The organism is Prevotella vespertina (assembly GCF_009728485.1).
In the GTDB taxonomy this organism is placed as follows: Bacteria; Bacteroidota; Bacteroidia; order Bacteroidales; family Bacteroidaceae; genus Prevotella; species Prevotella vespertina.
Genome location: NZ_VVIQ01000011.1, coordinates 1 through 57,671, shown reverse-complemented (window position 1 = coordinate 57,671; position 57,671 = coordinate 1). Strand labels below are relative to the sequence as shown.

The window sequence follows — 57,671 nt, the reverse complement described above, 5'->3', positions numbered from 1 at the left end:
ATGATGACTACCACTATTTCCGTGGTTCGGATTGGGATCGTAAACGTGCATCGATACTTGAACGCTATAAAAGAATCAACAACCCGCAAGGTAACTCACCAGACAATGAGAACAATAACGAGCGTTATGACACGTCTTACAAGACCACTCCTGATGTAGAGGATATCAACCAAGACTATACACTGAACGAATACGAGAAGTATTACCAATACCATGTTAGCATTCGACCACAGGATCTCAACGTCGGACAAAACTTCATTGTGGATAAGCGAGTGGCGTCAGCATCCTTGCGAAAAGGAGGTTCGGAACCTGTTACATGGTATCTTTTCCGCATTCCACTAGAAGAGTTTCAGAAACGAGTGGGCGGTATCAACGACTTTACAAGTATCCGCTTCATGCGCATGTTCCTCACTGGTTTCAGCAAACCAATCGTTCTCCGCTTTGCCACTTTCGACCTTGTCAGTGGCAAATGGCGTCAGTATCAGCAGAACTTAACCACTGGTGCGCCCAATACGGGTACGATGAATGTTAGTACGGTGAGCCTTGAAGAGAATGGAGATAAGACTCCCGTCAACTATGTCTTACCACCTGGTATCATTCGAGGACAGGATCCGAGTCAGCCTCAACTAGTACAGGAGAACGAGCAAGCACTATCTTTGGTCGTTAATAATCTAAGCTCGGGTGAATCGAAAGCTGTGTATAAGAACACAACACTTGACCTGCGCCAATACAAGCGTCTACAGATGTTTGTACACGCAAATGCCTTCGAACAGAACACAACCAACCTCGGTGATGATCAGTTGGCAGTGTTTATTCGATTAGGATCAGACTATAAGAACAACTATTACGAATATGAAATTCCATTGAAGCTAACCGCTCCAAAAAGCGATTACGACATGTATCTCCCACAGGATCAACGGCTGGTTTGGCCTATAGAGAACATGTTGGATATTCCTTTGCACCTACTCACTTCTGTCAAGAAGCAGCGTAACAAGGCACGTGGAACTGGTGGAGCTAGTTTCAACCGCGTCTTCTCTGTCTATGACACTGACCACCCTGCCAACAAAGTAAGTATCATGGGTAACCCAACACTGGGTGAGGTTAAGACTATGATTATCGGTGTGCGCAACCTTTCCAGCAGCCAGAAGAGTGGTGAAGTGTGGGTCAATGAGTTGCGTCTAAAGGAGTTTAACAACGAAGGCGGATGGGCTGCAAGAGGGCAGTTGAATGTCCAGTTGTCCGATTTCGGTAGTGTTGATATCAACGCAAGTCATAGTACTGACGGCTTTGGAGGCTTAGAACAGGGTGTAAATGAACGGCAGCAAGAAACGAAGACTGACGTGTCTGTCACTACGAGTTTGGAACTAGGTAAACTGTTCCCAGACAAGGCGAAGGTCTCTGCACCATTATATTATAGTATCACAAAGAGCGAAAGTAGACCTAAATATAACCCACTCGACACCGATATGGAACTGGGGGATGCACTCGAAGGAGCTAGTAACAAGCAGGAGAAAGACTCGATTAAGTCGATTGCAATTACCAAACGATTGACAACAAACTTATCGCTATCGAATGTGCGTGTTGACATACAGACAAAGAATCACCCCATGCCATACGACCCCGCAAACTTCTCTTTCTCGTATAGCCATTCACACTCTCACACATCGGGAGAAACGACTGTCTATGAGAATGAAGACAACTGGCGTGGGGCATTGAACTATAACTGGACACCTGTTTACAAGACTTGGGAGCCATTCAAACGACTGATCAAGAGTCGCTCAAAATGGTTTGAGATACTACGTCGCTTTGGCTTGAATTGGTTACCACAGAACCTTACCTTCAATACAGAGATGGTTCGCAACTATTACGAACTACAAGAGCGTGACATGGAGTCAATAGGTCATGACCGCCTCCCACTGACGTTTAATGAGCAGTTCCTATGGAACAGAGACTTTGCATTGAGATGGGACTTAACGCGCAACCTACACATGAACTTCCAAAGTGCAACGCATGCGGAAATAGAAGAACCATACACTCCTATCAACAAAGACCTCTATGCGGATCGTTATCAAGCATGGAAGGATTCGGTGTGGACAAGCATTAAGCACTTTGGTACTCCACTTGATTACCAACAGAACTTCTCGCTCTCTTATCAGTTACCTCTTAACCTTTTACCTGTCTTCGATTGGGTGAATACGGATGCTAGTTATAATGCAACTTACACATGGGTAAGGGGTGCTAACCTTGATAATGGTACTTCTCTCGGTAACACAATCACGAGTAACAGGACCTTAAACATTAATGGGTCTTTCAACATGGAACGCCTTTACAACCATGTTCCCTTCCTAAAGAAAACGAATGAGCGGTTCAATCGGACACAACCGAAGAAGCCCTCTCGTCCGACAATGACAGCCGAACAGAAGAAGAAGGCGAAGGAGCAGAAAGCGAAAGAGAAAGACGACGAAAAGAAGAAAGCACTACCTAAGAACAAGAAGAGTTTTGAGCAGGAAATAACCCTCAAAGCCGATACTTCTATCGTTGTATCGCATGGTAAGAATACGAAACGATTGATCTTCTCGGCTAAAGATGAGCATGGAAAAGCCTTAAAGATGAAGTGGAAGAAGGTGGGAGATAACCAAGTAAAAATCTTTAATCGGACGGATTCTGCTATACGAGCAAAGCTCACTATCACACCAAAAGAGCCACTCGATAACAAGAAATGGTATAAGACTGCACAATGTGTTGCACGTGCTTTAATGATGGTGCGCAACGTCGGAATATCATATCGCAACCAGTATTCTATGACCTTACCAGGCTTCATGCCAACCATTGGAGATGCCTTTGGACAACGTCGTGGTACCGGTGCATTAACTCCTGGTTTAGACTTTGCTTTTGGTCTCATTGACGATGATTACATTGGTAAAGCACGTGACAATAACTGGTTACTCATCAATGATAGTGTTGCCACACCAGCGATAACGAACCAGGTAGAAGACGTACAATTACGTGCCACACTGGAGCCTTTCAGAGACTTCAGAATCGATCTCACGGCTAGTAGAATGATAACCACTTCAAGGAGTATTCAGTACATGTATGCTGGCGTTCCAACCACTCAAACAGGTTCATTCACCATGACTACGCTCTCTTTGGGCACTGCTTTTGAGAGCATGGGAAACGCTAACAATGGTTATCATAGTGCCACTTTCGATCGCTTTGTCAATTCACTCAACAGCTATCGTAATCGTGTGGAGGCACAATACAATGGGGCTACTTATCCAGCATCAATGGGTGGAGGGCACTTCAGTCCAACGGTCGGAGCGGTCAATAAATACAGTGCAGATGTGATGATCCCAGCCTTCCTCAATGCCTACACAAGTATGGGGGGCAATGGATTAAAGTTATTCCCTACCCTACGAAGTCTGCTCCCGAACTGGAGTATTAGGTACAGTGGACTGTCGAGATTACCACTCTTCCAAGATCTATTCAAGAGTGTGAACATCAATCACGCATATAGAAGTATCTTCGCAATCGGCTCTTATCAGAGTTACAGTACATGGCAGGAATACATGAATGGATTAGGTTTCATCACCGATGCAACCACTGGAAACCCTATCCCAAGTTCGATGTATAACATCTCACAAGTTAGTATCAACGAGGCATTCTCGCCTTTACTGGGTGTGGATGTGACGCTTCAGAACAATCTAACTGCACGCATGGAATATCGTCAAACACGTGTGCTAGCACTCTCAATGACGAGTGTTCAGCTCAATGAGGCTACATCGAAAGATTGGGTAATTGGTATTGGCTATCGCATTAACGACTTCAATCTCTTTGGCAATGGAACACATCGTGTGGCAAAGAAGAAGAAGAAATCGACCGCAAACACGCAACAAAACGATAATAATTCATCGAACAGGAACAACGGATTTAACCAAGATCTTAACCTCAGATTAGATATGAGCTATCGTCGTCAAGCTGCACTTACACGTGACATCGCATCGCTCACCTCTACCGCTTCCAGTGGTAATACAGCCTTTAAATTCTCCTTCCTTGGTGATTACACACTAAGCCGCTTTGTCACAGCCAGCATCTATTACGATATGCAAATAAATTCTCCTTTGTTGTCATCGGGTAGTTATCCGACCACAACTCACGACTTTGGAGTTAGTTTAAGACTAAGTTTAACGAGGTAGAAAGAGGTTTACAGCACCTCTCCAAGGCTTCTGTAATACTTCTCCAAGGCACTTGTAATGGTTCTCCAAAGCACTTGTAATAATCCTGTAAATTATCAGTTGCACTTTAAAATGGCTTTAACAGATACGAAAAAGTCCGAATCCTTGCACTGGATTCGGACTTTTCTTTATAATTGGAATCTGTTAACGATCTGTATGAACAGGTTGAAATTCCATTGTAATAGTAACTTCTTCACGACCTTTAGATTGGCTATCTACCATGATCAACTGCCCATTATAAAACTTGAGGGCAGCTTGATCATGTACAGAGGTCTGATCCTCATTTTCTGAAAAGCCTATGATCAACTCGTTAGCGTTAATCCATTTCCAGTAATTCATTAGGTCTTCACGACCGTCCGTAGTGGTTACATAATATGAACCTGCATGCGTAAACGTAACCGTTCTCAATAGCCTTAAGCCATCAATATCATCCTCCTTGTCTTGAGAAAGCTTTAACTTGTCCTTATACTCAGGTGTGTTTATTGCTGATCTAAATCCATCGTAAAGCTCATTGGCAGAGGTAGATGAAGCATTATAGACCTTCTTTCCATCATACTTCACAACGATATAACACTTAGAGAACACCCATGTACGACACAACTCATCGTTGACCTTATTAGAAGGTAACGTTCCAGACTTCTGGGCAGAGAACTTGAGAGACTTCCCTTTATTGGTCAACAGCAATTCGTATGAGTTGTTGTTAGCAGTGATAGTCAGCTCGCCAACAGTATTCAATACATATCGATTACCTTTCTTCTCATAACTTCCAGAGACGATAACATCATCATTATCTTGTGAAGAAGATCCAGAAACACTACCATCATACACGATAAAGTAGCGTCCATCTTCAGTTAGTTCAAGACTCTTCCAAGTAGATCCCTGCGTTGTAATCTTGTATCTTGTAGCATCAGACAAATACTTCGGTCGTTCTATCTTACCCTTTCCTCCATCATCATCAGAACTACTGCATGCCGTGAAACTCAACGTCATCAACGCCAATAAACTCACTACTAAAAACTTTGAATGTCTCATTTTTTATTATATTTATAATTACTAGTTTCTAATAGATTTACCCCTTCGAATCATACATTCAATGATTCTTTTATATTAACATAACCTTTCAAAAGAAAATAAATTCTCTCTTTAAGAGACGATTAAATAGCTTTTCAAAGATTAGTACATGACTTTTTAAAAGACCGCTGAGTACCTTTTAAAAGACCATTGAGAACCTTTCAAAAGAAAATTGCAGACCTTCCAAAAGACAATTACATTAGCGGTAACAAAAGTAAATATATTTTTTTTATTTATCATTCATCACTCGTTAAAAATTAATAATCCCCCTCTTTCCAATCTCACTACCACCTTTTATCACGTTCCTCGTGCCTCTTAAACATTTCCAAAAGAGAGTCCTATCTTCTCAAAGTCAATCTCTTATCCCTCGCTATATAACAGAGTCTGAACGAGTACATTTCACTTTCCAGTCACTCCTATCACGACCTTTTTAGACACCAGATATGTAGAACGTGAATTACAAGTCAATATGTATAACGTATGTCTTTCCGTCATCACCATAAATAGTACATTCTCCATCAGAATTTAGAGCTTCTGGTGTAATATGATCACTGTCAATATAACCTCCATTAGGGAAATCAATCTGTACGACCTGACCATCCTCTACTTCAACATCAAGCGTATATGTAGCACTATAGCCGGTTTGAGGATTATTGTAATAAACCGTTGCAGAATGAGTTCCATCTTCAACCTCACTACCTTCAGACGACTCATCTGTCAACTCATCATCAGTTCCGTCAGAATACTCCGAATCTGTGGAGAAAGAAGGAGACTCGCCTGAGACCTCATTAGTATCTAAATCCGTTTGTTCAGTACTTACAGGCTGCTTCGTTTCATCTGAGCTCCTTCTTATAGAACACCCGACAAAACAAATTGTTAATAACAAGCTCAATATAAATTCTTTCATATCTTCATTAAATTTAGAAGAAACAATGTACAAAGATAATAAAAAGGTTTGATAGGATACTTGAGACAGAGAGGTTTGTTATTAATTAGGTGAGAAATAAGGGCGGGTTTATGAAGTTTCTATTATGCTAAGATAAAAGTTTCATACAGGAAAGGTAATGACTACGAGAATATTTCGATTTGTTTTGTAATAGACCCAGTTCTTCAAAAATACAAAAGGAAAAAATCCTTACGAAGGTCTTGATATCGAGAGACTAACATAATGGTTAGAACCATTGGGAAACAAAGTCCAACCAATCCCAACAATGGGACTATCCATGTACTTTCCGAATAAACTACATGATGACTTACATAACTGGTAGTAAACCAGAATATCCATGGGATAAGGGTTGCCAAGAGATAGAAGAGTACCATATGGAGATACTTGATGACGATATGTCCATTACGTCTAAATTGGCAAAGACGTTCTATCCTTCAGAGTTTGATGCGGATGCTTGGGTAAAAGCTATCAAAGCTGCTGGTGCAAAGTATATCACCATTACGACACGCCACCATGATGGATTCTCACTCTTTAAGACAGCTACCAGCACGTATAATTCCGTTGATGGTACTCCATTCAAACGTGACATCATTAAAGAAATGGCTGATGCTTGCCAACGAAATGGTATCAAGTTGCATCTTTACTATTCTCACCTTGACTGGGGACGTGAGGACTATCCTGTGGGTAGAACAGGAACTGGCACTGGTAGACCAAAAGAGAAGGTTAACTGGGCAAGCTACTATAAGTTTATGAACACACAGCTGACAGAATTGCTCACAAACTATGGAAAGGTAGGGGCAATCTGGTTTGATGGTTGGTGGGATCATGACAGTGACGCGAAGCCTTTCGATTGGCAGTTGGAGGAGCAGTATGCATTGATTCACAAACTGCAGCCACAGTGCCTCATTGCTAACAATCATCACCATACTCCTTTCCCTGGTGAGGATATTCAGATCTTTGAACGTGACCTACCGGGTGAGAACAAGGCTGGTCTCTCTGGTCAGAGCATCGGTCGCCTACCCTTAGAATCATGCCAGACTATCAACGAGCATTGGGGTTACAATATCACCGACACCCTCTATAAGTCACCCAAAGAGTTGATTCAGATGCTCGTTCGTGCTGCAGGAAAGAATGCCAACCTCCTACTCAACATCGGTCCAGAACCAGGTGGTGCCCTCCCCGCTCTTGCCCTCAACCGCCTTCAGGCTATCGGTGAATGGATGAACAAATATGGTGAAACCATCTACGGCACACGTGGCGGCATCGTTGGTCCTCACGACTGGGGAGTAAGTACACAACGTGGTAACAAACTCTATATCCACATCCTAAACTATATGGACACCAGCCTCTTCATCCCTACTGGCAACCACAAAATCAAGTCTGCCACCGTCTTTGGTACCAACAAGCGTGTCAACTTCACAAAGACTGGTAACGGCATCACCCTTAACTTCGACACCGTCCCTACTGAGATTGATTATATCGTTGAGTTGACGTTGTGATGTAGGCTTTCTCACCTTATCATATTTCAAATACAACCCGCAGCAACCATCCAGTTGCTGCGGGTTTGGTTATATGTAAGTATCGTTTTCTTCCTCTGACATGTCTACCGTTGATTATCTGTTGCTTATATTTATATGGTACAAAAATGAAACATCTAAAATATCCTAAATAATAAGAATCAATAATTATCGAGAGATTTCTGTATCCTCATACTATAGACAACATCTATCGTTTGTTTTGTATTTCTACTTGTATTGCAAAGATACTTATTCTAAAGTACATATATTTTTATACACAACTAAACGCCTTAGTCTGCTATTATCATTTCTAATTTAGATTGGGTATCTCGAACAATTCTAGCATTTGTGCAATCATCACTATTTAGATATAACTGACATTTCTCTAGCATATCCAAACATGATTGTTTGAAATCTGTGCATTCCTTTTTAGATAGCTTGTCCTTGAATGTCTCGTAAAATTTTTTATATAAGCCTGCAACCTTAAATGGATAATGTTTTTTCTCGTCCCCTGGATGAGTATTTGAAAGTATTTCATGTGCATGCCTAAATGCCTCCATACAAGTACCAACCGATCCGAATTCTATCTCATTCTCCAAAAGGAAGCGACAATAATGATTATCGATTTTATATGTTCTATAATTGCAATTTGCATTGGCAAGTGAATAGCATTTATCAAATAAGGTCTTGGATATGACATAATCCCTATTATATAATCTAGCTATAGCGTACTGTAGCCAAAAATCTATATTTGTTTTACAAAAAGTGCAGTCCTTAACAACTTCATAAAAACGATATATTTCCGTTTTCCACGCATTATCCTTTATATTCAAACATGATTGAATTGTCGTAAAGTTTACAAAAGTAATTAATCTAATTCTATTTGGGGACGAATTTTTGGATAGTATATCTAAACGTTTTACCAACTGTATCAGAATATCTATTACATCTTTCGGAGAATAAAGTGTTGTAAGTATATATTTTGCTACAATTGATGACTTAAATTTAATATCGGTAGCTTCTATATCGATAAATTCTTTTATTGTTTGATTTTGGCGAAAACTTGGTTTATTAAATAATTCTGCTCCAACCCATGTTGCTATATCCATTATCGTAAAACGAATATGAAAGCATTCTGCAACCATCAAAAACTTGAAAGCCTCTTCAAATGATTTATTTCGTGAGATTGATGCTATTGTTTCCTTGATTCTAGACGTAAGATTTGGGCTAGAAATTCTACTGAGAATAACACGGCATAATTCGCTTCCACACGTGTTTTTGATATACGATTGTCTGTTTGTAGAAGCGCTCAAATCAGTCCACAGAGAGTATTTATCCAATAAAGCATCCAATGCTTGGATTTCGTTATCTGATAATTTGTCAATATTTACAACCTTATAACTTTCCCCCAAAACATCTTCAATCTCATCAAATATCACCTCATGAAGAGATTTACGTTCAGACGTGATAATACAAATTTGTTTTGAATAATTACGTAAACTCTTTACTTGGTCTCGAGAAGAGTGGTAGTCATCAAAAATAACTATAGCATTTGAAAATCTTTCACATATTTGGGTAATTTCCCACGTAACTCTTGAAGTATATTTGTCATAGACAAAAACCTCTTTCCCTTCTTTGACAAGCAATAATTCGAGTTCATTCAAAAAGATAGATTTTCCATTTCCTAGAGCAGATTCAATTAATATACTATTTGAACCATTCTTAATAGCATCTATACATTCTTGAAGTTTATTTCGGTATATTAAGTATGGATATGAGCTATTATTAACTAATGAATGGAAAGCCAAATGCTTATCTATATATCCGTTTAAAATTAACTGATAAAAGTCTATATCACGTATAGATGGAACATCTCTGTTTATATCCGATCTAAGAAAACTAATTGGGGTGAAAAGTTTAGTTGCACTTGGAACGTAATTACTTTGGGATTCCTTAACCATCTTGACGAATCCATCAAGTCCTGAATTTAATACATTCCCAAAATCAGATAGACTACTGACGTTTAATTCATCTTCATCTGGTCGTACAACAAACAAAGTCTTGTCTTTTGTTATTCCAGAAGCTAGTATTCTTGCTAAATCTATATCATAATCCATAGAGAAACCAATAAATATCAATGCTTCGCAAGCCATAACATCAGACTTAAAAATATCAAACCATTCTGACTTGGTAAAATCTTCTGTCAAATAACTAGCAGATGTGAGTTTGAATTCATTATCTAATTTATCATAAGAAAGCGAATCAATAAACCCATTAAGATGAATACAACAATATCTATAATCCTCAGTTCCCAAATGGGTAGAAGATAACGTTTTGGGCATCAGCCGTTTTTGTGCTTTATTATAAGCTAACTCAATAATGTTATCATAATTAGTAGTGTAGATTCGAAACCAGTTCAAACTTCCAATATAATCATGGGACGGTGATATTGAAGTAGCGCAAAATTCCTGCTTAAGCAGAGCTATTAAGTCCTCAGGCGTCTTTTTCCTAAGATATGCAGAAGAAGCTTTTCGTAAATCATCTGTTTTACTTGAATACCCAGCATCTTCCAACAACATGTGTGCAAGAGTACTAGCTCCCTTGAACGTGGAGTCTTTAGGATTGTTGTTTGTCGCTCCAAAAGAAAATCCAGAGCCTAAAAACAACATACAATTTCCCTCAAAAATTTTGTTTATTATTTCAGAATTTGTCATATGTCTTTATTGTTTTATAATTAAACCCAATATTACTTATAATATTATAAACTTAATAATATTTTTATCCATATTCTATACTCTTACACAATTGAAGTAAATCCGCTTCCATTCTATCCTTTAACACAAGTAGAATCCTTCGAAAGGACATTGTAGTTCTATGAACTCTTAAAGAGATTATGGATCACTCATTCTGTTCGTAATAATATGAATAATCAACACCTTTCATAAACATTTCTCGGTCTCCCATCTTGGTGGTGAGTGCAGGTTTTACCAAAGTCTTGATGTGTGCTATCAGAAATACTCTCACGCATTGCGGTCAGATATTCGTCCTTATCTATCTGACTCCAATCCACACACCGTTTGAGAGAACGCTTTAGCATGGGGTCAAGCCAAATGCGCGTACTCAGGTAATAACCTTCCACAAAAAAGTAAGCAACTTTTCTTTACGTGGGTCACCATTTTGTGCAATTAGGTAACAGCCATAGCGAGTTAAGAGAATATCATCAATCTCTCTTTCTGACCCTGAGCCAAGATTAACCATTTTCCTGACGTCAGGAAAATGGTCAGAAACCAAACTCCTTGCATTTTCACAGGCAATTTTGGCTTTATCTATTACTTTCGAGAAATTCTCCCATTTGGAATAACCCAAAAGCAGCTGAAGTTTGCGTGCACTCCAACATTCAATCCCCTCGACCTCTACAGCCACAGCTTCAAAGCCATTGTATAGTTCTTGAATTACTTCTTTTTTCATCTTATCAGTTTTGTAGCTTTTATCTTATTCATAGCAGCAAGACTTAGAACACTATGTAACTTAGATATTAAATCTCATCTCACTTTATCGTCATTTACGAACAAGAAAATATATAGTGTCTTTCCCTGCACTCTTTCATAGATGAGTTTTTAGTTACACTTCCCCATTAACATGGGTAACACCTTGCAAATATAATATAAAATATTTATATAAAGAATAAATAGAAAAGGTTTTTTACAAAAAACTTTTCATACTGAATGTCAATAAAGCTAACATAGTTTTGATTTAAGTTGCTGTCACTTTTAACACTTCACGCAACAAACAGATTATAAACGACTTATAATGCATCAAGGTGTGACAGCAGTGACAGCAACTTTGAAAGTTTATTCGGATAACAACTAACGATTTAAGATGGGAGAGGTAGACTGGCTAAAGCTACTACGTACTGCTACCAAATACTCTGTGCCATGCGAAGAATGTTTACTATGGAGGTTCGGGATATTGGCAAGGACACGACCGAAATGGGAAAGACTTGTCAGGTTCAGTTGACTGCCATATCGCTGACGAAGTAGGCTGAAGATAGAGGCGGCAGTCATGTAGGCACCCTTGGTCAAGTCCTTTGGAATAGAGAAACAATCCAAAAAGAGGGCTTCGGCAGGAGTGCGTTGCTGATAATGCTGGTTATTCTCCATAATCTCTTGGGTGTCAGCCTCATCAAACCAATAACGTCTACCACTATCTAATTCAGCAACAGCCTGCGCATAGAGTTGCTCATAGTCTATGCGGTCGGGCAGACGGATTGGACCAGTCAGCGTAACCGCTATAAAACGACGGCAACCACTGGGATCGCTAAAGACATCCGAAATATTCGCTGTGGCAATGAAAGAGGCAACACGTGGCAACGTAAGCTGCTGCTGACGATAAGGCTGACGGAGTTTGATACTTGCAAGCTGCATGACATTCTTCAAAAAACCGTCTTGTGTCTTTGCCGACAGGGCATTGAACTCATCAATATTTATCAGCAGCGACTGAGTCATTGCCCGCAACGTATTCTGCTTCTCACTCATGATAAGATTATCGTTATAGCCCCACTGCAACGCTTCGGGCAGCAAGCGTTTGCAGAAGGTAGACTTCCTATAACCCTGTCGTGAGATGAGTAGCGGTGCCACACTGTTACCATGTGCATTATCCAAGCCCATCCATTGTGCCACCATCGCCAGAAACCACGTGTGAAACCAGTCTGCCCATCGTGCGTTATCATTAGGAACACAGTCTGCCAAAGCCTTGATATGGTCCTTTCCGTCCCATCGTCCTCGCAGGCTATTGAGGAAGTCGTCCACAGGATTAAAAGTCTTGACAAACCCCGACTCCGTGTATCGTCGGATGTCTTTATCCCACACATCAATCCCATCAAGACGCGCCTTTATAGCGATTGTGTTGCGCATCCGTTCATCCGCAGCCACAAAAGGTTTATCACTCCCTGCCTTTCGGATTTCCGTACACCCCAAAGCGGTGTTATACCGCATTTCATACTTCCGCTCAAGATAGTTGAGCAGACGACGAGTAATATCATTTTTAAGTCTTTCCGACTGTCGGTTACGCTGATTTTCAGCTTTAATATTCTTAAGATTCTTGTATTGCATATACGATAGTTTTAAGTTGACAAGTTTACGAGTGAACAAGTTGCTTGTGAGAAAGGAGAAAGAGTGAAAAGGTTAATCTGTTATTATGTCTTTCTAAAATCTGTCCTTATGTCATTCTGGCTAACAAGCCATAGAAAAGTTAAACTCTTACTTTGTCTTTTCCCTCTGACCTTATGTCATTATGTCTACTGGAACACAGAATAAGTTAACATGTTACTATGTCTTTTATTATCCTGTCCACCAGCACCACACGTGCGGAGCATCAACACATGATGTGCGGAGCGTTAGCACCACAGAAACAAGACCTCTATAACAGATTACTATATCAACTTCGTAACGCAAAGGTTACCTTTTCTTTCTCTTACAAAACGTGCTAATGTCTTAACTCCTATTACTCCCTTTCACTCCTTAACTCCTTCCCGAAAGCACAACTATTATTTCCAGCACGTCTGGTAGTTATCATAAACACGTGGGGTAGCATAGCCATAATGCTGGAAGAGTTTGTCAACCCATTTCTGTTCACCCTCACTCAGTTTATTAATTCCTCGATGGTAACGATAATAAACAAAGCGACTTCCGAAATGACTCTCCATAGTACTACGCAGAGAGTGGTAGTCACTATGCTTCACATCATCGAAAAGGTGCGAGAATCCCCACGCCAATCGTTCTTTCTTCATTGTGTGAAACTCCTTACAGCTATTGCCAGAACGAGTAGAGGGAAGAACGGTCAATGCTGAATGTTGGCTAATAGAGAGTGTCTTAGCCGCATAATAACGTAGGCACTGCTCTTTGAGAATACAATCGTGCATAAAGCACACTGCCCAGTCTTTGGGCATGTTAGAAAAATCTGTACACATAAATAGAATGATTTAAGAAAAATAAATTCAAAAAGGAAGATGCGGTTAGTTTGTAGGAAATCACACTTAGCGTGTCGTTATTCTTCCTTATTTCTGCTTGCAAAGATACAACACAGAGATACCCCTTGTCAAGTTTTTCACGAATTATTTTTATTTTGCTGTCACTACTGTCAGCCTTTTACCTATTCTAACATTCTGACAAACAAGCATCTGCAGCAAATGTTAAAAATGACAGCAAACCGTTTTCAAACTTAGTGTAGTAGATAAGAGATTTACAGAAAAGAGTAAATAACATTTTCGCGTTCACATCAAGCATTATATAGGCTGTATAATACAAACACTGGCTGACTCTCTGTGAGTGCCAGCCAGTGTACAGTTAATACCTAAATAATTGTATTCTTCTTGGAACTAAGATTTAAATATCTTGAGGTGAGTACCACTCTACTCCAACGCTCGGCTAAAGAACAGTCGACGTTCTTTAACTACAATGATAACAGACACGATAAGCAGTAATACCGTCTGTATACACTTGCTATCGGGGTGAGTTGCAAATATTTCATTGAAATAACCTGCCGTAATGTGAAAGATAATAGCTACGAGGATATTTCGGTTGGTTTTATAATAAAGCCAATTCATCAAGATAACAAAAGGGAAAATACTCACGATGAAGTTCAGACTATAAAGCCAGCCCTCACTCACCACATTAGCGTGATAATAACCCTTAATACCTGCAAGGGGAAAATGCCAAACTGCCCAATAAGCTGCAAACAGCATAGATGTTTTGAAGAGACTCATTCGAGAACGGAGACAGTCTGTTCCATAACCATGCCACGCAAGTTCCTCAAGTGTAGGTGCAAGAATAAGGAGAAACCATACAGGAAAGACACCCGAAGTAAAGGTGTAATGACCTGTAATAATGAATTGCGATGGACTGTAACCGAACAACAGAGAAACTGCCATAGCACACAAGATACTTGCTGGCATCAGTAGGCAGGCTGTGAAATAATATTGCCACTTATCGGAAGACAAGTTTAGGAATCTCCCAAGAAAGTCTTTCCGTAGTTCCTTACGTTGAAAAACCAAAATAATGGTCAGAAACATTGGGAAGAAAAGTCCTGCCAGCCCCAACAATGGAGCTACCCATGTGCTTTCCGAATAAACTACATGATGACTTACATAACTTGCAGCAAACCAGAATATCCATGGGATAAAGGTTGCTAAGAGATAGAAAAGTACCGTATGTCGATACTTGATGACGATGTTTTCTTTCATATTGCTTTGATGCTATCAATAATCAGTGATTACGTCAATAACAAGACGTACATGAACAGTAATAACCAATGTATTACAAAATCGTCACAAATGTACTTCCTACATCGCAAAGAGCCAAAATAATATACTTAAAATACTGTATGTCTGATATATTTTTGATTTAGATTATCCCATGTTGAGTAAAGATATGATAACAGACAATAGACTCTTCATCAAAACATTTCATTATAGGAATAGTTATCATGAATTGTCAAACTGTGCACTCATTACCACATACAGATTCTGGACCTATTCACTGATTCTTATTCTATCCGAGCAAGTCTATAGGTTGTGTTATAATAACACTGGCTGACTCACAGCGAGAGCCAGCACTGTGTGCGTAGTCGCAGGTTAATTTGTTGTCTTATTCAAGGGAAATAGGTTTGGGGTTTTATGATTACTTAAGTTAATCCAAAGAACGAGATACTTTACACGTCTTTTCCCTTGGGAGACAAGTAACTGTAATAAAATGTCTTCCCCCTTTGGGAGAATGCGACAAAAAGGATATTACTTTTATGACCTTCATATATTTCATATACTTGCTCAAAATACGTAGATAAACTCTTCCTTCCCTCTTCTGTAACTTTAAAGACCATTAAACATAATCCCATGTTTGCAACTAACAATTTCTGGAAATCATATTTAATAGCTCCATATTTATCTCCTCCTCTATTATTTCTCCACTCTGATTCTACCGCAAGATCTAAACTTTTTAGACCATACAGAAAGGTTTCATCTTCCCTATACCAACACAAATCATACATCCATTCTCTATTGACGAACTTATCATTACCAGGGATACTTCTAAATTCGTCAGATAAACTATGCGAATAGACTTTATATCCTTGCTTATCTCCTAATTCTGTCAATAAATCAAATAACTTTTTCGTCCTTAACCCCTCTTTTATTATTTTACCTCCATCAAGAAAAGTTCCTTTCCAGTTATCTTTTATCTTTTCAATAATATCCTTAGCCTTTTTAGAAGACTCAGGAAGCTTTACTTCTACTTTAGACTCAAATGCTTCTACCCATTCCATATTAATAAAATACAAAAAATCCCAGTAATATTTTAAACTACTGGGATTATTATTCTATTCTAATTTTACTTCACTTCCTCAAAGTCTGCATCTTGGATGGTGTCATCCTGCTTTGGCTGCTCCTGCTGACCAGCATCTGCGCCTGGCTGAGGACCTGCCTGTGCACCTGCCTGGCTGTACATCTGCTGTGATGCTGCCTGCATAACGGTGTTGAGGTTGTTGATAGCTGTGTCGATAGCTGCAACGTCACCAGACTTGTGAGCATCCTTGAGCTGCTGGAGAGCAGACTCGATACCTGACTTCTGGTCGGCAGGAATCTTATCACCGTTGTCCTTCAAGAAGTTCTCGGTGGTGAAGATCATTGAGTCAGCCTGGTTCAGCTTGTCAATCTTCTCACGTTCCTTCTTGTCGTTCTCAGCGTTCTGCTCAGCCTCAGCCTTCATACGGTTGATTTCATCCTCGCTCAAACCGCTTGAAGCCTCGATGCGGATGCTCTGCTCCTTACCTGTTGCCTTATCCTTAGCAGATACGTTGAGGATACCGTTAGCATCAATATCGAATGTTACCTCAATCTGTGGAACACCACGGCGAGCTGGAGCAATACCTGTCAAGTTGAACTGACCGATAGACTTGTTCTGTGCTGCCATTGGACGCTCACCTTGAAGAACGTGGATAGTAACCTCTGTCTGGTTATCAGCTGCGGTAGAGAACACTTCACTCTTCTTGCAAGGGATAGTAGAGTTAGCATCGATAAGCTTTGTCATCACACCACCCATTGTCTCGATACCGAGGGTCAATGGAGTAACGTCGAGCAATACGATATCGCCTACACCGCTCTCCTTATTAAGGATAGCACCCTGAATAGCTGCACCAACAGCAACCACCTCATCAGGGTTAACACCCTTTGAAGGCTCCTTACCGAAATAGTTCTTAACCAAAGTCTGCACTGCAGGAATACGGCTTGAACCACCTACGAGGATAACCTCATCGATATCTGATGTCTGCAACTTAGCGTCGCGGATAGCATTCTGGCATGGAACGAGACAAGCTTGGATAAGGCTATGTGCCAACTGCTCGAACTGTGAGCGAGTCAAAGTCTTTACCAAGTGCTTTGGAACGCCACCTTCTGCAGTGATGTAAGGCAAGTTAATCTCAGTAGAAGAAGAGCTTGACAACTCTATCTTAGCCTTCTCAGCAGCCTCCTTCAGACGTTGCATTGCCATTGGATCCTTTGTGAGGTCAACACCTTCTTCAGCCTTAAAGCCATTAACCAACCAATCGATGATTACTTGGTCGAAGTCATCACCACCAAGGTGAGTATCACCATTTGTAGAGAGTACCTCGAATACACCGCCACCGAACTCAAGGATAGAGATATCGAACGTACCACCACCAAGGTCGAATACGGCAATCTTCATATCCTTATTAGCCTTATCAACACCGTAAGCAAGTGCTGCGGCAGTAGGCTCATTCACGATACGCTGTACATTAAGACCTGCAATCTGACCAGCTTCTTTGGTAGCCTGACGCTGTGAGTCAGAGAAGTAAGCAGGTACAGTGATAACTGCATCAGTTACTTCTTGGCCGAGGTAGTCCTCAGCAGTCTTCTTCATCTTCTGCAGAATCATAGCAGAAATCTCCTGTGGAGTATATTTGCGGTCGTCAATCTGTACACGTGGATAACCACCTTCATTAACAACCTTGAATGGAACACGCTCAGCCTCTTTCTTACACTGGTCGTAGGTCTCACCCATGAAACGCTTAATAGAGTAGATGGTCTTCTCTGGGTTTGTGATAGCCTGACGCTTAGCAGGGTCACCTACCTTACGTTCGCCACCTTCAACGAAGCCTACAACAGAAGGTGTTGTACGCTTACCTTCGCTGTTAGCAATTACTACTGGCTCGTTACCTTCAAATACAGCAACACAAGAGTTTGTTGTTCCTAAGTCAATTCCAATAATCTTTCCCATAATTGTATATTCTTTTATTATTATTTACTATTTAAATGCTATAACACGCTGTTCTTCAAGACAGCCGAAGCTATCTCGCTGGGCTAGATTAGCTAGCTTTCACAGCGTCATACGCCTACTATTAGACAAAGGATGTGCCAATGGCATACAACTGACATATTGGCAGAAAAAGAGAAAAGCATTGGATGTAATTTTAAAATTAGATTCGTTTAAGTCACGAGTAGACTAGTTGACAAGTTAACAAAACATGACATCTAATTGAAGTAAATAATAGGTGGATTCTACGGAAGGCTTTCTTCAATACAAAAAAAGGCCTTCCTCTATGTAAAGAGAGGCTCTCTTCAAATACAGAGAAGCCTCTTCTTTATCCTAACCAACCCAAACCTATTATTAATAAAGAGCACGGACGCCTATAAAAACAAGAATCCCATCATGCTGAGCATATCTCAATTCATGATGGGAATAATCATTAGCTTTATTGATCAAGTAGACTTTCTAATTTATTCGCAACCTTTGTTGAGTAAGCATTAAAGATATTATAAGCAAAAAGAATATCTGTCACCTTGTTCTCACGAACATATTGTTTCATATTCTTTGCGAAGTAACGACTATCCACAACAAATATCTGTTCGAAGCTATAAAACAGATAACCAGGGAGTGCATTACCGAAACTATCCTTCAGAATTAACAATCTCCTTCCATTATGCGTGGATGTTGTAATGGTCGTAATCTTCGCATCTCCACCCATAAACGTGCAATAAGCCCCACTGCTACCATCCCTATAATGGACGAAGAATTGCCCTTCGAAACTCCGACCTTCACCCTGAATATTATAGTCCTTATCGAGTTTATACTCTTGATAAAGGGTGGTATACTTCACATCCTTAGGTACATAAAAGACGAAATCTTCCGGTGCATTCTTTAACGAAATATCATGTGCCTAACCATACATACTCCCCACATAACCATGCACAACACGCTTTTCATAGCTGCTAAGTGTGCGGAACGGCACCTTTGCCACACGTGCAAACTCCTGTGCAGCATAGTATGCTCCAAGTGGTGCCCAATGGTGATCTGTACGCAAATAGATTGGCTCTTTCGCATGTTTCCCGATAGGAGTATATACGTTAACAGCCTGCACATCCTTTGCTAAATGGTGATAAATGTTCGTGATAGTGGCACTCTGACTATGTGTACAACTCTTTGCCTGTTCTGGACAATAGAACTCTATAGCAGTTGGAATGACCATACTATACACATTCACTTTCGATCCAAAGGCTTTCTTATAAGTATTAGCAGCCTCAGCATAAGCCACTCCTCCTTCTGCACCACCACCATACGCCATTAGTGCACGCACCTCTTTACCACTGCCAACGATGACGATTCCGAGGTTAGCAATCTTAGCATTTTCATTGGCAGTAGACGTATTCTTGTACCCTTCTATCTCTCTTCCATTATCTCCACTCTCATCCATTGGATTATTCGTAGCCTTCCCTGTGGCAACAGAAGCATGAAACTTCACCTTCTCTTCACCCATCTTTGTAATTCCAAGAAGATCCTTCTGTTTCATACTCACCTGCATGAAGAAGTCACGAAAAGGCTCACTATCGCTAAACCAGGAATTAATATTCTTTGTAAAGTCACCCGATTTCACATCCTCCAAGGAGTAAGCAGGAAACTGTTTAAGGTCACGCTTTTCCAGAGCAGAGTATGTGCTACGTGGTAGAAAATTGAAGATACAGGTCAGAACAAAGAATGCGATAGATATTACAACGATATAGATATTGTCTTGTTTCATAATCAGTCTTTATGTGTTGTTGGGCGTTCTAACATCTCAACTAACGAACGCGCAGTGGTTCGTGTATAAGCATGTTGAATATTATTCACGATGAGTAAGTCCGTTATCTGGTGTTCACGAATATACTCTAAAATGTTTTCTTGGAAATAACGAAAGTCTACAACGTATAGATCTTCAAATGAATAGAAGAGGTAACCAGGGATTGCATTACCAAAGCTATCCTTTATAACAAGTAGTCGTCGACCATTCTTTACTCCCGTGGCAACATGTGTTGTACGAATATCTCCCCCCATGAAAGTACAATAAGCATTGCCGTTTCCATCGCCATAAGCAAAGAAGAACTTTCCTTCATAAGCTGGTTTTACACCAACAACCTGCTTGTTTTGTAATATATGTTCGACGTATGTGGTTGTATAAGAACTATCGGTTGGAGTATAGAATACAAAGTCTTCAGGCGATTGACGCAACTGAGCAATCCCAGAGAAGCGTGCCATACTCCCAACAAAACGATGAATAACATGCTTGTCATAAGCAGATAGTGGGCGGAAAGGAACTTTGGCTACCTGCGCAAAGAGTTCAGCTGCATAATAAGCCCCCAATGGCAACCAATGATGATCCGTTCTTGCATAGATGTTCTCAGCCTTATGACATTCTAACAAGTCCCATAAATCAATCTTTTTAATCCTATTATTCATCTTGTCATACATATTTTGAATGACTGGACGTTGTGGCAAATTGGCTACTCCTTGATAGTTTTCTGGCCAATAATAAGCCGTAGAAGTGGGTACTATCATGCTATAAACTTGTACATTATCTCCCAATGCTTCTTGATAAGCGTTGACTGCCTCCGAATACCAACTACCCCCAGTTGCTGGACTAGTAAAGGCTGTCATGGCACGAAGTAGGGAGTCTTTCTTTACAACAATATTACCATTGCGCCCTTTAAGAACCTGTTGTGCATGCAGAAAAGAGCATGAGAGCGTAACCAAACTAACGACTAAAAGAATATATCTCTTCATATTATCAATCAATTAAAAGCGTGTATAAATAAATGCATTATTGGTTGCACCAACCAAGAGAGCCACACTTAGGAAGAGTAGACATAATGATATCACCAATCGGGTGGCTGTTGCTAAATTATGTTGGGTAGTGGTTGAACCTATAGAAGCAAATCGTTTGGAAAGAAAATCATATACTGGTAGACAGAAAACAAGACCTGCTATCCACAACCAGAAGTTATTGAATAAGGCTGTTTGGGCTGAGAAATCAGAAGTAACCGCCCTTTGTCCAAAGAGAGAAAGGAAGAATCTCTGCATGTGAGTGAAGTCTGTAAAATAGAAGATGCCCCATCCTATTATAATTAACAACAAACTATATAAATGCAAAACGACACGAGGAATATATCGAATCACCTTTAATAAGGTGTATTTCTCTAGCGTAACTATAATACCAAAATACACACCCCAGATGATAAAGTTCCAACTAGCTCCATGCCACATACCCGTCAGAAACCATACAACAAAGATATTTAAGGCTTGATGACGGCGATTACCTCCAAGTGGAATATAGACATAATCACGGAAAAAACTACCTAGTGACATGTGCCACTTACGCCAGAATTCGGTAATAGAACGGCTACAATAGGGATGATCAAAGTTCTCTGCAAAGTGGAAACCAAGACAACGTCCTAAGCCAATAGCCATATCGCTATATCCACTAAAGTCAAAGAAGATTTGCAAAGTGAAGGCTATTATACCCACCCAAGCGCCTTGCATGGTTAAACCAGATAGTTCGCCTTGAAGGAACTGATTGGCTATTTCAGAGAACTGATTGGCTAGAATGACCTTTTTACCTAATCCGATAAAGAAACGATAACTACCTTCTACAAAGTCATGACGGGTTATATGACGGTCATTTATTTCCTTTGCCACAAGGTCATAACGCACAATTGGACCAGCGATAAGCTGTGGGAACATGGAAACATAGAGTAGAAGATCAACAAAACGGCGTTGACTAGAAGCTTGCCGGCGGTAGACGTCGATTAGATAAGATATGCTTTGAAAGGTGTAAAAGCTAATTCCAATAGGCAAAGAGATTCTTGGAATAGGAACAGTTAGACCAACAGAACATAAGACCTCAGCAAAGAATCCAGCATACTTGAAGGTTCCAAGGATTATAAGATTACATATTAATCCTATAATAAGCGCAAACTTGCGATGTTTTTCCTGACGTTCAATGCCTATTCCTACGAGGTAGTTTATAAAGACACTGATTATCATCAAGAATACATACATGGGCTCTCCCCAAGCATAGAATATCAATGAGAAAACGACAAGAGTTGCATTTCTTACAGCTGTTTTGTTGGTAGAATTTGGCCGTAATTGCTTGTCACATACATTGGAAAGCATATAACAAAGCATGAAAAGAGGTAAGAATACAAATAAAAAGAATAAATCCGAAAAGACCATAAATATGATTTAAATAAATATTACGAGATGATTTTTACTTCTTTATGAGTATGAACTTAAATTGAGAAACTATATACCTTCCTATTTTCTCAGCACCACGCACATTGGTATGAGTACCATCGATGGTATTTTGCTTTTGTTTTCTTTCTTGTAGAGGATTGATGAGTGAGGGGGTATCAAGGCGAATAACTGGAGCATTCAATCGTTTTCCGCAATCTGCAATGACATTAGAAATGTTACTCACCCTATCCTTTGAGGCACGAATTGTTAACATGGGAGTGACAAGAATGACCTTACTCTGGGGTAATCGAGTATGTAGGAGTTCGCAATTATAACGCACAGCTGCAGCCAGCGATAGCATTGGTTTCGTTTCAACAAGTGGTTTTGAAAAAACATCATGCACACTTTCTTTTAAGAGAGAAGGACGTTGCTGATGAAACCAGGCATCATTTGTTCCAGCCATAATAAAGATGTATTGAGGTGGTGCAAACTTCTTGCTTTCAATGTCATTGATAAGTCGCAAAACTTGATTCCATATCACATTCTCATCTGAGAGTACCTCACTATAATTATTAACATCTGCCTTTGTACGTTCAGTATTCGACCATGTAGCACCGCTTCGGGCATAACTACGACAAGTCTCAGGCTGCAGAATGTTCTTAAACCAATAGCTCCAACTACGAGAATTAGTACAATCGTCACCCCCACTCCATAAATTAGAATCACCCAAAAAGACAACACTCTTCACATGCTCTTGTGTATTACTCGTTTTAGAGAATGGGCTTAGAGCATGAACCAAACATAAGTTGGCAAATGCTAACAAAAGGGTTATTAAAACTTTTTTCATTCAATAAATAGCTTTATATAATATGGCTTGATTACCTTAAAAAGTAAATATCCTATCTGATAATAAACTTATAGATTCCATTCTGACGAGACCCAACAACAGCTGTATTGCCTATTGCTATAGGCGAAGACTCAAAGTTGCTTGCTACATGATGCTTAAAGAGTAGTTCGCCATTCTTTGCCCTTATAAGATAGACTGTACCACCAGAATCTCCAGTAAAGATGAACTGCTCGTTCTTTTCATTCATATATCCAATAGGTGAGGACCATGCAAATTGATTCAGACGGGTTGTATAAGCAATCTTGCCATCGGTGGTATTAAAGGCTACTAACTGCCCTGATGACTTACCCTTCCCATCGGCTCCATTACGACAGATATTGGCAAAGATTAACCCTTTCGCATCTCCTCTGCCTAACAAAGGAGTACAATACATTCCACCATCAAGCACTTTCTCCCCTATTTTTATTCGATTACAAGGAATCTTCTGCTCCCATATCTTTTCACCAGTTAAGCCATTGAGCTTAACAAAGTAACAAGTTCCACTCATTCCTTGCTTGTCTACTTCACAACCACAATATATATAAGGTGTACCATTCTCAACCTCACAGACGATTGTTCCGTCAATATCATCGTGGTTGTCGTAATACCAAACAGGCTTCATGGTGTTAAGGTTTACGCAGATAATACTACCATGATTATCACCAAACCAACCATAGTTACGATAGGCACATAGGCTATTTTCAATACCAGGAGCAGCCCCGTTAATAGTGTAACGCAATGCGCTGACAAGTTTCAAGTGCCCTTGCTTACGGCTATACTTGTATAAACTACCATCTTCACCAGGCCAGAAAAGATAGCCACCAACCTCGACTGGTGAAGCATCAGACGCATACCAATGACGTAAGGCACGTGAGTCACGATCAATGAATTGCGATTCTTTGGTTTTGTTCAGATCGATTACTAATCGTCCAATAGGTAGATGATTAGGAATGCCCTGACCTATGTATAAATTCTTGAAGAAAGGGTCAATAGAAGATGTTCCTTTAATCGTGTTATGTACATCTACAGATGGTCTTGATGCCTTACCAGTAGTAAAGTCAATGAAATAAGTGCGACTGCAAAGAGAGGAAAGGATGATTTCATTACTCTTATTAAGATACAATGGCTGTCCTGTCCAGCCACTTCCACCACCCCAAACACCAAAATGTGTGTGTTCTCGGTTATAGTAGGTATCAAATTTCCAAGCTATTTCTATAGTATCAGGAGTTCCCTTCACCATGCCACCAAAGTCCGCATTGCGCATTGGATTCTTACGGAATGTGAGGATATCAACACTTTCGTAATCAGAAATCTTTCCTTTCAACAGGCTCTCCGAATTGCCCTCTGCATCTATAGACCACTTCAATTTATTGGCAGAAGCATACATCGTGTCGGGCAAATAATGGTCTTCTATATTTGATTCAACAGCAACGGAATCTGTAAGTGGACTTTGAGTTTCAACCTTCTTAGCATCGTGACAAGATAAGGCTGTCACCAGTAAGGATACAGCCAACACCGTTTGATAGTAATTGCGAAGCTTCACGTTATATTATTTTAGGGTTTTAATCATAGGTTTCAATTAATCATTATCATACATCTGGGGCAAGTTCTTTAGGTTTTGATAGGTTGCTTTTATATCGTCCCAGGTAATATTGAAATCTTTATCTATAGTTTTTGGTTTGTCATTCAGAGAGTGGGTTATTAGCCAATCATAGGTTTTTTGAAGATAAAAAATGCGTGCTAAAACTCCGTGACTACCACCTTGTAACCAATCATAACGCAATAACTGGTCAAGATGATTAGCTTGTAAATAATTGACCACACGCTTTGATTCGTTTATAGAGATGGCTCTATCTGCCGTTCCATGCATAATCCAAAGAGGCACTTCACCAAGTCCACTCATATTCTTTAACGTCGTTCCGCCACACAAAGCCATACCAGCTGCAATCTTATCGGGATAAGTTCCGACGAAATCCATTGTTCCATAACCACCAAGACTCATACCGAGAACATACACACGACTTGCATCTATGGAATAGTGAGACTTCATCCACTCCAATATATTATTTAGTTTTTTCGGACTCCATGGACCACCTGGATTCTGAGGAGCTACCACGAACATGGGAATAATCTTACCCTTGTCAATCGCATCCAAGACTCCATAACGTCTTACCTTATTTAAGTCATTTCCACAAAGACTAGCCCCATGTAGAAAGATGATAAGCGGTAAAGGATGTTTATTCTCCTTGTATTCATCAGGCGTATATATCCAAAAGTTATACCCGTCAGGAACGGCATTGTATTTCGTTTCAAACTGACCTTCTGGTCGAATCTGAGCCGATACATGCAATGTAAAAAATAGTATTATTATAGAAAAAATGTACTTCATCCTATATCATTCTATAATCTTATACAAACGCTTAAATTAATTAGTAAGTACCAGCAATACCTCTATTTAGTCTGTTGCCAGCAAAGTTACAAAGAAAAATTAACTTATAAATGACTTTTAAAAGGAAACTAATAGAAAAAAAGTAGGGATAAACCTCTATATGGTTTATCCCTACCTAATATTATTATCTAACGTTAGCTACAAAAGAGCTAATCTATTAGCTTAATTACTTTACGTAAACAACTGCCAAACGGTTAGATGTTACGCCCTGTACACCTTGACCCTTAGCCTCGTCAACAACAACGCCACGACCCTGGAGATACTTAGCTACAACGTTTGCACGGTTCTGAGAGAGACGATCGTTAAGATCCTTTGGACCCTCTGGAGAAGCTGTACCAACAATCTGTACGTGACGACCAGACTTAACATCATCAAGTGCCTTCTTAGCCTCATTTGTGAGGTCGTACTTACCTTGAGCGAATGTTACAAATACCAAGTTGTCAATGCAAAGAGTCTGATTAACCTGAGTTGGAACCTCCTTAACAACTTCCTTAACAACCTCCTTAATAACCTCCTTAGGCTTAGCATTCAACTGGTCACGGAGAGAGTTAATCTCATCGTTCAACTCACCAACATTCCAAACCTTGAAGTTGTGAGTACCATTAGAAGTCTTGAACTTATAGTTCAAACCAACGAAAAGACCAAGCTGAGCAGCCTGACGACCGAACTGGATAGCATCACCAGGACCATGTGTAAGGTTCCAGAGAACAGCTGGCTCTACATAAAGCTGCCAAGCTCTCTTCTCACCGAGGTTGTAAGCGAAAGTAAGACCAGTCTTAGCTGTCAACTCTGTATCGTCACCTACGTTGTTAGTCTGGATAATGTGTTTGTCACCGAAAGTAATCCAGTAACCTACACCTGCTTCTGCACCAACCTCGAAACGACGATCTGGATTGTACTCACAGAACAAGTTTGTGAAATTGATAGTACCATTCAAACCGAGGTTCACACCACGAACGATTGTGTGGCTATTAGCAAAACCTAAAGAACCAGTCTGCCAACGGTTATCACCGAAGAAAGCAAGACCTTCGAGGTTAGCACCATAAACTGGGCTAAATTGCTTACCTAACTTCAAACCTGCTGCAGCGTTAAGAGGAGCAAAATGCTTGAAACTCATAGGACCCATTACACCACCCTCAACACCGAGATAGACGTTATCAAATGGCTTAGCTTTCTCATAAGCTACCTGAGCCTGCGTACTACTAATGCCCATTGCGAGCATTGAAAGTGCAATCAAAAACTTTTTCATAAATGCTTAATATTAATGTATTGATTTTAGCGACATTTAATTCTAGAGTGCAAAGGTAGTATTTTTTTTGGATAGACAATATATTTTTCAGAAAAAATATTGTTTTTCTTTAAATTATAGACATCTACTTGCAATTTTGAGACAATAGGTCATTAAAAACACAGCAAACATACAACAAGAACACTCATTATCAAATGTTTAATGTTTAGAACATAGTTACATATAATCGATATGACTTACTATTCTCACAAAGGGAGGCTTTTGGTGTACTAAAAAAAGGCCATTTTTATATCAAGAAGAGGCTTTACTCACTTCGAAAAACACCCAACTTACACAAGGGGAAACAAGAGACAATCCTTATCATACACAGGCTATAGATTCAAGCTTATAACTCTTTGGCTGAATATAGGTTTCCTTTTAAAAGACCAAAGAAATCATTTTCCTATCATACCTGTCATCTCATTGATTACATTAGAGCATTGACTAATAAGGAATTAGTGTGAATGATAAATATAACATAAAATGAAATATAAAAGAAGATAGGGGCTTATTAGATTAATAATAAGTAGGATTTAGTTTAAATACAATATAAAGAAAGGTGGCAAAGAGTCGTTTCCTCTAAAAATAACGACCTTTCCCACCCATCTTTATAGGTATTATTTATTTCTTACAAGGGATATTCCTCAAAAGCATACAATACCGTTGAGAGATAACGCTCACCCGTATCTGGGAGTAAAGTAACGATTCGTTTACCTTTATTCTCGGGGCGTTTTGCAAGCTCACTAGCCGCAAAGACTGCTGCACCTGATGATATACCAACAAGTAAACCATCGCTTTGTGCCAACTGACGCCCTGTGAGTATCGCTTGGTCATTATCGACTTGGAAGATTTCATCAACGTACTTGCTGTTGTATGTAGAAGGTATAAAACCAGCGCCAATGCCCTGTATCTTGTGCGGACCACTTTGTCCGCCGCTTAGTACGGGGGATGTTGTTGGCTCCACAGCAACGACCTTTACATTCGGATTCTGCTCCTTCAAATACTTGCCAACACCGCTTATTGTACCACCAGTTCCTACACCGGCTACGAAGATATCTACCGTTCCGTCCATATCACGCCATATCTCTTTACCAGTTGTCGCATAGTGTTTCTGCGGATTAGCTTGGTTCTCGAACTGCTGAAGAATAATGCTTCCTGGAATCGAATCGCGCAATTCCTCCGCTGCTTTGATAGCCCCTTTCATACCCTCTTTACCGCTCGTCAACTTAACAGTAGCACCATAAGCCTTCACAAGGTTACGGCGTTCTATGCTCATTGTTTCCGGCATAGTAAGGATGAGTTTATAGCCCTTCACTGCTGCTACTAATGCCAAACCAACTCCCGTGTTACCACTCGTTGGCTCGATGATTGTGGCTCCTGGCTTCAGAAGTCCTTTATCTTCAGCATCCTCAATCATCGCTAGAGCAACACGATCTTTGACGCTTCCACCAGGGTTAAACGATTCTATCTTTGCTATGATTGGTTGCTCAAGTCCTTTCAAAGAAGAGAACTTATTTAATTCCAACAAGGGTGTATTCCCAATCAGTTCGGTGAGTTTCTTTGCAATCTTTGTCATATCCGTTACCTTTAATTATTTGTTTCATCTACCAATCAAAACACTTATCACCGCAAGTTCTAAGTGTTTTGTTTCTTTTTCACAGGTGCAAAGGTACGAAGAAACATTGGTCTTTAAAATACTAACTTTGTGTTATTTCGCATACCACAATTATGGTATTTACGTTAAAAAGAGCCTTTTCTATCGTCAAACAGATAAAAAGCACTATATTTGCGATAGTGTTATAATACTACAAGAAAGCCTTATGCAGAAATATGCCAATTATATAGAAGAGATTGAAATCGACTCCCTTTGGAGTGGAAAGAAGCACATTCGATGGACATTAGATCGGCAAGTTAATATCTTAAGTGGTATCAATGGCGTTGGAAAGAGTACCATTATAAATAAGGTGGTACGCTCTTTTTCACAAGGCGGAGAGTTCCCCAGTCATCTACTAAAGGGCGTTCGGTTGAAAGTGAACCCTTCCGATGCCAAATGGATACGCTATGATATTATCCGTTCGTTCGATCGCCCGCTGTTAAATTCGGATAGTGTTAGTAAGATGGATGGCAATCTTTCCACCGAATTAGACTGGCAGCTCTTTCAGTTGCAACGCAAGTATCTGGATTACCAAGTGAACATTGGCAACCGAATCATTGCTACTTTACAAAGCGGAACAGCTAATGCTGCGGAAGAGGCACAGCGTATCTCCCTACCCAAAAAGCGATTCCAAGATATCATAGACGACCTCTTCACCGAAACAGGAAAGACTATCATTCGCACGGAGAATGAGATTCGTTTCTCACAGATAGGCGAAACGCTCTATCCTTATCAGCTCTCAAGCGGAGAGAAACAGATATTGGTTATCCTCTTGACAGTGCTCGTTGAAGATAATAAACCATACGTTCTCTTTATGGACGAACCTGAAGTTAGCCTGCACGTAGACTGGCAGAAACGACTAATTGACCTCATTCTCGAACTGAATCCCAATGTTCAAATCATCCTAAGTACGCATAGTCCGGCTGTGATAATGAATGGTTGGATAGACCGAGTAACGGAAGTTTCGGATATTACTGACAAATAATAACAAGGGAAGGAGGCACTATGAGCAGACGACTCCGCGACAATCTATCATCGGCATACATCAATGCTGCCAATCAACTTAATGGTAAGCATGCACGCAGAAAGATTATTGCATACGTCGAGGCATACGATGATATCTTCTTTTGGAGGACGGTGTTAAGTGGCTTCGAAAGCAATGATCGCTTCTTTGAAGTTATGCTTCCGTCACGCTTGAACCTAACGAAAGGGAAGAAGTCGGTGCTTATGAACCTTATTTCAAATCAAATGGGAGAGAACATGATAGCGTGCGTTGATGCGGATTATGACTATCTTTTACAAGGCGAAACAGCTACTTCTACACAAGTCATCACTAACCCTTACGTCTTTCATACCTATGCTTATGCCATTGAAAACCTACAGTGTTACGCCCAAAGTCTGCATGATGTGAGTGTAGCTGTAGCCCTTAACGACCACGCCATATTTGACTTTGAATCCTTCCTAAGCCAATATAGCGAGATTATCTATCCTCTCTTTGTTTGGAATATATGGACTTATAGACACCAAAAGTACCGCCAATTCACTATAACCGACTTCAATAGAGTTATCGAAATAGGGCGCTTTTCTATCTATAATGCTGCTGAATCCTTACAAAGACTGCATTATAAGGTACAAAGGAAGATACGCCAATTACAAAAAGAGTACCCTTATGCAAAGGAGGATTACCTACAACTAAAGAGAGAGCTAAGCACACTTGGCGTTACACCTACTACCACCTATTTATATATACAAGGGCATCATCTCTTCGACAATGTTGTTGTTCCCATCCTTAAACGTGTCTGCGACCAACTCATCAGAGAGCGAGAAGAGGAGATAAATCGCAATGCGGTGCATGATACGCAGCGTCGGAATGAGTTATCAAGTTATAGTCATAGCATAGAAGCTATCGTTTCCATGTTGAGAAGGAACGTAGGTTACAGAAATGCAGAACCTTTCAGAAAACTGCAAGAAGATGTTAGATTGTTCTTAGAAAGACAATCTACACAAGAAGAAATAACCAACAATTAAGGCGGTTGTATCACCTATGAAACAACCGCCTTACACTTATCTAATACCTAAAAGATACTTCTCTGTATCAGTTTGTATGTAAGATATAAATGTTACCAGCACGATAAACATCATCTTTCAGTACTTTATCAACATAGATACCATTCTCTATCAAGCGAATACCCATACGCTTTGTCGAAGGATCAAACTTACCTATTGTCGACTCATTCCATATAAATCTCACCCCTATCTGATGGCTTGCTCCATCATAAGTAAGGTTTCCTAAATCAGCAAGGAGTGGTACAATGTAAAAGCCCGTAGCTGATGGTCGTGCTTGTCGAATACTTATCTTAAAGTTTAAGTCTTGTGCAGGTAAGGCCTCAATAGCCTGCTTTAAGCTCACATTCGTAACACTCTTAGCAAGGAACTTAGTAGGGAAATGCTTTATAAGTAGGGTTGTATCTGATGTTATCTCCCAGTTAGAAGCGATTGAATCATCCTTCTTCCAGCCACCATATTGTTCATCAAAAGCATAGCAAATGAGCTTTCCTTGATAGTTACCTTTCATAACATTAAAGGCTGCATCTATCTCTGCCTGTGTTGGAAGTTGGCGTCTCACACTATCTTCCCCATCGCCAAGACAAGATGTTAAAGACACTGCCGTAAGGAGCACAAATAGTAACAGTAATAGTTTATTCTTCTTCATTGTATTACGTTTTAATTAGTTTTTTCATATCAAAAATACCGCTGACAAATTTACACATTCATTATCGATTACAGCACAAAATACTGTTAAATTAAATGCAAAAGATGATTTCCTTTTCCTACAAAAAGCCTCAACTGTACACGAAATAAACATGAGTAGCAATAGACACACGTAAGTTCTGAAAACAAAGAGAGCCTCTCTTCTTATCAAAGAGAGGCTTTCTTCGTATCTAAGAAACGCCTTCTTGAAATGGAAAAGGGCGTTTCCTGATTAGTTCCCGTTAGGAGGTTCTCCTCTTAAAAGAGGCTAAGAGGAGGATAAAAGCACTAATTCTTCTTCCAAAAAGCAGGTGTGAAGAGGACGAGAACAGTGAATAACTCCAGTCGACCAACAAGCATTAAGAACGAACAAATCCACTTTGCAAAGTCGGGAAGTTGCGCCCATGACATCGTAGGACCAATCTCCATACCTAGCGTCGGACCGACATTTCCAAGACAACTTAACGTGATGGTGATAGCGTTAGTATTGTCAATTCCTAAGGCAATCATCGTGAATGCACAGAAAAGAGTTAGGATGAGATAGAGCCCAACAAAGCCTAGTAAGGTTACACGTTTCGATTGCGAGATATTGACACCATCGATCTTCATGGGTAGAACAGCATTCGGATGGAGGATCTGACGGAACTCATTTCGAACTACTTTAAGCAACATCACACCTCGAATACTCTTCAGTCCGCCACTCGTCGAACCTGAACATCCACCGAAGAACATACACGCTGCGAGTACAACCCACGTCACATGAGGCCACTTACCAGCGTCATCACTAAAGAGACCAGTCGTTGTGATGAACGAAACAACTTGGAAGATGGCACTGCGGAAAGCGTGTTCTATCTCGTAGTGATTACGCCAAACGAGTTCGAAAGTGATGAAGATTGTAAAGGAAAGAACCATGATAGTATAGAAACGAAACTCACTATTCTTAAAGAGTTTCTTAATATCCATCCCTATAACTGATGCATATAATAAGGTGAAGTTTACGCCTGAAAGGAAACAAAACAATGCACTGACATATTCCTCCGCAGGCGAGTGGAAGGTCATAATTGAGCCACTCTCCGTAGCGAAACCACCTGTTGCTGTACTCGTCATAGAATAGTTGAAGGCATCAAACCAGCCCATTCCACAAACCTTATAACTAAGGATGCAGGCGACAGTTAACACTAAATAGACCATCCAAATCCACTTAGCACTGGTGCTGATACGCGGATGTAACTTACTCTTAATAGGTCCTGTTGCCTCTGCAGCAAACACCTTTACCGACCCACCCACTAGAGAAGGAAGGATGGCAACAGTAAAGAACACGATACCTAAACCACCTATCCATTGTGTCAACGAACGCCAGAAGAGCAGTCCTTTTGGTAGTTTCTCGGGGAAGTCGAGGATAGTTGCTCCAGTGGTTGTGAAGCCTGATATAGCCTCAAAGAAAGCGTCAGTAAAACTAGGAATATAGCCACTAATCATGGAAGGAAGTGTACCATAGAGGGTGAAAAGTATCCATGATATGGTCACAACAAAGTAAGCATCGCGACGTCCTAATAGGTTATCTGCATTGCGCCCAAGGATTCGGAAGATGAATCCAGAGCCTACTGTGATTAAGATACTCCACACAAATGGTAGTATATCATCGCCCTGATACCATATAGAAACAAAGAGGCAACACAGCAACAACACTCCCTCTATCCACAAGAGAGAGCCCAGAATCTTGGATATAAGTTTCAGATTCAACATAATCACATAAATAGTTTCTCTACCTTCTTCATATCTACATTGTAACAGAAGACCACTACTGAGTCACCAGCTTCAATCTGCGTGTTACCCGAAACGAGCATTCCTTCTCCATTCCTAACCAATCCGCCGATGGTAACTCCACGTGGTAAGTTGAGTTCGCGGACTACTTTTCGTGTGATCTTAGCGTCTGGGCTGGGTACAAACTCGGCCACATCGGCATTAACAGACATAAGGAATCGGATGTTCTCAACGTTTGCATCCAACATCATCTGGTATATATGACTGGCAGCAACAGCCTTTTTATTGATGATAGTACCAATATCTAGGCTTTCAGCAGTGCCCACATAATCAAAGTTCTCGACGGCTGCTACAGTCTTGCGAACGCCCATTCGCTTTGCTGTTAGACAAGCAAGAATATTCGTTTCAGCGTTCGATGTCAATGAAACAAAGGCTTGTGTGTTACGGATACCCTCCTCTTGCAGCAATCCAATATCACGTCCGTCACCATTGATAACGAGCGTGTCTTCATCCAAGATATTGTTTAACTCTTCGCAACGCGTTGGGTCTTGCTCTATGATCTTGGCGTGCATATACTCTGGCAACATCCTCACTGCACGTGCAGCCGTCTTACCTCCTCCCATGAAGATAACGTTTTGCACGTCAACATAATGTTCCTTTCCCACTATCTTGCGCACGTATGGTATATATTGCTTAGTGGTCATGAAGTAGGCAAGGTCATATAGTTGTAAGGTATCATTACCACCTGGTATAATCGTCTCATCGTTGTGCTTGATAGCAACTACATGGTAAGGATCATCCGGACCACTAATCTCCTTCAATGGACGATCAAGTATTTCACAACTCTCCCGTAGCTTAATACCTAACATGACCAACGCTCCATCATGCACATCCCAACGCTGACGTACCCATGACATCTTCAATCCATTGATGATGTCTTTAGCGGCTAGAAGCTCTGGATAAATTATGCTGCTCACTCCCATCTGATGGAAGAGTTCTTGATTAGAAGGCTCTACATACTCTGGATTATCTACACGAGCAACGGTCTTCTTAGTCCCTAATTGATGTGCAAGAACGCATGCCGCAATATTCTTCGACTCGTCTGGTGTAACCGCAATAAACAAGTCGGCATCCTCTGCCCCAGCCTCTTTAAGATTCTTGATACTGGTTGTTGAGCCTTCCATTGTTAGTAGATCAGCCTCGTTACTAATCTTCTCTAGGTTCTCCGAGCACTCATCCATGAGCACAATGTCTTGCTTGTTACGTGAGAGGAGTCTAGCTAGGTAAGAGCCAATAGTATATGCTCCTGATATGATAATCTTCATGTTTTCTGCTTTAACTTGTCTGTCTTTGTAAGTCTTTTAACCACTTTCTCTGATACAGATAAGGGTTCACTACGATTCAACTGAGGTCAGTTGTTTCTTTATTCCATCAATATCTATACCGCAAAGAGCACGCAACTGTTCAACTGTTCCCTGCTCTACAAAGTGGTCGGGCATACCCATTCGGGTTATATGAGGTGTATATCCATGATCGCTCATCCACTCTGTTACAGCAGTACCTAAGCCTCCGTCACGCACCCCATCTTCGATAGTTATAATGCGAGAGAAGCGTTCGGCAACCTCCTGGAGAATGGTCTCATCCAATGGTTTCAAGAATCTCATATCATAATGGGCAATACTAGGACAATGCTCTTGAGTCGATGGTGAGTTGGCTGACTCGATGATGTTTATAGCCTTCTCTACGTCATTTCCAATCGGACCAATGCTCAACACGGCTACATCCCAACCATCGTGCAGACGCCTACCCGTACCTACTTTTATTTCAGTCAACGGACATTCCCAGTCCGTAAGCACACCTTTTCCTCGTGGATAACGTATCACAAAAGAGCCTTTACCTGGTAGTTGGGCTGTGTACATCAGCCTTCTTAACTCGTGTTCATCCATTGGTGAGGAAATAGTTAGGTTGGGGATAGGGCGCAAGAAAGCCATATCAAAGGCTCCATGATGCGTCGCACCATCCTCACCCACTAGTCCGGCTCTATCCAAACAGAGCACAACTGGCAGATTGAGAATTGCCATATCGTGGATAATACTATCGTAAGCTCGTTGAGAGAAAGCACTATAAATATTGCAAAAAGGTTGTAACCCATCCTTCGCCATACCAGATGAGAAGGTTACAGCATGCGCCTCGGCAATACCTACATCGAATGTTCTTTCGGGCATATCCTTCATCATGATGTTCATCGAACAACCTGTTGGCATGGCTGGCGTAACGCCTACAATGCGTGGATTCTTGCGTGCTAACTCTAAGAGAGTATTACCGAATACGTCTTGAAACTTAGGTGGTTCGTTATGCGACTCATGTATGATTCGCTTGCCAGTCTTTGGGTCGAACTTACCCGGAGCATGCCATACTACAGCACTCTTCTCGGCTGGTTCGTATCCTTTACCCTTCTTCGTATGTAAGTGAAGGAGCTTAGGTCCCTTCATATCCTTCAGTTGTCTTAGGATGCGAACAAGCTCTCCTACATCATTACCATCAAATGGTCCGAAGTACCGAATATTCATCCCTTCGAATATATTCTGTTGATGTGCAAGAGCCGATTTAAGGGCATTGTTCAATCGAAGTAAGCCTTTTCTCCGATCCTCATTCAATAGTCCTTTGGCATGTAACCACTGCGATGCTTTGAAGCGAAGACGGTTATAAGTCTCGTTGGTATCTAGGTTTAATAGGTATTGCTCCATACCTCCTACAGCCCTATCAATCGACATGTCGTTATCGTTGAGGATAATCAATAGGTCATTAGGTTGGCTTGAAACATTATTCAAACCCTCGTAGGCTAGACCGCCACTCATCGCTCCGTCACCTATAATTGCTACAACATGTCGATGCTGCTTAGTCAGTTTCGAGGCTACCGCCATACCCAAAGCTGCAGATATAGAGTTGGATGCGTGCCCACAAGTGAATGTATCATATTCACTCTCATAAGGCGACGGGAAAGGCATTAACCCACCTAATTTACGGTTATTGCAGAAGTTTTCACGCCTGCCAGTCAGTATCTTATGCCCATAAGCCTGATGCCCAACGTCCCAAACTATGCGGTCTTCTGGAGTATTAAAGACATAGTGACAAGCCACAGTTATCTCTGTTGCACCAAGGCTAGAAGCCAAGTGTCCAGGGTTAACAGCTACTTCTTCTATGATGTCTTCACGCAGTTGTTGACATAACTTAGGCAACTGCTCTAAGCTAAGTTTACGTAAGTCTGCGGGTGACTGTATCGTCTTTAAAAGGTCGAATCTATTATCGTTTAACATTATATAATAATGTGAATAGCGTTGCAAAGATACGCTAAATAGCCTAAAAAGCCAAATAAATTAGATGTAAACTAGTGGTTGACTGAAACTATAAGAGGATTAATTTACACGTCATTAGCCCCATGTTTAAGTTGTTAAAAACACTATTTCCCCCTCTTTTCATTCGATGAGAAGCTGATAGCGAAACATCATCTTCATTTGAAGAGGGCGTTTCCTTGATACAAGGAAAGCCTTTCTTCCATTCAAAGAGGGCGTCTTCTTGATTCAAAGAGGGCGTCTCTTCGTTTTGAGAAGAATATTGGATAAACCATAATAACGTACTAACGACTTAATGTACTAACCGTTTTCGCTTTTCCACGAAGGTGCATAAAGAGATAGAGCAAGAATAGGATTCCACGGAAAGAAAGCTCAACAGCCATTGCAAACCATACGCCTTTCAATCCGTACTCACTGGCTAGCGCATAGGCAAGAGTCAATCGGACGAGCCACATACAACCCAAGTTTATGAAGGAGGGTTTCAATGTGTCTCCTGCTCCTACGCACACGCTATAGGCGACGATGGCTGCAGCAAAGAAAGGTTCGGCGAACGCTTCAATACGAAGAACAGATGTTCCCAGGGCTTGTATATCGGCAACTGGCGATAATAAACCTATCATTTCGGGAGCGAAAATATACATGATTACACCCATGAATGCCATCACGAGCATTCCTAAGAATATGGTCATCCATGCAAAACTACGATGCAGATCACGCCTGCCTGCCCCTACGCTCTGTCCAACGAGAGTGGTTGCAGCCTCACTAATACCATAGCCTGGCATATAACAAAGACTTTCGGCTGTGATTGCAAACGAATGGGCGGCTATCGAGACATTACCCAACGGAGCGACAATCATCGTTGATACGAGTTGAGCACCATTCATCAATAGGTATTGTAAAGCCATAGGACTACCTATCTTCATCGCATTCCAAATGTATTGCCAACGCCACACAAAGCGTTCAACATCCAACTTCCACGCAAGGATTGGACTACGGAATATGGCATAATAAGCCAATGGTAATGCAACAGCAATAAATGCTAAGAGACTTCCGAAGGCTGCTCCTGCAACGCCAGCACCCCATCCTGGCACTGTTACTTGTAGCCCAAGTAGGGTGATGTCATGCGTTGGGAAGATGAAGAAGTAATTGAAGATTACATCCAAGACACACATCAGTATCGCCATTAAACTGGGGCGTCGCATATCGCCAGAAACCTTCAGCATGGAGGCTGACATTACCTCCAGAAGGTGGAAAGGAATGATGAAAGAGAAGATAAGAAAGTAAGTAGACGCATCGTGCTGAATATCCTTTCCGCCCCTTAACCATATAGGGAGATAGGGTGCAATGAGTACTGTAACAAGCAGAAAACATAATGCAAAACAGAGTCCAAAGGCATATCCGTGACGCATTACAGAGCGTGCTTTTGAGAAGTCTTTAGCACCTATGAAGTGGGCTGCCTGTACAGAGAATCCCATCGTAACAGCACCTATTAAAGAAAAGAAAAGCCATGTTGCGGGTTCTACAAGACCGATTGCCGCTGCTGGTTCTGCACCCAATGAGCCAACCATTCCAGCGTCAATATAGAACATCAAGACGGTTGTTATCTGTGCAAGAATAGATGGAATACTCAACTGAATGATAAGATTAAACTTCTCACTCGTCGTCATCTCTTCTCCTTCTCGAATCTTTGAAAGGAGGACATCGGCTATGTTTTTACTAAAGGAGATACGCAATGGGATACGAATTAATCAATAATTTGAAGTAGAAAGACATAGGGACATGCGCCTCATAAGCCTCTTTGTCACGCATGAAAAGAAGTACTTATGATGACGTGTGTCCCTACTTACAAGTACAAGGTTCGGCTATTCAACCGATAAAAGACAGTTAGTTGTCCTACGCTTATTTATCTTTTAGATTCTTCTCAACATGTGCAAAGTCTACTAATCGCACATCGAATATAAGCGTAGAATAGGCTGGAATCGTACCACCACCTGCCTTTACGGCACCATAACCCAACTGATAAGGGATGTAAATAACCCAATGGTCGCCTCTATGCATCTGCTGTAAGGCTGTGGCGAAACCGTCTACCACACCTCTTACTTCAAAGTGTGTTGGACGAGAGGTAAGCGCATTGAAGGTGTTAGACGACCATGATTTGTCGAAGATCAAACCAGCTGTATAGGTTGTTGATGGTATCAAACGCCCCATATAGTGAACCGATGCATAATCGGTGAGAAGAGGGCTTTTTGTCTCCGAGCCAGACTCTAATACATGTACAATAATATGATTCTCTGGCTTATAGCTCAGCTGCGCATTACCAACAGCATGTTGCCCGTCTAAGGTGTAATTTTTGATTATCTTCCAAGAAGTATCACCTCCCTTTATCTTCTGTTCAGTAGTTGTATAGAGCTTATTCCAATAGTTCTCGTTCGTAGCCTTCCAGTTGGCAAACTCTTCAACATCGTCTTTATCCTCGGAACAAGACACAATGCTCATTGAAGTAAGCAGCAATCCGCCTAAGCAAAGCATACTTATAACATGGCGAAAGAATGTTTTTATCGTTTTAGTCATAGCCTTTTTATATCAAAAAAGGTTAGTAGCACTTACTGAAACATCCATTGATAAGATGTTAAACAAGTAAGTTCTACTAACCTATCTCTTATTAATCAATATCAATCTTCTTCAATAGAGAAGTGATTGAAACACGGTCTTCTATTATCTCACGGAGCTTCTCAACAGGCACACGTTCCTGCTTCATTGAGTCACGATAACGCAGAGTAACGGTGTTATCATTCAATGTATCACCATCGACAGTCACGCAGAATGGAGTACCAATAGCGTCTTGGCGACGATAACGCTTACCTATTGAGTCCTTCGCCTCCATGTGTGTATTGAAGTGGAACTTCAGTTGGTTAACAATCTCTTGAGCTTTCTCTGGAAGCCCATCTTTGTTTACCAATGGTAGAACAGCACACTTAACTGGTGCTAAAGGCTCGGGGAGTTTCAATACAATACGGCTTGATCCATTTTCCAATGGTTCCTCTGTATAACTATGACACATCACTGATAAGAACATACGATCTACTCCGATAGATGTCTCAACATCGTAAGGAACATAGTTCTCATTGCGCTCTGGATCGAAATACTTTATCTGTCTTCCCGAGAACTTCTCGTGTTGTGAAAGGTCAAAGTTGGTACGTGAGTGGATACCTTCAACCTCCTTGAAGCCGAATGGCATACGGAATTCAATGTCCGTAGCCGCATTGGCATAGTGAGCTAACTTCTCGTGATCATGGAAACGATAGTTATCGTCGCCCATACCTAAAGCCTCATGCCATGCCAAACGGTGCTTCTTCCAATACTCAAACCACTTCATCTCTGTTCCAGGTTGGCAGAAGAACTGCATCTCCATCTGCTCAAATTCACGCATACGGAACACGAATTGACGTGCTACGATCTCATTACGAAAGGCCTTACCTATCTGACAGATACCGAAAGGAAGCTTCATACGACCCGTCTTCTGGACGTTGAGGAAGTTTACAAAGATACCCTGTGCGGTCTCTGGACGTAGGTAGATTTTATTGGTTGCATCGGCAGATGCGCCCATTTCTGTTGAGAACATAAGGTTGAACTGACGCACATCTGTCCAGTTCTTTGTACCACTGATTGGATCAACAATACCCTCATCAAGGATGATTTGCTTCAATGCTTCGAGGTCTGGACCTTGCATTGCTTCGGTGTAACGAGCGTGCAATTCGTCACGTTTCTTTTGATGTTCTAAGACGCGAGGATTGGTTTCGCGGAACTTAACTTCATCAAAGTCTGCACCGAACTTCTTCGCTGCCTTTGCTACTTCCTTATCAATCTTCTCTTCGTATTTAGCTATCTGATCCTCTATAAGGTTATCTGCACGATAACGCTTCTTAGAGTCTCGGTTATCAATCAAAGGGTCGTTGAAGGCATCAACGTGACCACTTGCTTTCCATACAGTTGGGTGCATAAAGATAGAAGCATCAATACCAACAATATTGCTGTGAAGCAATACCATTGATTGCCACCAGTACTGTTTTATATTGTTCTTAAGCTCAACACCATTCTGACCATAGTCATATACAGCTGCTAAACCATCATAGATATCACTACTGGGGAATACAAAACCATACTCTTTACAGTGACTTACTATCTTCTTAAAAACGTCCTCTTGTGCCATAATTATCTTTTTATTCCTTATAAATTTGTCGCAAAGTTACATCTTTTTAGTCGAATAAGTTCATTAATAGCGTGAAACTTTATAAATCAAGACAAGAGTACAGATTACATTACACAGACAAAGAGACATATATCTAAAGACAAAGTAACGATAATATGTTTTGTAGACACAATGACAGAGAGACATATTCTTTTAATGACATATTTTTAAAGGCAAAGAAACGATAATATATTTTGTAGACACAATGACAGAGAGACATATTCTTTTAATGACATATTAAGACAGAAAACAGGGGAACATAAGATGATAGTAACATATTATATGTGGAAGGGAAACCAAATCCGTCAACGACGGATGATATGTCATTAAAAGAATATGTCTTTCTGTCATTGTGTCTTAGAATCATTTGTCTGTTACTAAATCCATTTGTTCCTCTGTTACTCTGTCTTTAAAGCTTTACTCTGTCTCTTTCTAGAGAAATTAAGTCGAATCTGTCTTTTTTTCTTTGGTTTCCTTTGCTGTTTTAATATCTTTTATTACTTTTGCAGCCGAAAGAAATAAACCCAATAATGATTCAAGCATTAAATATTCAAGCCACAACGAACAACGCCTTATATAATAAAGGTGTTGCTTATTGTGTATCTGCATTTGAATCATTGAATACGGAGAGAAAAATAAACGAGAAAAAGATAGCAAATTATTTGGTAGTTCCAAATAATTGTATACTCTCTCTCTCTCTCTCTCTCTCTCTCTCTCTCTCTCTCTCTCTCTAGTAGAGCAGACGTAAATTACACATTTTTTTCTTCTCGCGTACGCGCGCGCGAAGCGTGCCGTAACCCCTGTAAACAAAGGACTTCTAGAAGTTTCCTTTGTTCTTTTTTTGTATCCGTACCTAAACCGAAATATAGAAAAATTAAGAACGAAATAACAACTATTTTTAATCAATAAAACAATGGAGAAAAAGAAACAAAAGAAGAATTATTCTGCACCTAATTGCGTAATAGTTCAGGTAAACGAAACCACTAATTTAATGGCGGGGTCTCCTTTTAATGGTCAGCATAACCCAGCAACACCTGGAGGAACCATCAGCAGTGCTAAGCAAGCACCAGCATGGCAGGGGGCTGACAATGAGAACGAAGACGATTTTTCCGCTTGGGAAGACTAAAAGAGAGTTATTAACAAAGAGAACTAAGTAAAAATGAAGAAAACAATGAAACGACATTCAATCATCACACGACTAGCGTCTTTGGCTGTCGTGTGTGGTTTAACATTAGCCTTTGCCTCTTGTGCGAATGATGATTTAGCACAGAACGGCAAGACCTCCACTGACGATAAAGGCTTAACCGCATTCAGCACTGGCGAACCTGCAACACGTACAACCATGGAGGCAGATGGTACATTTTATTGGGAAGCAGGCGATAAGATTTGGGTAAAGGATGATAGTGGCAATTGGAAGCAAAGTAGCAACTCGCCAACGGACAAGACCGCCTCTTTCAAGTTCTTAATGCCTGGTAAATACACCGCCAAATCTTCATACGAAGTTTATTATCCAGGTAAGAATGGTAATCAAGACCAAGTAACCATCTCTGCGAATCAAACACAGACAGAGCCTAACACCACTGCTCACTTTGGTGCATCAGGTGATTGCGGTATAGCTAAGGCAACACGCAATGCTACAAGCCACGAGTTCGAGTTCGCACTCGACCACAAGGCTGCTTACCTTGTTTTTAAGCCTTATACAAGCAATGATGTACTAAAGTATTGCTACCTTACGAAAATAGAAGTGACATCAGATAATGACATCACAGATACCTACACCCTTGACCCAACGGCTGAAACAAATACAGGTGCATTGACCGGTACAGGTTCAGGAAATAAGATAGAACTTACAACAAAAGGCGACTATGGTAGTACATACCAGAATGGTTTCCCATTGTCAAACACTTCTGCCAGCCTAACAACCAATGGTGCTTACATGGTTATCAAGCCTGGCACACACACTTTACGAATCCGTTACTGGGTAAAAGATGTTGCAACACAGGTAGAGGGAACAATTACTAAGATCATTCCTTCTCATACCTTTGCAAAGAATGAATATGTCAACATGGAAGCAGACCTACAAATAAAGAATTACGACGGCGACCATTATTACATGTGGGATGCTGAAAAGCAGTTTTGGGAAGGGTTCGAATGGACAAAGAACTTGCCTGGAAACACAGGTCAGCCAACACGAAACACCAACGAATCCCCAAATTACCCTCAGAGTAACAGTGCTCGTTGGTACAACGAGAATTATCCAGGTTATGGCGTAAGTAACCCTGCTACCCACACTTCATGTAAAGATCTTCCAAACGCAAACGAGATGTCTTGGTATTGCATGTACGGCGATCCTCGTTGGGACAAAGACGAGTTATGGACTACTATGGGTCATTTATATAAAGGTGGCATGTGGTTTAAGAAGAAGTCTGTACTACTAGCAGAGGGTAATTACAATACCGAGAAATCTGCTGACGGTACAACTGACTTACGTACCACATACAAGTACTATAGCAACATCAATAGTAGCATCAACAATTCAGGTCTCCCTTCCGCAGCCGATGCAGGTAATTACTTCTACCTGCCCGCCTTGGGTTGGTACGGCAACTATGGTCAGCTGACCCGCGTTGGCAGCTACAGCCGCTATTGGTCGTCGAGTGCTTTCCCATTGTACAGAAACGAAGCGTACTACATATACTTCGGCAGTGGGCACGTCGACGTGGGCAGAGACTATCGCCACAACGGGTACAGGGCAGAGGCTTTTCAGTAGTCCTCACGATTGTCCCTTTACAGGTGTCGCCCTCTAAAAGGCGACACCTAAAGAACCGCCGTAAGACCCAACCCCGGCTCGAAGGAGTGGGAGTGCCTAACGGACAGAGCTTCTGCTGAATGCGTATTCCGTTGCTGCGCTCACCGCATCTACGTGCTGGCGGATGCGTATCTACGAACTGCTAGATACGCATTGCGCAGTTGCTAGATACGTATCTAACGGCAACGCTCACCGCATCTGACAGAACGTAGATACGTATTCGGCAGCAAGGCAATACGCATCTGGCAGGAGGGGGATGCTGAAAGGGTGAAAGAGGAAACGATGAAAGAAGAAAAATTAGTTAAGAAAATAGAATGGGGCAGCATGAAGATGCAAGAAGAAAGCTGCGGAAGCGTGCTGCCCTACGCTATGATAAACAATAGTTATTTAATAATTTAAAAACCTAAGAATCATGAGATTTAAATTAGTTCAAAAGAAGAATCCGCAGAAGCGAGAGGAAGTGAAGTATTATGCTAATCCTGTAAATGTAGGGCATAAGTCGCTGGATGATATTGCACGTGATATTGCTGGACGTTCGTCCTTGACACGTGGTGATGTGTCGAACGTGTTGTATAACTTCATCGATTGTCTGCCTCATTACCTCCGTGATGGTTTTAGTATTCAGCTGGGTAATTTCGGCTCAATGCGTGTCACGTTGTCGAGTAAAGGGTCGGAAACTGAAAAAGCTTTTAAGACCGAGACGATTAAGCCTCGTGTGGTCTTCACACCTGGCACAGAATTGAAGCGAGAGTTGGCTGCAAACTCCTACGAATCGTTGAGGAAGAAAGATGAAGAGGAAAAAAGCCTCACCCCCGCCCCCTCTCCAAAAGGCGAGGGGAGTGAAGAACACCCTGGACCACAGGCAGGGTAAAAGTCCCACCCAAGAAAGCCTCCCCAAGCCCCTCCAAAGGAGGGGATGTCTTTATTGGATATAGTTTGAAACAACTAGAGATATGTGAGCGGATTAAAGACATCCCCTCCTTTGGAGGGGCTTGGGGAGGCTTTTCTTTAGGGTCGGCTTCTATACCACGGGAGCTTTTTTAGATTGATTCAGGGTATCAATCGTTCTGTAATAAGACAATCGATTATATTAATTGTGAAATTAATGTCTTTCAAAACTAGTGTATTAATTTGGTTCTCTCGCTTCCGTGGTATGGCCTCACCCCCAGCCCCTCTCCTACAGAGAGGGGGGCGCCTAACGGGGTGGGGCTTTTGTGTGAGACAGAGGAACATGGTTTTAGACAGCAAAGAGACATATTTCTCAATGACATAAGTTCTGGAGACATAGTAACAAAAGAACACATGACTATGTTACTAACATCTTGTTCTTTTGTTACTATGTCTTTTAAAGCAGCTACTATGTCTTCAAGCGGGAATAAATTGTTTAAATAGGAAGTTAATATCTTTTTTTTTCGTACATTTGCAGTCACACGAAGCTAGGGATGTCTTAGCTACACAACAACAACGACAATATGGATGACGAAATAAAAGACATGGACGAGCTGACTCCTGCCGATGAGGTGCAAGGAAAGGAAACTCATTCTGACTACAAACCTGCCGACAGGTTTGACGCTGCAGCAGTGCATCACCTCTCTGGTATGTATAAGAATTGGTTTTTAGATTACGCCAGTTATGTAATCCTTGAACGTGCCGTTCCGCATATCGAAGATGGTTTGAAGCCTGTTCAACGCCGTATTCTCCATTCGATGAAGCGCATGGATGATGGACGATACAATAAGGTTGCGAACATTGTTGGGCATACCATGCAGTTCCATCCACACGGCGATGCATCCATCGGAGACGCTTTGGTGCAGTTAGGACAGAAGGATTTGCTCATTGACACACAAGGGAATTGGGGCAATATACTTACTGGTGACCGTGCAGCTGCGCCTCGTTACATTGAAGCTCGCCTATCCAAGTTTGCCTTGGAAACTGTTTTTAATCCTAAGACAACCGAATGGCAACTCTCATACGATGGTCGTAACAAAGAGCCTATCACACTTCCTGTGAAGTTCCCATTACTTCTTGCACAAGGAGCGGAGGGTATCGCCGTAGGGTTATCATCAAAGATTCTTCCTCACAACCTCAATGACATCTGTGAAGCAGCAGTGCAATACTTACGGAATGAGGACTTTCATCTCTATCCAGACTTCCCTACTGGCGGAAGTATTGATGCTGCGAAGTATAATGACGGACAGCGTGGTGGTGTATTAAAGGTACGTGCTAAGATAGAGAAACTTGATAACAAGACCCTCGTCATACGTGAGGTTCCTTTCACCAAGACGGCTAACTCACTTCAAGAATCAATCACCAAAGCAGTAGAGAAAGGTAAGATTAAGGTTCGTAAAGTGGAGGATATGACCGCCTCCGAGGTTGAGATTCAACTCCACCTCACCCCTGGTACGTCCAGTGACAAGACCATTGATGCCCTTTATGCCTTCACAGATTGCGAGATAAACATATCTCCTAACTGTTGTGTCATTGAAGACAATAAACCTAAGTTCTTGACAATCTCCGATGTTCTTCGCAATTCCGTAGAACATACAAAGGCGTTGTTGAAGATGGAGCTGGAGATTCGCAAACACGAACTGGAGGAACAACTCTTCTATAACTCATTGGAACGTATCTTCATTGAAGAGCGTATTTATAAGGAGAGGAAGTTTGAGACTGCAAAGAACTTAGACGAAGTTGTAGCCTTTGTTGATGCTAAATTAGAGCCTTATAAGAAGACCTTTATTCGCGAAGTAACCCGTGAGGACATCCTCCGCCTACTGGAGATTAAGATGCAGCGAATACTGAAATTTAATAAAGATAAGGCTGACGAACTCATTCAGAAGATAAAGGCTGAGATTGCAGAAATAGATAAGGATCTTAGCGAGATGGTGCGTGTTACCATCGAATGGTTCACTCATTTGAAGGAGAAATATGGTAAGGATCACCCTCGCCACACAGAGATAAAGAGCTTCGATACCATCGTTGCAGCGAAAGTAGTTGATGCTAACGAGAAGTTATACATAGATAGTAAGGCTGGATTCATTGGTACAGGACTCAAGAAGGCAGAGTTCGTTCAAAACTGTTCAGACCTTGATGACGTCATTATCTTCTATCGCGATGGTAAGTATAAGGTAATTCGTATTGCAGACAAGGTGTTTGTGGGTAAAGGAGTTATACATCTTCAGGTATTCAAGAAGAATGATAAACGCACCATCTATAACGTTGTTTATCGTGATGGAAAGACTGGTCCTTACTATATCAAACGCTTTAATGTCACCTCCATTACACGTGACAAAGAGTATGACTTAACCTCTGGTACAGATGGATCAAGGATCTTCTACTTCACAGCTAACCCTAATGGCGAGGCCGAACTAATAAAGATTACCCTTGATCCGAACCCTAACAAGCCCAAACAAAACATCTTCGTTGAGTATGACTTTGCTTCTGTGCTTATCAAGGGACGCACGGCTAAAGGCAAGCTGCTCACAAAGAAGAACGTTCATCGCATCTCATTGAAGAGTCACGGACACTCAACACTGGGCGGACGAAAGGTTTGGTTTGATCCAGATATCAACCGAATCAATTACGAAGAGCATGGTCGTTTCCTCGGGGAGTTCGCTGATCAAGACAATATACTCGTCGTCTTGAAGAATGGGGAGTTCTATATTACGAACTTCGATGCAAGCAATCACTACGAAGATAACATCCTTCGCATAGAGAAATTCATTGCAGATAAACCATGGACAGCCGTGATCTATGATGCAGACAATCAAGGTTATCCTTACTTGAAACGCTTCCAAATGGAGGCAACAAAGCGTCATCAGAACTTCATTGGAGATAATCCTAACTCACAAATGGTACTCTTGACGGACGTTGCTTACCCTCGCATTCAAGTGACATATGGCGGAGTGGATGCATCAAGAGGTACAGAAGAGTTTGATGCAGAGCAATTTGTTGGTATCAAAGGATTCAAAGCTAAGGGTAAACGTCTCACCACTTGGAAAGTAGATAAGATTGAGGAACTTGAGCCAATACGCTTCCCAGAAGAAGAAAAGAAGGATAATAACGATGAGGGAGATAATGGAGGTGATACTCAAGAAGAGCCTACAACAACTCCAATAGAGGAGAATCTCGACCCTGATGCAGGTAAATCTCAACAACAAGTAATTGATGAGATAACTGGGCAACTCAACTTGTTTACAGATGAATAATATGATATTCCCACTTATAGAGACTTGATGTGAATGTTTCTATAAGTGGGATTTTCTCTTTAACGGAACTTATGCCTATGAAACTAAAGACTCTCTTTTTACGTAAAACGAACTTCTTTATAACGTTTCTCTTACTTTCTTCAGCAACCTTACAAGCCCAAGACACCTTATATAATAATAAGGTGATAAGCAACGCACAAATGTTGGGTATCGGTACAGCTAACGTCCTCGACACTTACTTATCACAAGAGAAATACAACGGAACAGAGCTTAGATACATCTCACATACAGTGCGTGAGAATGGTAGCAGGGTGTCACGAGAATTGATACATCAAGCTCAATTACTCTATGCACACAATCGAAGAGACTATAATAACGAATTAGGAGGCTATTACAACTTCCAATATAACTGGCAATATGTCATCAATAAATGGACTATCGGCAATGGAGACTTACGCTTGAAAGCTGGTGGAGGAATTGATACAAGACTTGGTATCCTTTATAACACCAGCAACGCCAATAATCCAGCACAAGCTTATGGGCAACTAAACATCGCTCCTAATGTTACAGCTGATTATCATTTTCACCTTTGGGAGAAGCCTTTCTGTCTCCGTTATGAATTACAAATACCACTCATTGGATTAGCTTTCTCACCTAATTATGGGCAGAGTTATTATGAGATATTCACACAAGGTAATTACGATCATAACCTCGTTTTCACAACTCCCATCAATGCTCCTTCACTCCGACAGATGGTTACAATTGATTTTACATTGCATCACACCACCCTCCGTCTTGGCTATCTTGGCGATTACCAACAGGCTAAGATGAACGGATTACGCCAACACACGTGGAGCAATCTATTTGTATTGGGTATCGTAAGAACATTTTCTATCTATAAAATATTGCCATGAGAAGAATCCAATCTACCATCAGTTATATCACAACGAGCCTCCTTCTGCTCCTCTTGTTATGCTCTGTTACGAGCTGCATTGATAATGAAGAGTATGCCAACAACCCACGTGGAAACTTTGAAGCATTATGGAAGATCATGGATGAACATTATTGTTTTTTCTCACAAAAGGGAATAGATTGGCAAGAAGTTCATCAACGTTATGCCAAACAGTTCGACGCATCCATGAATGAGAAACAGCAGTTTGAAGTTTTAACGAATATGCTTTCAGAACTCAAAGATGGGCATGTCAATCTTTATACCTCTTTTAATATCGGACGTTATTGGGCGTGGAGAGACAACTATCCAAAGAATTATTCTGATTCACTTGAGCGTAAATATCTGAAGAGTGATTATCTCATTGCAAGTGGATTAGACTATACTGTCTTTGATGATAACATTGGTTATATACGTTGCGAGAGTTTCCAAAATCCTATTGGGGCTGGTAATTTAGATGACATTCTACTGCATCTTCAACCTTGCAACGGGCTTATTATCGATGTAAGGAACAATGGAGGTGGACAGTTAAGTAATGCTGAAGAACTGGCAGCAAGGTTCACGAATAAGGAGGAGCTTGTTGGTTATATCCAGCATAAAACAGGTCCCGGTCATAACGACTTCTCATCACTTCAACCCGAATACCTCACTCCCGGAAAGGGTATTCGATGGCAGAAACCAGTCGTTGTATTGACTAATCGTAGTGTATTCTCTGCTGCCAATGAGTTCGTGAAGTATATGAAGTGTTGCCCAAACGTCCACATCGTTGGTGATAAAACAGGTGGTGGAGCGGGGCTACCCTTCTCTTCTGAACTACCCAATGGATGGTCTGTTCGTTTCTCCGCATGCCCCATGTATGATCGAGATAAGCAAATGACAGAGTTCGATATTGATCCTGATTACAAAGTAGACATCACAGAATCGGATCTCATAAAAGGCAAGGATACGATTATCGAGTTTGCTCGTAAACTCATTGCAAAGTAATTGAACCAATCCTTCAACCTCCCGAAAGGAGAGCTTGAAGGATTGGTTTTATAAAAGAATAATCTCCATCTTAAAACCGCCAAACACTAGTGTTATTTTTAATTGGGGTTGCTGTCACATTTAACATTTGCATTAATTATCTAATTATGACCATCTTATTTATTCTAAAAAGATGACAGAAATGACAGGAAAAACGTTTTTCGTCATCTCCAAGTAAAACGTATTTAGAATTGACTTCGCAGCTACATAACCTTCTCATACACAGACATTATAGTTGCGAAACAACTATAATATAACATAAACAACAGTCACAATGAAGCAAGGATACATATTAGTTCTTTATTATAAAACGATTAGAAAAGAAATTCATAAACATTTGGTTATATCCAAAACATTATGTATCTTTGCACTCGTTATGCGCCTGTGGCGGAATTGGTAGACGCGCTAGACTTAGGATCTAGTAACTTACGTTGTGCAGGTTCGAGTCCTGTTAGGCGCACAAAAAAGAGCTAAGCATCATTAATGATTAGCTCTTTTTTATTCTATATATACATGTCAACATTTAAACCTCATGGTTTGACCTATTAGTAATCGCCCTCATTACTCATCATCAACATCAGCCCACACAACACGAGCACCAGATGCCATGTCTTGAATCTTCTTCCCCTTCCTACCGTCACGAGCACCAGAAGGAACAAACTTGCACTTTATACCCTTGATATTACGCTTAAGATTGAAGTCTTCTCGATTCTCTACAGGTTCACTCTCTACGCTGAGATGAAAACGACCTAAGCCATCAAGAACAACCGTTTCACCCTGACGAAGACGATAAGAGATCTCATCTATAAGGGCTACAACAAGCCCTCGAACGTCACCACGAGTAAAAGATGTGCTCTCCTGAATAGCATCAGCTAACTCTTCAGTGGACACTTCGCCAGCACTAACTGTTCGTGCATACCAATGCCCAGCACCCTTTTTATCTTTAAACTTACTCTGTTCTAATCTGATTTGAATTGACATAATATTATATTTATCTAGTTACTCTATTGGTTAAACAACTTCAATTGGAATCTATCAATAGGCTGAGCTACGTTGCTTCCAATGGTGGCCTGCAAAGGAGGAGAGCTTCTTCAATCTCTCAACAAGACCCGACCATCCTTCCAAGTCAGCTGCAAATATAATAAAAAAGGGCACCTTCTGCAAGAAAAAATAGATTATTTTTTTATATAAAACATCATCTCTTCCCTTATTGTTAGCCCCCTTCTGTTCTATAAGTTGTGGTTAATTTGAAGATAGATAAATCTGTTGAATGAATTAAAAAAGTAAAAACAGTCTGTTAGAAACATAGTTTTTCGTATATTTGCAAACACACTAATAACAATAAATAAAGGTAAAGATAATGTTGAATAAGAAGTTTCTTTCAGCTACCTTCATAGCTTTAGCAATTACAGGTAGCGTTGCTTTTGCTGCAGTCCAGCAGGGAAAGGTGATGTATAAACAAGCAGATGGAACATACGTAGTGAACACCACGACCCTAACTCCTAATGTGAAAGGATTTAAGGGCGCTACTCCTGTGGAAGTTTATATCAAGAATAACAAGGTAGTAAAGGTCGTTCCATTGCCAAATCATGAGTCACCTCGATACTTCAACACGGTGAAGGAAAACCTACTCCCTAAGTTTGAAGGAATGAAAGTGACAAAGGCTGCAAAGGCAGAGCAGGTTGATGGTGCTACAGGTGCTACATTCTCTTCACGTGCAATAAAGGCTAATGTAGCTGCTGCAGTGGCTTATTATAAAAAGAATAAGTAAGGGTTTCTCGACAAAATAGGTAGAAATTATGATTAGATTAAACGCTTTTTTCAAGGTAAAAGAGGGTGTGACAACAGCTCAAGTGAAGGCACTTGCAGATGAGTTAGTGGAATTCTCTCGCAAAGATGAGGGCAACAAGGGTTACGATTTGTTTGAGAGTACAACCCAACCAGGTGTCTTCATGTTTTGTGAAACATGGGAGAATAAGCTTTGTTTAGCTCGTCATGCCCGTTCAGATCACTTCACGCGCATTGTTCCAGAGATAGAGAAGTTGACGGATGGAGGCTTGAGTATAGAACAGTTTGAGCGTTAAAAAAGCCTCACCCCCCTCTCCTTTCGGAGAAGGGGGTGAGGCTTTTTTATAGTCTCTACCCTTACTTCACATCGCCCACTTTAATCAGATACTCTGCAATCTGTACTGCATTCAATGCCGCACCCTTGCGTATCTGATCACCTGTAAGCCATAACGTATTACCATTATCGTCAGCTAAATCCTTACGAATACGCCCCACATAAACATCATCGTGACCAGCACTCTCGAGTGGCATTGGGTACACATAGTGCTGCGGATCATCAACGAGTGTTACGCCAGGAGCCGTCTTCAATGCCTCACGAATCTCTTCAACAGATAGCGGGCGTTCGGTCTCGAACCATACAGCCTCTGAATGGCTACGGAGTGAAGAGACGCGAACACAGGTGGCAGAAGTACGTATGTCGGAGTGCATAATCTTCTGTGTCTCATTAAACATCTTCACTTCTTCCTTCGTATAATCGTTTTCCATCATCTTATCAATCTGTGGAATAACGTTATAAGCAAGTTGATGTGGGAATTTCTTAATAGTCTTTACCTCGCCTGTCTCAACGAGTTCCTTATATTGTTGGATGAGTTCTTCCATTGCTGCAGCACCTGCACCCGATGCGCTTTGGTAACTGCTGACGTGTACCTTCTTGATATGACTGAGCTTGTTGATAGGGTTCAAGACAACAACCATCATAATCGTTGTACAGTTTGGGTTGGCTATAATGCCACGAGGACGAACGAGGGCATCCTCTGCGTTAATCTCTGGAACAACCAAAGGAACATCTGCTTCCTGACGGAATTGACTAGAGTTATCAATCATCACAGCACCATATCGAGTGATGGTTTCGGCAAACTCGGCTGACGTTCCTGCTCCCGCACTAGTAAAAGCAATGTCAACACCCTTGAAATCGTCGTTATGCTGGAGCTGTTTTACTTCATATTCTTTACCCTTAAATGTGTACTTTCGACCTGCAGAACGCACTGAACCGAATAACACAAGATCGTCCAAAGGGAAGTTTCTTTCGTCTAATAGGCGTAGAAGTTCTTGTCCTACGGCACCACTGGCACCAACTATTGCTACTTTCATATGTTTTGTCTTTTTTGTTTTCAATTAATCACTTGTACTTGCAAAAGTACTATTTTTATTGTAATATAGGCTACAATCTGTCTTTCTTTTTAGCCTTTGGTGGGTTATATTTGTCTATATTCAACTTCTTTTGTAACTTTGACCTCGGATTTAATAGAGTACATCTATAACTAAAAACACTTGAGAAGAAGAGAAGTAAGAAGGCTTGAGTTGAACAATCTAAACAATTATAACAATGAATAATACTACACAAGAACCCGAACTTCCAAGCAAAGAGCATTTGTTTGAAGAGAGTTGCTTAATCATCGATGAGGCGCAACATGAGGCGTATCATGCCGTGAATATCGCCCTACTGAAGCGTAACTGGCTGTTAGGGAAGAGACTGAATGAGGAGCTATTAAAGTATTCCCGTGCTGATTATGGCAAGCGAGTTATACAAGAGTTAAGCGGTCTGCTTGTACAGAGATATGGTAAGGGTTTCTCTAAGAGTAATCTTTATAACTACATACTCTTTAATCAACTTTACCCAGACATATTCCAGTTGTCGACTGGAAAATCGGCTCGGCATGACATTCTCCAGTCGGTGACTGGAAAATCTTCCATTCGTCTCACTTGGACGCATTATAGCGTATTGTTGCAGGTTCGAGACGATGAGGCAAGGGCATGGTATGAGCAGGAAGCAGTTACAGAGGGATGGAGCGTTAGGACACTCCAGCGTAACGTGAGTAGCCAATACTACTATCGCCTATTACAATCTCACCATAAGGAGCTGGTAAGAGAGGAGATGCTGGAAAAAGCAGTCCACTTGTTGAGAAGTTGGAATTCATTAAAAGCCCTGTTGTTGCAGAGTTCTTAGGATTCACACCGAATACTTCTTTTACGGAAACAGACCTAGAGAGCTGTATTATTAGTAATCTCCAGAAGTTCATCATGGAGTTAGGAAAGGGCTACGCATTCGTTGGGCGCCAGCAACATATCCATACGGAGAAGGAGGATTATTACATCGACTTGGTCTTTTATAACTACTTCTTAAAGTGCTTCGTATTAATGGATCTAAAGACATCAAAGGTTACGCACCAGGATGTGGGGCAGATGGATATGTATGTCAGGATGTTTGATGAACTCAAGCGGACGGATGGCGATAACCCGACCATAGGTATTCTTTTATGTTCGGACACGGATGAAGACATCGCACGATACTCCATACTCCACGATAGTAAACAACTTTTTGCAACAAAGTATAAGCTTTATCTACCCACACAAGAGGAACTGAAGGCAGAGATAGAAGCGCAGAAAGCGCAGTTTTACTTACAATTTAAAGGGCAAAATAAGTAGTGATAATTTACGCTCTGGCATATATATAAAGGATGTAAAATGGGGTTCATCTCTTCAAACAATATACCTGTTTAATAGTTGGAAGCACTCTTTACCTATTGTAAAGCACAAGCAGTGGAATCGAAATGTATATGTTTAGCATTTCTTTTCCGCTGCTTTTCTTTTTGTTTCTTCGGTGTTCTGTATTGTTTTGAAGCGTAAGTAATAGTATTATCTAAGTGTGATAATTAATTATCTAAGCGTGATAATTAGTTATCTAAGTCTGATAATACTTTATCACGCTTAGATAATAAGAAAAGATAGGTATTCCGCAAATACAGATTCAGCGTATAAATAATGTGCAAGGTGCATGAAAAGAATGTGGAGAGCGTATGTAAGTCTGCTGAACACGACCTACAGACTTAATTTTTGGCTTATATAATCTATGAATATATGCTAAGATGGAATGTTGCCAAACTTTTTCTGTAACTTTGCAAGCAACAAGTTAATAGACATTCATGTTGCATTTATCACAATATTTTCCTATAGCTGACCCGACACTAATATTCTTTGTAGTGCTTTTGATGATACTTATTTCACCTATCATCATGGGGCGATTGCGCATACCTCATATCATTGGTATGGTGTTGGCAGGAGTTATCGTTGGTAAGTACGGACTGAATATATTGGAGCGTGACGCTTCATTCGAGTTATTCGGGCGTGTTGGGTTGTATTATATCATGTTCTTAGCGGGGCTTGAGATGGATATGGAGGGGCTGAAGAAGAATCGTAATCGGGTGATGATCTTCGGACTGTTAACCTTCCTTTGTCCGTTTATTATGACTTATCTGATGGGTGTTAGCTTGTTGAGTTATACGCCATTAGCCGCATTGTTACTTGCTGCTATTATGGCGTCGAACACGCTGATAGCCTATCCTATTGTAGGAAGATATGGACTGACACGGCACACTAGTTCGACGTTGAGTGTTGGTTCTTCCATGATGGCACTCTTCATTGCTTTGATCGTAATGGCATCAATCGTCAATAGCTTTCATGGCGGTGGGGGCGTTGCATTCTGGTTGTTCTTCGTTGTGAAGTTTGTTGTTTATTGTGCTGGACTTATCTTCTTCATACCCCGTCTTGCACGTTGGTTCTTGCGCCGTTATTCTGATGCCGTTATGCAGTTTATCTTCATCTTAGCGGTTGTATTCCTTTCGGCTTCTTTATCTGATGCTGTTGGCTTAGAGGGCATCTTTGGTGCATTCTTGTCTGGTTTGATATTAAATAGATATGTTCCGAAGGTTTCTCCGTTGATGAATCGCATTGAGTTTACGGGTAATGCGCTGTTCATTCCTTACTTCCTAATTGGTGTGGGAATGTTAATCAATGTTCGTTTACTCTTCTCTGGAACCAACATCTTATGGGTGGTCTTTTGCCTTGTTGTCTTTGGAACATTGGGTAAGGCAGTGGCGGCATATATTGCAGCAAGACTCTTTAAGATGTCGAAGATGTCGGGACACATGATGTTCGGTCTTACGAGTGCGCACGCCGCAGGTGCTATTGCCATGGTGATGGTGGGGCGTCGCTTGGAGATTTCTCCCGGAGTTTACCTCTTTGGAGATGAGGTGTTGAATGGTATTGTGATTATGATACTCTTCACTTGTATCATATCAACATTGGTTACAGAGTGGGCTGCTCAGCGCATTCGTTTACAAGAGAAAGAGGAACCAGAGATGGTGAAGACGCTTAACGACGAGAAGATTCTAATTCCTGTGAAGTATCCTGAATACGCTGAGAGTTTGGTCTCTATGGCTATAATGATGCGTAATCCACGACTAAAGAAGGAACTTGTCGCCCTAAATGTAGTGTATGATGATGTTAATATGCGGCATAATCAAGCGGAGGGACAGCGTTTGTTGGAACAGATTCATCAGTTAGCTAGTTCTTCAGATGTACCCATGACAACGCAGGTGCGCATAGCGGCGAATATTGCCAATGGTATTAAACATGCTTTTAAAGAGTTTCAGGCATCGGAGATACTTATGGGGTTGCACTTCCATAAGGATATAAATAAGAACTTCTGGGGTGAGTTCACACGTAGTTTGTATAATGGATTGAGCCGACAAATTATCGTTACTCGTATTACCCAGCCCCTAAATACAATAAGAAGAATACAAGTTGCAGTACCTTCTCGTGCAGAATTTGAGCCTGGTTTCTATCGTTGGTTAGAGCGATTGGCACGTATGGCGGGTAATTTGGAGTGCCGTATCGTATTCCATGGTCGCCGCGAGAGTTTGCAACTCATAACGGAGTTCATCCGTAATAGATTCCCTAGTGTGCGTGCCGAGTACGAAGAGATGTATCATTGGAAAGAACTTCCAGATTTGGCAACACGTGTGAAAGCTGATCAGTTATTTGTGATCGTCACAGCTCGTAAGGGTACAATTTCTTATAAGAGTGCGATGGAACGATTACCAGAAGAGGTGAATCGCTACTTCAAGGGTAAGACACTGATGATAATATTCCCTGATCAATATGGCAATCGTATGGATGATATGACGTTCGCTCAACCACAACACACGGAGGAACGCAGTGCTTACGAGGCTGTGAGAGAATGGATTCATAATAAGGTGTAAGAGGGTATTAGGCTAATTGGACTAATAAGGCTAATAAGCCTAATAGCCCCAATAAAAGAATAGAATATGATAGATATTAAGAACATAACCAAGAGTTTCGGTTCACTTCAGGTGTTGAAGGGTATCGACTTGCATATTAATAAAGGAGAAGTGGTGAGCATTGTCGGACCATCAGGTGCTGGTAAGACTACCTTATTGCAGATAATCGGAACACTGGATAAACCTGATAGTGGTTCTGTCATTGTCGATGGCATTGACGTTGGTAGTCTTTCGACAGGAAAGTTGAGCGACTTCCGTAACCAACATCTCGGTTTTGTCTTCCAGTTCCATCAACTCTTACCAGAGTTCACAGCCCTTGAGAACATCATGATTCCTGCCTATATTGCAGGCAGAAAGACGAAGGAAGCACGTCAGCGCGCAGAGGAGTTATTAGCGTTTATGGGGTTAAGCGATCGTGCAAGTCATAAGCCTAACGAACTATCAGGTGGTGAGAAGCAGCGTGTGGCAGTGGCTCGAGCATTGGTAAACAATCCAGCTGTCATCCTTGCCGATGAGCCTTCAGGTAGTTTGGACACAAAGAACAAACAAGAGTTGCATCAACTCTTCTTCGATCTCCGCGATAAGTTCGGTCAGACCTTCGTCATCGTTACACACGATGAAGGGCTCGCACATATAACAGATAGAACAATACATCTTAAAGATGGTGTTATACAGAATGACATTTGTCAAGAGACAGAATGACTCTAAGTTTGCAGCAAGAAACTTAAACAGGGTATAATCCCCTTTAGGAAGCAAGGTTGATTCATTACCTTTGTTGTCAAAAGGAAGAACCAGCCTACAGGATAGGGAAACTATAGAAGGACTAGG

40 protein-coding genes, 1 tRNA gene and 4 pseudogenes (1 of these 45 running past the window's edge) are annotated in these 57,671 nt (G+C 41.0%); 18 read left to right on the top strand and 27 right to left on the bottom strand.

The features are described 5' to 3' along the window. Window positions 1-4,193, top strand: the 3' portion of a protein-coding gene (gene sov, locus F0475_RS09665) for a T9SS outer membrane translocon Sov/SprA (protein ID WP_155716461.1). The gene continues 3,364 nt to the left of window position 1, outside the view; the window shows 4,193 of its 7,557 coding nt (coding positions 3,365-7,557); the start codon falls outside the window, past its left edge; its stop codon occupies window positions 4,191-4,193. Between the two features lie 183 nt (window positions 4,194-4,376). Here the strand turns inward: sov and F0475_RS09660 are convergent, their stop codons facing one another. Together F0475_RS09660 and F0475_RS09655 are read right to left on the bottom strand one after the other, a co-directional pair. Further along, window positions 4,377-5,264 carry a hypothetical protein gene (locus tag F0475_RS09660; protein WP_234422994.1) on the bottom strand — a complete coding sequence of 296 codons (888 nt, stop codon included), beginning with the start codon at window positions 5,262-5,264 and terminating at the stop codon, window positions 4,377-4,379. A gap of 496 nt (window positions 5,265-5,760) precedes the next feature. Continuing rightward, window positions 5,761-6,210, bottom strand: a complete 450-nt coding sequence (locus F0475_RS09655) for a hypothetical protein (RefSeq protein WP_155716460.1) — start codon at window positions 6,208-6,210, stop codon at window positions 5,761-5,763. 329 nt (window positions 6,211-6,539) lie between these two features. Here F0475_RS09655 and F0475_RS09645 point away from each other — a divergent pair, with 329 nt between their 5' ends. Continuing rightward, window positions 6,540-7,748, top strand: a complete 1,209-nt coding sequence (locus tag F0475_RS09645) for an alpha-L-fucosidase (protein ID WP_394350001.1) — start codon at window positions 6,540-6,542, stop codon at window positions 7,746-7,748. 308 nt (window positions 7,749-8,056) lie between these two features. Here the strand turns inward: F0475_RS09645 and F0475_RS09640 are convergent, their stop codons facing one another. From F0475_RS09640 to F0475_RS09625, 4 genes and pseudogenes are all read right to left on the bottom strand, one after another. Next, on the bottom strand, window positions 8,057-10,480 hold the full coding sequence (locus F0475_RS09640) for an SIR2 family protein (protein ID WP_155716459.1): 2,424 nt from the start codon (window positions 10,478-10,480) through the stop codon (window positions 8,057-8,059). A gap of 184 nt (window positions 10,481-10,664) precedes the next feature. Beyond that, window positions 10,665-10,920, bottom strand: a pseudogene (locus F0475_RS11885) (cell filamentation protein Fic); the annotation flags it as partial. Beyond that, window positions 10,917-11,234, bottom strand: a pseudogene (locus tag F0475_RS09630) (BRO family protein); the annotation flags it as partial. The pseudogenes F0475_RS09630 and F0475_RS11885, both read right to left, overlap by 4 nt. 398 nt (window positions 11,235-11,632) lie before the next feature. Further along, window positions 11,633-12,877: a VapE domain-containing protein gene (locus tag F0475_RS09625; RefSeq protein ID WP_155716457.1), complete on the bottom strand. Its 1,245-nt coding sequence runs from the start codon at window positions 12,875-12,877 to the stop codon at window positions 11,633-11,635. Window positions 12,878-13,095: 218 nt separating this feature from the next. On the opposite strand from F0475_RS09625, the gene F0475_RS09620 reads away from it, so the two are divergent. Continuing rightward, window positions 13,096-13,254, top strand: coding sequence for a hypothetical protein (locus F0475_RS09620; RefSeq protein ID WP_155716456.1), 159 nt, complete (start codon window positions 13,096-13,098; stop codon window positions 13,252-13,254). 57 nt (window positions 13,255-13,311) lie between these two features. Here the strand turns inward: F0475_RS09620 and F0475_RS09615 are convergent, their stop codons facing one another. From F0475_RS09615 to cysK, 12 genes and pseudogenes are all read right to left on the bottom strand, one after another. Then, on the bottom strand, window positions 13,312-13,734 hold the full coding sequence (locus F0475_RS09615; RefSeq protein ID WP_199879806.1) for a DUF6078 family protein: 423 nt from the start codon (window positions 13,732-13,734) through the stop codon (window positions 13,312-13,314). 441 nt (window positions 13,735-14,175) lie between these two features. Then, the gene (locus tag F0475_RS09610; protein WP_155716455.1) at window positions 14,176-15,006 is read right to left on the bottom strand and encodes a CPBP family intramembrane glutamic endopeptidase; all 831 of its coding nucleotides are present in this window, start codon (window positions 15,004-15,006) and stop codon (window positions 14,176-14,178) included. Window positions 15,007-15,473: 467 nt separating this feature from the next. Further along, window positions 15,474-16,082, bottom strand: coding sequence for a hypothetical protein (locus tag F0475_RS09605; protein ID WP_155716454.1), 609 nt, complete (start codon window positions 16,080-16,082; stop codon window positions 15,474-15,476). 65 nt (window positions 16,083-16,147) lie between these two features. After that, window positions 16,148-18,052 (bottom strand): molecular chaperone DnaK, encoded by a 1,905-nt coding sequence (dnaK, locus tag F0475_RS09600; RefSeq protein WP_155716453.1) that lies wholly within the window; start codon window positions 18,050-18,052, stop codon window positions 16,148-16,150. A gap of 475 nt (window positions 18,053-18,527) precedes the next feature. Further along, a pseudogene (locus tag F0475_RS09595) lies at window positions 18,528-19,850 on the bottom strand (DHHW family protein). Window positions 19,851-19,852: 2 nt separating this feature from the next. Continuing rightward, the gene (locus F0475_RS09590) at window positions 19,853-20,869 is read right to left on the bottom strand and encodes a DHHW family protein (RefSeq protein ID WP_155716452.1); all 1,017 of its coding nucleotides are present in this window, start codon (window positions 20,867-20,869) and stop codon (window positions 19,853-19,855) included. A gap of 12 nt (window positions 20,870-20,881) precedes the next feature. Beyond that, the gene (locus F0475_RS09585) at window positions 20,882-22,258 is read right to left on the bottom strand and encodes an MBOAT family O-acyltransferase (RefSeq protein ID WP_234422993.1); all 1,377 of its coding nucleotides are present in this window, start codon (window positions 22,256-22,258) and stop codon (window positions 20,882-20,884) included. A 94-nt stretch (window positions 22,259-22,352) separates the two neighbouring features. Continuing rightward, window positions 22,353-23,165 carry an SGNH/GDSL hydrolase family protein gene (locus F0475_RS09580; protein ID WP_155716450.1) on the bottom strand — a complete coding sequence of 271 codons (813 nt, stop codon included), beginning with the start codon at window positions 23,163-23,165 and terminating at the stop codon, window positions 22,353-22,355. A gap of 52 nt (window positions 23,166-23,217) precedes the next feature. Next, window positions 23,218-24,747 (bottom strand): PQQ-binding-like beta-propeller repeat protein, encoded by a 1,530-nt coding sequence (locus tag F0475_RS09575; RefSeq protein WP_317163217.1) that lies wholly within the window; start codon window positions 24,745-24,747, stop codon window positions 23,218-23,220. 36 nt (window positions 24,748-24,783) lie between these two features. Further along, a complete protein-coding gene (locus tag F0475_RS09570) occupies window positions 24,784-25,593 on the bottom strand; it encodes a carboxylesterase family protein (protein ID WP_155716449.1) in 810 nt (269 codons plus the stop codon). A 226-nt stretch (window positions 25,594-25,819) separates the two neighbouring features. Then, window positions 25,820-26,902, bottom strand: a complete 1,083-nt coding sequence (locus F0475_RS09565; RefSeq protein WP_155716448.1) for an OmpA family protein — start codon at window positions 26,900-26,902, stop codon at window positions 25,820-25,822. Between the two features lie 667 nt (window positions 26,903-27,569). Next, window positions 27,570-28,517: a cysteine synthase A gene (gene cysK / locus F0475_RS09560; RefSeq protein ID WP_155716447.1), complete on the bottom strand. Its 948-nt coding sequence runs from the start codon at window positions 28,515-28,517 to the stop codon at window positions 27,570-27,572. Between the two features lie 244 nt (window positions 28,518-28,761). Here cysK and F0475_RS09555 point away from each other — a divergent pair, with 244 nt between their 5' ends. Beyond that, window positions 28,762-29,580 (top strand): AAA family ATPase, encoded by an 819-nt coding sequence (locus F0475_RS09555; RefSeq protein WP_155716446.1) that lies wholly within the window; start codon window positions 28,762-28,764, stop codon window positions 29,578-29,580. 20 nt (window positions 29,581-29,600) lie between these two features. Next, a complete protein-coding gene (locus F0475_RS09550) occupies window positions 29,601-30,623 on the top strand; it encodes a DUF4435 domain-containing protein (RefSeq protein ID WP_155716445.1) in 1,023 nt (340 codons plus the stop codon). A 67-nt stretch (window positions 30,624-30,690) separates the two neighbouring features. Here F0475_RS09550 and F0475_RS09545 read toward each other — a convergent pair whose 3' ends face one another. The 7 genes from F0475_RS09545 to F0475_RS09515 all read right to left on the bottom strand — a co-directional run bounded on the left by F0475_RS09545 (window position 30,691) and on the right by F0475_RS09515 (window position 40,673). After that, window positions 30,691-31,308: a DUF4840 domain-containing protein gene (locus F0475_RS09545; RefSeq protein ID WP_155716444.1), complete on the bottom strand. Its 618-nt coding sequence runs from the start codon at window positions 31,306-31,308 to the stop codon at window positions 30,691-30,693. A gap of 326 nt (window positions 31,309-31,634) precedes the next feature. Beyond that, window positions 31,635-33,092 (bottom strand): TrkH family potassium uptake protein, encoded by a 1,458-nt coding sequence (locus F0475_RS09540; protein WP_155716443.1) that lies wholly within the window; start codon window positions 33,090-33,092, stop codon window positions 31,635-31,637. Between the two features lie 2 nt (window positions 33,093-33,094). Beyond that, window positions 33,095-34,435: a Trk system potassium transporter TrkA gene (gene trkA, locus F0475_RS09535; protein ID WP_009435153.1), complete on the bottom strand. Its 1,341-nt coding sequence runs from the start codon at window positions 34,433-34,435 to the stop codon at window positions 33,095-33,097. A gap of 69 nt (window positions 34,436-34,504) precedes the next feature. Continuing rightward, on the bottom strand, window positions 34,505-36,427 hold the full coding sequence (gene dxs / locus F0475_RS09530) for a 1-deoxy-D-xylulose-5-phosphate synthase (protein ID WP_155716442.1): 1,923 nt from the start codon (window positions 36,425-36,427) through the stop codon (window positions 34,505-34,507). 320 nt (window positions 36,428-36,747) lie between these two features. Then, a complete protein-coding gene (locus F0475_RS09525) occupies window positions 36,748-38,196 on the bottom strand; it encodes an MATE family efflux transporter (protein ID WP_155716441.1) in 1,449 nt (482 codons plus the stop codon). Between the two features lie 166 nt (window positions 38,197-38,362). After that, window positions 38,363-39,034: an FKBP-type peptidyl-prolyl cis-trans isomerase gene (locus tag F0475_RS09520; RefSeq protein ID WP_155716440.1), complete on the bottom strand. Its 672-nt coding sequence runs from the start codon at window positions 39,032-39,034 to the stop codon at window positions 38,363-38,365. Window positions 39,035-39,125: 91 nt separating this feature from the next. After that, complete coding sequence (locus F0475_RS09515; RefSeq protein ID WP_004382276.1) at window positions 39,126-40,673, bottom strand: glycine--tRNA ligase; 1,548 nt, start codon at window positions 40,671-40,673, stop codon at window positions 39,126-39,128. 569 nt (window positions 40,674-41,242) lie between these two features. On the opposite strand from F0475_RS09515, the gene F0475_RS11880 reads away from it, so the two are divergent. The 8 genes from F0475_RS11880 (at window position 41,243) to F0475_RS09480 (ending at window position 50,155) form a co-directional block, all read left to right on the top strand. Beyond that, window positions 41,243-41,446: a hypothetical protein gene (locus F0475_RS11880; protein ID WP_234422992.1), complete on the top strand. Its 204-nt coding sequence runs from the start codon at window positions 41,243-41,245 to the stop codon at window positions 41,444-41,446. Between the two features lie 179 nt (window positions 41,447-41,625). After that, window positions 41,626-41,838 (top strand): hypothetical protein, encoded by a 213-nt coding sequence (locus tag F0475_RS09510; protein ID WP_009011843.1) that lies wholly within the window; start codon window positions 41,626-41,628, stop codon window positions 41,836-41,838. Between the two features lie 33 nt (window positions 41,839-41,871). Beyond that, window positions 41,872-43,479: a hypothetical protein gene (locus F0475_RS09505; RefSeq protein WP_155716439.1), complete on the top strand. Its 1,608-nt coding sequence runs from the start codon at window positions 41,872-41,874 to the stop codon at window positions 43,477-43,479. A 451-nt stretch (window positions 43,480-43,930) separates the two neighbouring features. Beyond that, window positions 43,931-44,389: an HU family DNA-binding protein gene (locus F0475_RS09500; protein WP_155716438.1), complete on the top strand. Its 459-nt coding sequence runs from the start codon at window positions 43,931-43,933 to the stop codon at window positions 44,387-44,389. Window positions 44,390-44,990: 601 nt separating this feature from the next. After that, on the top strand, window positions 44,991-47,723 hold the full coding sequence (locus tag F0475_RS09495) for a DNA gyrase/topoisomerase IV subunit A (RefSeq protein ID WP_155716437.1): 2,733 nt from the start codon (window positions 44,991-44,993) through the stop codon (window positions 47,721-47,723). 71 nt (window positions 47,724-47,794) lie between these two features. Continuing rightward, window positions 47,795-48,637, top strand: coding sequence for a DUF3316 domain-containing protein (locus tag F0475_RS09490; protein ID WP_155716436.1), 843 nt, complete (start codon window positions 47,795-47,797; stop codon window positions 48,635-48,637). After that, window positions 48,634-49,656, top strand: coding sequence for a S41 family peptidase (locus F0475_RS09485; RefSeq protein WP_155716435.1), 1,023 nt, complete (start codon window positions 48,634-48,636; stop codon window positions 49,654-49,656). The genes F0475_RS09490 and F0475_RS09485 overlap by 4 nt, the downstream gene beginning before the upstream one ends. Before the next feature lie 417 nt (window positions 49,657-50,073). Next, window positions 50,074-50,155: transfer RNA gene (locus F0475_RS09480), tRNA-Leu, on the top strand. A 101-nt stretch (window positions 50,156-50,256) separates the two neighbouring features. On the opposite strand, the gene F0475_RS09475 is transcribed toward F0475_RS09480, so the two are convergent. Further along, window positions 50,257-50,676: an HU family DNA-binding protein gene (locus tag F0475_RS09475; protein WP_009436001.1), complete on the bottom strand. Its 420-nt coding sequence runs from the start codon at window positions 50,674-50,676 to the stop codon at window positions 50,257-50,259. Between the two features lie 379 nt (window positions 50,677-51,055). On the opposite strand from F0475_RS09475, the gene F0475_RS09470 reads away from it, so the two are divergent. Both F0475_RS09470 and F0475_RS09465 read left to right on the top strand, forming a co-directional pair. Continuing rightward, complete coding sequence (locus tag F0475_RS09470; protein WP_155716434.1) at window positions 51,056-51,466, top strand: FMN-binding protein; 411 nt, start codon at window positions 51,056-51,058, stop codon at window positions 51,464-51,466. 28 nt (window positions 51,467-51,494) lie between these two features. Further along, complete coding sequence (locus F0475_RS09465) at window positions 51,495-51,779, top strand: putative quinol monooxygenase (RefSeq protein WP_155716433.1); 285 nt, start codon at window positions 51,495-51,497, stop codon at window positions 51,777-51,779. 61 nt (window positions 51,780-51,840) lie between these two features. On the opposite strand, the gene F0475_RS09460 is transcribed toward F0475_RS09465, so the two are convergent. Then, the gene (locus F0475_RS09460; RefSeq protein ID WP_155716432.1) at window positions 51,841-52,854 is read right to left on the bottom strand and encodes an aspartate-semialdehyde dehydrogenase; all 1,014 of its coding nucleotides are present in this window, start codon (window positions 52,852-52,854) and stop codon (window positions 51,841-51,843) included. Between the two features lie 235 nt (window positions 52,855-53,089). Here F0475_RS09460 and F0475_RS09455 point away from each other — a divergent pair. The 3 genes and pseudogenes from F0475_RS09455 to F0475_RS09445 all read left to right on the top strand — a co-directional run bounded on the left by F0475_RS09455 (window position 53,090) and on the right by F0475_RS09445 (window position 57,545). Further along, window positions 53,090-54,189: pseudogene (locus F0475_RS09455) on the top strand (PDDEXK nuclease domain-containing protein). A 497-nt stretch (window positions 54,190-54,686) separates the two neighbouring features. Continuing rightward, on the top strand, window positions 54,687-56,804 hold the full coding sequence (locus tag F0475_RS09450) for a cation:proton antiporter (RefSeq protein ID WP_155716431.1): 2,118 nt from the start codon (window positions 54,687-54,689) through the stop codon (window positions 56,802-56,804). 66 nt (window positions 56,805-56,870) lie between these two features. After that, window positions 56,871-57,545, top strand: coding sequence for an ABC transporter ATP-binding protein (locus F0475_RS09445; RefSeq protein ID WP_155716430.1), 675 nt, complete (start codon window positions 56,871-56,873; stop codon window positions 57,543-57,545). The last annotated feature ends 126 nt before the right edge of the window (window positions 57,546-57,671 follow it).

Bases quoted from the DNA above. Each gene is read 5' to 3' on its own strand.
- F0475_RS09660 (WP_234422994.1), bottom strand. From the start codon at position 5,264: ATGAGACATTCAAAGTTTTTAGTAGTGAGTTTATTGGCGTTGATGACG.
- F0475_RS09655 (WP_155716460.1), bottom strand. From the start codon at position 6,210: ATGAAAGAATTTATATTGAGCTTGTTATTAACAATTTGTTTTGTCGGG.
- F0475_RS09640 (WP_155716459.1), bottom strand. From the start codon at position 10,480: ATGACAAATTCTGAAATAATAAACAAAATTTTTGAGGGAAATTGTATG.
- F0475_RS09625 (WP_155716457.1), bottom strand. From the start codon at position 12,877: ATGCAATACAAGAATCTTAAGAATATTAAAGCTGAAAATCAGCGTAAC.
- F0475_RS09620 (WP_155716456.1), top strand. From the start codon at position 13,096: ATGTCTTTTATTATCCTGTCCACCAGCACCACACGTGCGGAGCATCAA.
- F0475_RS09615 (WP_199879806.1), bottom strand. From the start codon at position 13,734: ATGTGTACAGATTTTTCTAACATGCCCAAAGACTGGGCAGTGTGCTTT.
- F0475_RS09610 (WP_155716455.1), bottom strand. From the start codon at position 15,006: ATGAAAGAAAACATCGTCATCAAGTATCGACATACGGTACTTTTCTAT.
- F0475_RS09605 (WP_155716454.1), bottom strand. From the start codon at position 16,082: ATGGAATGGGTAGAAGCATTTGAGTCTAAAGTAGAAGTAAAGCTTCCT.
- dnaK (WP_155716453.1), bottom strand. From the start codon at position 18,052: ATGGGAAAGATTATTGGAATTGACTTAGGAACAACAAACTCTTGTGTT.
- F0475_RS09590 (WP_155716452.1), bottom strand. From the start codon at position 20,869: ATGAAGAGATATATTCTTTTAGTCGTTAGTTTGGTTACGCTCTCATGC.
- F0475_RS09585 (WP_234422993.1), bottom strand. From the start codon at position 22,258: ATGCTTTCCAATGTATGTGACAAGCAATTACGGCCAAATTCTACCAAC.
- F0475_RS09580 (WP_155716450.1), bottom strand. From the start codon at position 23,165: ATGAAAAAAGTTTTAATAACCCTTTTGTTAGCATTTGCCAACTTATGT.
- F0475_RS09570 (WP_155716449.1), bottom strand. From the start codon at position 25,593: ATGAAGTACATTTTTTCTATAATAATACTATTTTTTACATTGCATGTA.
- F0475_RS09565 (WP_155716448.1), bottom strand. From the start codon at position 26,902: ATGAAAAAGTTTTTGATTGCACTTTCAATGCTCGCAATGGGCATTAGT.
- cysK (WP_155716447.1), bottom strand. From the start codon at position 28,517: ATGACAAAGATTGCAAAGAAACTCACCGAACTGATTGGGAATACACCC.
- F0475_RS09555 (WP_155716446.1), top strand. From the start codon at position 28,762: ATGCAGAAATATGCCAATTATATAGAAGAGATTGAAATCGACTCCCTT.
- F0475_RS09550 (WP_155716445.1), top strand. From the start codon at position 29,601: ATGAGCAGACGACTCCGCGACAATCTATCATCGGCATACATCAATGCT.
- F0475_RS09545 (WP_155716444.1), bottom strand. From the start codon at position 31,308: ATGAAGAAGAATAAACTATTACTGTTACTATTTGTGCTCCTTACGGCA.
- F0475_RS09540 (WP_155716443.1), bottom strand. From the start codon at position 33,092: ATGTTGAATCTGAAACTTATATCCAAGATTCTGGGCTCTCTCTTGTGG.
- trkA (WP_009435153.1), bottom strand. From the start codon at position 34,435: ATGAAGATTATCATATCAGGAGCATATACTATTGGCTCTTACCTAGCT.
- dxs (WP_155716442.1), bottom strand. From the start codon at position 36,427: ATGTTAAACGATAATAGATTCGACCTTTTAAAGACGATACAGTCACCC.
- F0475_RS09520 (WP_155716440.1), bottom strand. From the start codon at position 39,034: ATGACTAAAACGATAAAAACATTCTTTCGCCATGTTATAAGTATGCTT.
- F0475_RS09515 (WP_004382276.1), bottom strand. From the start codon at position 40,673: ATGGCACAAGAGGACGTTTTTAAGAAGATAGTAAGTCACTGTAAAGAG.
- F0475_RS11880 (WP_234422992.1), top strand. From the start codon at position 41,243: ATGATTCAAGCATTAAATATTCAAGCCACAACGAACAACGCCTTATAT.
- F0475_RS09510 (WP_009011843.1), top strand. From the start codon at position 41,626: ATGGAGAAAAAGAAACAAAAGAAGAATTATTCTGCACCTAATTGCGTA.
- F0475_RS09505 (WP_155716439.1), top strand. From the start codon at position 41,872: ATGAAGAAAACAATGAAACGACATTCAATCATCACACGACTAGCGTCT.
- F0475_RS09500 (WP_155716438.1), top strand. From the start codon at position 43,931: ATGAGATTTAAATTAGTTCAAAAGAAGAATCCGCAGAAGCGAGAGGAA.
- F0475_RS09495 (WP_155716437.1), top strand. From the start codon at position 44,991: ATGGATGACGAAATAAAAGACATGGACGAGCTGACTCCTGCCGATGAG.
- F0475_RS09490 (WP_155716436.1), top strand. From the start codon at position 47,795: ATGCCTATGAAACTAAAGACTCTCTTTTTACGTAAAACGAACTTCTTT.
- F0475_RS09485 (WP_155716435.1), top strand. From the start codon at position 48,634: ATGAGAAGAATCCAATCTACCATCAGTTATATCACAACGAGCCTCCTT.
- F0475_RS09475 (WP_009436001.1), bottom strand. From the start codon at position 50,676: ATGTCAATTCAAATCAGATTAGAACAGAGTAAGTTTAAAGATAAAAAG.
- F0475_RS09470 (WP_155716434.1), top strand. From the start codon at position 51,056: ATGTTGAATAAGAAGTTTCTTTCAGCTACCTTCATAGCTTTAGCAATT.
- F0475_RS09465 (WP_155716433.1), top strand. From the start codon at position 51,495: ATGATTAGATTAAACGCTTTTTTCAAGGTAAAAGAGGGTGTGACAACA.
- F0475_RS09460 (WP_155716432.1), bottom strand. From the start codon at position 52,854: ATGAAAGTAGCAATAGTTGGTGCCAGTGGTGCCGTAGGACAAGAACTT.
- F0475_RS09450 (WP_155716431.1), top strand. From the start codon at position 54,687: ATGTTGCATTTATCACAATATTTTCCTATAGCTGACCCGACACTAATA.
- F0475_RS09445 (WP_155716430.1), top strand. From the start codon at position 56,871: ATGATAGATATTAAGAACATAACCAAGAGTTTCGGTTCACTTCAGGTG.